Genomic DNA, 57671 nt, shown 5'->3' on the forward strand with positions numbered 1-57671 from the left:
CAACTGCGAACACCACTTTATCTTATCATCTTAGTTTAGTTTATGGTTTGAATCTGCCATTTAAGAGTCAATGTCTTCATTTTTATATTCTTTGTTAGCATTCTTATAAGCTTTCTTCGCCTGATCAATATCTTTGTTTTCGATAAAGTAAGCTATCGCGGCTTGCCCGATTCCATACGTGACAGCACCCGCTACCGCACCGGAAACGGCTAGACCAGCCCCTGGTATGAAACGAACTGCAGCCCTGACACCCTCCCTGACAAGGAGACCGATTCCAACATTGATGCCTAATGCTGTTATGAATTCACCTGCCGTTTTTGTATTGATGTCCTTATCCGCGATAAAACCAATCACTACAATCATCAACCCTTGAATGCCGGTCAAAATGGGAAAATCGGCAAAAGGTATTGGCTCTGCACCGATTAAACCGGCAATTGCCGTAAATGTTCCCACGATCGTCCTCGCGAATTTCTTCTTAACGATTTGGCTTTGCATGGCTTTGGCCGTCTTCAGCTTCGCTTCACTGGGTAAGGCCTCGATCAAGTAATCAGAAAGCAAATCGATGTTCCAACGCATATCATATTCAATATTTCCGCTTTCATCGAAATCAATATACGAACAAATCGGAATGATGTTCAATAGTGGGATTTCACTTTCGTTAAATCGCTTAGCCATCAAAGCGATCGCTTCATCAATATTTTGCTTTTTCTTTGGATTGGCATCAAAAGGTGCTTGTTTATAATGTGGAGGATCTAACTCATCCACCTGGGTGACCACACAGATAACGGGTACATCATAATGGTGATTCTCTTTAACAATCTTGCGCAGCTTGTTCAACTCTTGCAAATCCTCTTCAACCCGTGAATCCGTTTCTTTAGCTTTAATCAAGAAAAGAAACACATCAGGCTGTTCTTCGGTTACCGCTTTTATCAATTCATCCATTGGTGTTTCTTCTTCAAATTCTTCCGTTGGAGTTTCACTCTCACCCAACCCGCGGGAGTCCAGCAAACGTATTTTGGGCTCAGCATCACTTGGGTACCAAAGCCATTTTCCCTTACCCGTTCCAGATTTAACGGAACTGACATATTGCTTTTCCTGACCAAACATCGCGTTGATCAGTGATGATTTTCCAGACCCACGCCTTCCGACAAGAGCAATTCGCGGTTCTCTTGCATCAACCGTCATCGTTTTGAGCTTCAATAGCTGGTCGAGCATTTTGTTCTTTTTCGATTGTGAAATGGGCAGCTTATCTACCTGGCCTTTAATGAAACTGAATATGCTTCCCATTTCATCGTGTCTTTCCACCATCACGCATTCCCCCTTGTTAAGAAGTGTTTTAAGTAACATTTACCCTTTAACGATTCAATTTAAGCATGTAACTCGAATCTCCTTACAAACTTAAGGGGCTCCATTTCTAATAATTTATTTAAGCTTTTTCTTTTAAGAACATTACGACACTCGCCATGTATTTTTGAATTTCCTGTACTTGAAAAGCAGCCGAATCCGCAATCTGTTTATAATGATGCTGTCCTTCATCGGTGATTCGTAAATATCGTTTTGTTCGCTTTTCACTTTCCCATCTGCCGACAAGAAGCCCGTTCTCTTCCATTTCATGAGATAAATCGTATAAATAGCCGTTAGACGCAATCCAACCGAACTGATTTTTAAGCAGGTCGCCAATTTCACCCATGTAAATAGGCTTCTTAGTGAAAGCAGTTTTTAAAGTAACATAACGGACAAGGTCCTTCACAGATATTATTTTCGAGAAATACGACCTGTATTCTTCAGGAAGTTCATTAAGAACCGGGGGGTTTTCACCAGATCCCCTTAAATCGAACATGAACCGATCAATGACCTTCTTCACTTCGGAAAACCGTTCCAGGAAATTCTCTTGGTACCATATGTAAAGCTCTTTTCCTTTTTCAGTTATCTGATAATAATTTCTTCCTTTATTCGTATATAATGATAAATGGTTGGATTCGACAAGCATATTGGATATTTTACATAAATAGTCATAGCTATGCACTTTTCCAGTAAACGTATTTTTTAGGTCCTGATGGATCGCCCTTGGATAATTCGCTTTTAATTTCAAAGAATGCAGTAAGAAAATCGTTAAAAATTCCCGCTGGCTCAACCCAACCGATTCAACCGTTGTAGACAGTTTTTCCCCTTTCTTCACTGTCAACCCCCCTTTATATCCTTTTTATAAAACTCATCAATTAAATATTTCTTCCTTATCCCTTATTATCCTGTGCTGCCACATAATAGTAAAGTTTTTATTACCTAAGTACTTAGTACTGATTTTTCGTATTTAATCTATTTTGGGATGAGGGGATTCAGAATATTCTGTCGAGGTTTATTGTAAAATAGTTTAAAACAAAAAAAGAAGAAACGGTCCGCGATTAGGCCGTTTCTTCTTTTTGTTTATTGTTCCGTTAAAATGATTGGATTTTCTTTTGTAATAACGAGAGTATGTTCATATTGGGCAGAAATCTTTCCATCTGCCGTTCTCGCCGTCCATCCGTCTTGGTCCATTTTCATATGCCATGTTCCTGCATTCAACATAGGCTCAATGGTGATGACCATACCTTCTTTAAGACGGGCACCTTTACCTGGTTTACCATAATGTAAAACGGTTGGGTCTTCGTGCATGGTTTTTCCGATACCGTGTCCTGTAAAATCACGGACAACAGAAAACTTTTCACCTTCTGCATATGACTGGATTGCATGCCCAATGTCCCCGAGACGATTGCCTGCACGTGCAACTTCGATGCCTCTATATAGAGCATTCTTAGTTACATCCATTAAACGTTGAGCTTCATCTGAAACTTCACCGACTGCATATGTCCAAGCTGAATCCGCCAAACCACCGTTTAGGTTCACCACCATATCAATCGTTACGATGTCTCCCTCTTTCAGGGCTTTCTTTTGCGGGAAGCCGTGGCAAATTACATCATTCACAGATGCGCATGTTGCATATTTGTAGCCGTTATAACCCTTTTGTTCAGGTGTAGCACCGTGCTCTGCCAAGTATTTATCGACAAACTCTTCGATTTCCCAAGTCGTGATGCCCGGTTTTATCATTTTAGCGATTTCTCTATGCGTCGCAGCAAGAAGTTTGCCAGCTTCATGCATCAAATGTATTTCTCGTTCACTTTTAATAGTTATCATTTAAAAATCCTCTTTCGTTTTATATCTTTTCTGATTTAATCTCCTTAGTTATCATATGCCTTTTTTTATATAAAAAGCAACCAAAAACCCGGTAAAAATTCACCGGGTTACCTGTAATTCCGAGAAAAATATGCATTTGAATTACAAAAGTGCTAAAAATGGAGGCTAGCGTTTGCGTTTTTACACAAATGAATATTACAGGTGTGAATTACCTAGAACATTATAATCACCATAGGACTTAATTCTTAAAATTCTATATCGGCCCATGTGCATTAATCGGGTACAGATTCCCATTTAACGCAAATGAAACTCTTCCTGTTTCCTCGGATACTACCAATACAAGGGCATCACTTCGTTCAGATAAACCTAATGCAGAGCGGTGGCGTGTTCCAAGTTTTTTTCCCCCTGTTGATCTGTCTGAAAGCGGGAGGACATTTGCTGCGGAAACAATCTGATTTTGACTAACCAAAACGGCACCATCATGGAGCGGATTTCCAGGAAAAAAAATTGATTCCAATAAAGAATGGGTTAACTCCGCTCCTATTGAAATACCGGGTTGAATCAATGAATCAAGAGGATCTCCCCGTTGAATCACAATCAACCCGCCATGTCTCAAATTCGACAGATTTTGTACGCAAATTGATAATTCGGGATATTTGTCTGTAAACGGTGACAAATAACAGTTCAAATAAAACGTTGCTGCTTTCATATCGATGTATATAAATTTATCCTTTATTTTCTCGAAATTTCCAAGAAGACAATAACTTTCGTCACCCATTGCGTCTAAGTTATCCTGTAATGCCAATATTACTTGACGTAAATCCTCTTTTAACATTTGTTTCATTGGTGAAAAATCACAATTGCCATTATTCACAGGCATGCACCTCCCTCCTTTTATTATTTCACTTTCTTTTTTTCAATAAATCTCAATGGGCCTCTAAAAGACCATTCTTATTTTCCCTAGCTCTATTTATGCCTTGTTAAATTTATAATTATGAATGTACTTAAAGTTTGTCTTCACGATAATTAATTATTCATCTTTACTATGACTTCACATTTTTTTTTGTCATATGGACAAGGTAATAGAATAGATATGTTAATGACCTGTTGAAAGATATCCTATAATAAGAGGTGGTATTAGATGCCTAATGTAACAGTATTTGATCAAGGAACGTTTGAAGTTGAAATGGGAAAAAAGTTAGTATTAGCATTGGAAGACAACGGTATAAATATTCTCCACCGATGCGGAGGGAAGGCTAAATGCACAACTTGCAGAGTTGAAATATTGGCAGGTGATTTTTTGGAGGACACACATAAAGAAAAAATGAGCTTTGAGGAAAAAGGAATGGAAGATCATTTGCGTTTATCTTGTCAAATTTACGTGAATGGAGACATAACCATTCGGCCGATCAAGACGGAAGAAAACTCTGGAATTCCTGCTGGGCCAAGGCCTCCTGACTAAATAGTTTCATAAGTGCCGTTGTTTAATCAAAAAACATCAAAACGACTAAAAATAGTTTTTCTAGTCGTTTTGATGTTTTTTTAATCTTTAGCCAAAAGAGTTACTTCTTTTCCATGACCGCAAAGTAATTATCTTCATTATCAGCAAAATTGAAGACTCTTCCAGATGGCATATTTACAAGTTCTCCCACCTTGATATTCTTCTCCGAAAAGTCTTTATATAATTCATCAAGATTATCCGAGTAAAACATTAACGAAGGTGTATTAAGATTTAATTCAGGCTGCATTTTAGCAATGAATTCCTTATTATGCAGGATGATGCTCGTTTGTGCTTCCTTTGTTGGGGCTATTTCAATCCATCTTAGTCCTTGGCCGTTATCTTCTTCAGAAATTACGCTAAAACCGAATTTTTCCGTCCAAAATTTCAATGACTCGTCTTGGTTATTTACATATAACATAATTTGACCAACTTTATTAATCATTTGCTTCTCTCCCTTTCTGCTGGTTCCGTTATTCAAGATATCATCTACGTATAAGCATGATGTTGGTTGGAAATATATAACTGATATAATCGTATTATAAATGCAAGATTTAATCAATATTTACCATAATTCAATTTCCCGTCTTTTGGGAAGTCAAATAAATAAACATTTTTTGAATCCGGACAATTGCTTAAAAAAAGCAGATATCTCTTACGAATTTCGCTTTATTATTTCTTCTACATATTCCAAGAAATCTGTATGTGTCGAATTCCCTTCCAGAAATTGCGCTACCACAGTTAATGGTACTATAACTCTATCTCTCTTTTTGGAATAAAGAACCGTCTCTGATTTAATGCCCCTATTCACCCCATCAAGTGTAGAAGAAAAATGATGTACAGAATCATATTCATACCATTTATAATCTTGATTTATATGCCTTCTTATAACTTCACCGATATAGGCACCTATCCTTTTCACAAAATTATCAAAATGAAACTTTAAAAGTTCACTACCCATTTGAGTAGTACTTAATCTTTCCGTATAAGCATCTATATAGCGAATGCTTTCAATAGTGAAATCTAAATTTCTCTTTGTTAGGTTCTCTTGATCCCAAGTATCTTCTGACACATCCTGATACATTAATTTCGCAATGCCTTTTAAATCATTTTTTATTAATTTTGTTCTATTTAAGGAACCGAACATATGTCATTTCCCCTTTATTAATTATCTAAGAGTTAATTAAAAGTCTCCCCCGGTAGTTAAGAAAGGCTATGCAATCTTTATATACAGAAATTTGCAGGACTTTTCGATTTTCCCCAGAACTTCTATACAGAGTATTTCTAAAGGAGAGTGGAATGGTGGTTCTATCGAAAGAGGGTTTATTAAATATATTGGAAGGCAACAGGAGATTGACGATGCGGGTGGTGGAAGCCTTTCCTGAAGAGGAATTATTTCACTATACACCGGCCGGGAAGCTTCGCCCTTTCGCAGAGATGGTTAAAGAAATCATGAACATTGAGACTGGATATATTCGTGGAATTGCACTTGGTGTATGGGAGTATCCAGATTCGTTTGCTGAAATTACTACAAAAGAGGCACTATTATCAGCATGCGAAGCAGTAAGGGATGATACTAGGAAACTGTGGGAGGAAATGACCGAGGAAACTCTTGGAGTGGTGGAAAAGGATCCCTTTTTCGGTCCCTCACAAAGCCACTTTGATAGACTTCAATATGCCTTGGAAAATGAGATCCATCATAGGGGACAGGGTTATATCTATCTAAGAATGCTCGGTATTGAACCACCGGAATTTTTCGTCAGGTAATAATGAAACATTATGTCATTAAACTTGTAGCAACGAAAAAGAAATAAAAAAATAGGAGTGAGATAAATGTCAGTTGATGCATATCTTAATTTTAATGGAAATTGTCGAGAAGCTGTAGAGTTCTACGCAGAGGTTTTTGGAACGGAACAACCAAATATCATGACCTTTGGGGAAACACCGCCTAATCCGGAATTTACTCTTCCAGAAGAAGCGAAAGATTTAGTTATGCATACAAGGCTAAATATTAATGGAAGCAATATCATGTTTTCAGATACTTTTCCTGGTATGCCTTTTGTTGAAGGAAACAATATCAGCCTGGCATATGTCGGTAATGATTTGGATGAAATTAAATCGATCTTTAACAAACTAAGTGATGGCGGCACGGTTGGTCTAGAGCTCCAAGAAACATTCTGGAGTAAAATTTACGGTCAATTAACCGATAAATTCGGAATCAAATGGCAATTTAACTTCGAGGGCTGAGAAATGAAATTTGGATATAGGACTTTTCACTGGTGAAAAGTTTCTATATCCTTTTGTATTTCCATCACCAGGAGGCAAAGATATTGTAACTAGCATAGGGAACTAATTTTTCGTCAATCCTTAGAGACGGAGCTCTATATATAGGTCATTAAAATTAAAGGAAATAGTTAAATGATAGTGAAAAATGAATAAACAAAACGGCTTTTGACTTCACCCTAACCCTTACATGATTTTTTTGGTCATGATAAATGGTGTATAGTAATGGGGTACCTTCAAGATATTTAATCTTAACGAATAAATTCGCATTTCCCTTATAATATGTTTCGAAAATGGCTAAACATGAAAACAATAAAGGAGAAAAAATCATGAAAAATAAAATTCAAAAAATCACAACAAACTTGTGGTTTGATAGACAAGCTGAAGAGGCGGCGAAGTTCTACACTTCCATCTTCGAAAATTCTAACATCGGAAGAATCACCCGCTATGGAAATGAAGGAAATCAAATCCACGGGATGCCAGAAGGATCAGTGATGACCGTGGAATTTGAACTGGAAGGCCAAACATTCGTAGCATTAAATGGCGGTCCGCAATACAAATTCACCGAGGCAATATCATTTATCATCAATTGCGATGATCAAGAAGAGGTGGATTATTATTGGGAAAAACTTTCCGAAGGCGGAGACAAAAAGGCACAAGTGTGCGGTTGGCTGAAAGATCGATTTGGTGTGTCATGGCAAATTGTCCCTGCGAATCTATCCGAGATGGTCAACGACTCCAATCCTGAGATATCGGAAAGAGTTATGAAAGCGCTGCTCCAAATGAAGAAAATTGACATTAAAACTTTAAAGCAGGCGTATATAGGATAGGATCTAAGAAACAACTATCTAGTGAGTTGTGTTTATTCGAAGTGACTTAAGCCTAATTTCTAGGTATTGCAGGTGTGAAAGTAGGTTTTGTTAATTGAATTTCCTAAAAGTTAAAATCCGCATTTTTCTGGCGATACCCCATGCCCATCAAGCTAACACCAATGAGTACTTAAAGTAGATCTATTTCTGTCCAGTTATTGAACCTTCGTAATCTCACAAGACAACAACATGAAAACATAACTGGCGTTATGATTCAAACAAAGCTTCAATTTCAGGCAGTGCTTGAACAAGTATTTCCTGAATATAAAGGAGTTTTTGGAGATTTATATTCTGTGGTGTCACTCTTAACTCTTTTAGAGTTCCCCTCTTCAGAGGACATTTTGAAGGCAAGTGAAGAAGCAATTACAGCAAGGATATTTGAGTTATGCAAGAGTAGATCAATTAAATGGGCAAATGAAAAAGCGATTCAGCTTAAAGCTGCGGCAGCTCGTAACCCTTTTGAAAAGACAGTCTATCAGAGTCATATTTTAAGCCTTGGTATGTATATAAATATTCTTCTTCAGTACAAAGAGCATCTATCAAAGTTAGAGGCAGAGATAGACGCCCTCGCTAAAGAAATTGAAGAATATACTATCATCAAATCTATCCCAGGTATCGGAGAAAAGATCGCAGCAACGATTATTTCTGAAATTGGTGAGATAGATCGATTTAATCATCCTAAAAAACTTGTAGCTTTCTCTGGAGTTGATCCTAGTGTATTCGAATCTGGTAAGTTTACAGCTACCAAAAACAGAATCACTAAAAGAGGTTCTAGCAGACTTCGACACGCCTTATATATGGCAGTTCGTTGTGCTATTCGTGACTGCCGGAAGTCTAAGACAACTGATGAAATTATCCCTCGAAATAAGAAGCTACGCGTGTTTTATGACAAGAAGCGCGAGGAAGGAAAGCCTTATAAGGTAGCCGTCATAGCCTGTGTAAATAAGCTCTTACACTGGATTTTCGCTCTATTAAAGAACAAAATGACTTTCCAAGATATTGTTTAAAATTTATATTTAACTAAATAGAACAAAACCTTCCAAAGAAGAGTCTGAAGGAAGGTTATTTGGTATGCCTATTTTTAGTATATCACGTATGTTTTTATCTTTTTATTGAAAAATGTTGACAAACTATTAGCTGGTTTAGTTCCATAAGAAAAAGCTGCCTTAAAGACAGCTCCGATCTTCAGCTAACGCACCCGTTAGTTTTAGTACAATCCTTCACAAGACTTTCAATTGGCAACTGGGTACCCATCTCTTATAGCTCTAACTATGACTTCATAATCCTCCATGCCATGCTTTTGGGCGATTTGAGCCAAAGAATAGGCCAGTTCATTCCGTTGTTCTTCCTCTATCGGCACATGGACTTTAATCGTTTTGTTATCTGGATTGACTCCGATCGCTATAATATCATATTCATTAATTACCTTATTGCTTTCTTCCATGAATGCTCAGCTCTGCTCTTCCTTTTTCTGATTGTCTAAGTAATCATAGACTATAAAAAGTATAAACGCGGCCATCAGCACACCTAACCTAGAAAAACTCGTTTTTTTAATTTCTTCACTTTATATCTCCTTGTCCAAAATTCTGTCTCTTTTACATCCTTTTTAACTTTATTGTTGGTTTAAAATAAAGTTTGATCAATAACACCTCGCAAACCCACATTTTAGGTTAAATTAAAATAATCCGTTTTGAAAAAAGATTGATCAAAACGGATTCTTCTCTTGTGAGTTAGTATACATTTTTTATAAAAAAGTTTGATCATTTTATGGCTGTGATCTTCCGCAATCGCGCCCGATTGATGAAGATCGTTCGTTTGTATTTTCATGTAATAATCTAACTCGTCTAACGACACTTAACCCTTTTCCCATTCCATTAAAAATTCTTCCTCGGAAGTCTGTTCATCTAATGTTTCTTCTTTTATTACAAAGCCATTTTTCAAATAGAAATCAACGGCTTTTTTATTTCTCTTGTACACTTTTAATTGTATATTTTCCCTTTGTCTTTTTATAAAATCTAACAATCCCTTTCCATATCCCCCACCTTGATGCTTAACATCAATAAATAATGCAGCCAAATAATTATCCATTATCGATACGAAGCCGACAACATCTTTTTCATTACTTACAACATAGGTTTCAGACATTGGGATATACTTTTCTTCCATCTCCGTTTGCTGTGATTTCCAATAATTCTTATCAATAAAGTCGTGTGCTATTAAAGAACCTTCATACCATATTTCTACTAATTTATTGACTTCTGTATTCTTGTTTGATCTAATATTCACCTTATCACCCCTATAGATCTCAATGCTTTATTCAATTAAATGGCCCGTTTGTTGAATTGTCGCAATCCAGCTTGTCAACGTTATTGTATCAATCTTTATTATTGTTGCTTTGAAATAAAGTTTGATCAAAAACACCTCACAAACCCGTATTTTATGGTAAATAAGAAGAATCCATTTTAAAAAAAGGATTGATCAAAATGGATTCTTCTCTAGCATATTTAAGTTTTGATTTTATAAAAAAGTTTGATCATTTTCTACCTTTGATCTTAAACAATAGCGCCCTATTGCTGAATATTAAAAATGCGATTTAGAGTAATTATTTTTCAGTGGCTCTATTGCCCATTGCAATAGAAATTCTATTCCAAATGTTAATTTGATTAATTATTAGAACAAGGTCAACATACTGTTTCTCATCATAGTGTTCACGTACTCGTTGATAAAGCTCATCTGGAACACGTTTTGTCGGGATTAATGTCACATGCTCTGCCAACTCTAAAGCTATTTTTTCTGCTTCTGTATAGAATTCACACTCTTGCCAAGCACTAACACAGTATATTCTTTGTTCTGTTTCACCCATTTTTCGAGCATCTGCTGTATGCATATTCAAACAATATGCACAGCCGTTAATTTGAGAAACACGAATTTTAATAAGCTCACGAAGTTTTCGTTCGATTGCTGTCGTTTTCGTGTATTTTTCCATATCCATCATAATTTTCATACCATCAGGTGCAATTTCATAATAAGAAACTCTTTGGCTCATAAAGCAAGACCCCTTTGATTTAGTATAAGACTATTATACCCTTACAAGAACATCTGTACCATTTTTATAAAGGAATTGCTATACAATCTGGCCCTTTTCTGGAATATCATTATGTTATTTTTCCCATAAAAAGTCCTTTAGACAAATTACATCCAAAGGTGCAAAGCTTCGTAACTTTTTTATAAACGTCGTGACTTTATTTTAAACATCGCATCTTTTTTACAAACATCGCGACTTTGTTTTAAATCCACAATTATAAATTATCGAACTTTATTTCAAATGATCAATCTTTATTATAAATTATCAAACTTTGTTTCAAAGCCACATTTATCATATTTATCTATCTGTAGAACTATCTGGTATTAAGATGATCAAAAGCGACATGAAATAGGCTTTTCTCTTATTAAACTAAACTGCCCCGTTAGTTCCATAAGAAAAAGGCTGCTGTAGCAACCCCCTTAATGAAGTAAAGCACCCGTTAGTTGAAGTAAACATAAGCGATACGAAAAAAGCGCATATGATGAATCCATTATGCTATGCTAACCATAGACTGACAAAGGGGGAATTATGTACATGTCATTTTTTGATAAAATGAAAGCAAGCATCGGAATCGGTGCAGCGAAAGTGGATACAAAATTAGAGAAAGTTTCATACAAACAAGGAGAAACGGTAAAAGGGAACGTGTTTGTCCTTGGAGGAAACACCCAACAAGAAATCAATGGGCTGTACATCCATGTGATGACACAGGTTTTGAGGGAACAGGATGACCGTACGTATTTAGATGATGTTACCATTAACAAAATAAATGTTTCGGATGCATTCGTCATTGAAAAAGGCGAAGAAAAGGTGATTCCGTTTTCCTTGCAACTTCCGTACGAAACGCCAATCACGATAGGGGACGTGTCTGTGTGGATGAAGACGGAAATGGATGTGACGTTCGCATTGGACCCTAAAGATAACGATTATATAAACGTATTTGGAAATGAAACAGTCAGTAGCTTCCTAAAAGCAATCGAATCATTAGGGTTTTACTTGAACAAAGTGAAAAATGTACCCTTCAAACGTAGCAAAACGGGTGTCTTTCAGGAATTCGAATACAAGCCAAAGGGCGGTCCATTCCAAAGAAGCCTTGATGAGGTTGAAATCGGATTCGTCGCGGACGCTCAATCCGTAGATTTATTCATCGAAGTGGATAGAAAAGCAAGAGGACTTTCTGGTTTTTTGGAAAGAGCAGCAGGAATGGATGAATCCAAGATCCGAGTGCAATACAAACATTTCCAAAAAGAAAGTGTAGAAACAGCCAAGCAAGAACTAATGGATATACTATCCCGTTATTCTCGATAAATTGGATTTGTTTATCTGCCTTATATAAATCCCATACATCAGTTAAGATCATACCTGTTTCTCTCCAATCTATACCATATTAATAGACAGTATAGACAAAAGAAGAACTATTATACTAGATTAGTAGATTTTTCATTAAACAATAACATCTGTTAGTTAAAGAAGAAAAACTGCCTTAAGACAGCTCCAATCTTCAGCTAACGTACCTGTTAGTTGAAGATGATTATTATCGGTAATTATTGTGAACAGGTTTAAACAAATCTTCATTAGTATTTCTAACAAGTGAAAAATTGTTTACATTATAGTGACCGTGAAGGGTTTCATTGTGATGAAGGATTATTTGTTTTGCAGATAAGTTTTTGGAATCAGAAGTAGAATGTCCATCACCAACTAATGTTACATCAAAATGATTGATTGTTGCTGTTCTAACAGCTGTATCAATACAATGTTCCGTCTTACATCCCATTATTACAATATGGTCTACATTGTTTTTACTTAAATGTTCGTGTAATGGAGTGCCATAAAACGAATTTGTGGCAGCTTTATCAAATATGATAGCAGTTGATGGTACTTTAATATCCCTGTGTATCTGGAATCCAGATCCTTCTCCATTTGAAACATCTAAATCTCTTATAAAAATAACGGAGATACTTTCATTTATCGCTATTTCAATTACAGTATTAATGTTATTAACGATTTTTTCTTTCTCAAAGACTCCTTGTTCTTCTTTATTACCTTCTATTAATTCCTGTTGAGCATCGATTATCAGTAATGTTTGTTTCAATATTTTCCCCCCTAAAGTTATTAGCAGTTAGTTTTCTCCTGTTTTTTATTAAATATCAGATAGTATGTAAGCACTTCTTACTAAGCTCTTTATATTTTCGTCAAAAGATTTACTAATACCTTCTTGAACTATCCTGCCCCGATAGTTGCATAAAGAAAAAGCTGCCTTAAAGACAGCTCCGATCTTAAGCTAACGCACCTGTTAGTTGAAGATGAAACACTATTTATTATTTATTAGTTTTCCGCCCTTTGATTGATAAAGTTTCAAGGACTTTCCCAGTTCAGTTCGTGAATAATACTCCACTTCGCAGTAGTAGCTGCCTTCTTCTGCACCCTGATAATTCTCAGGAAACGAAATGCTATGGTTTCCAAAGTTGGCTTCCTGGTGTCCTCCTCTTACGTTACTGAATATAACGATCTCATAGTTCCCATTATATTGTTTCGTCTTATCAGCTAAAACGTTAGGCAGGTCTAACAAAGAATAAACAAATAGGGTCCCTGATAGGAGAAATAAAGAGGCGACTCCAAGAATGTCCTTGATCGGTATCTTATACGAATCTCGGTTTTTCTTTTTCAATTTATAAAAATGCCAAAAGTAAGCCGACATTCCCACAAGCATTACAAATGATAAGATTAGTAAAGAGAAATACTGTGCCAAAATTCTTCAATTCCTTTTTTAGAGTTTCCTCTTATACGTTTTCCGAATCAATGATGTTTCAATTCATTTCTTGCCAAAATAACCCATAGAAAGGAATGAAACCTTATTGAACTATACTGCCCCGTTAGTGCCATAAGAAAAAGAGCTGCCAAAGCAACTCTCTTATCGAAAGCAACTGTTAGTGGGACAAGGAAGGATTAAGTGTATAGTTCTTTTTTTAAAGTCTTAATTCCATCAATTACACTTTTTACATTTTCATCATTATTCAATTTGTTTCTTGCATGGAGCAAAACTGGTCTAACAGATTCTACCGAACGTCCAAAATCGTACATCCATTCATATCGAGGAACCATCCAAGTATGGAAATGGTGGGTAGTATCTTCATTATAAAAGTAATAAACATGTTCAATCCCTAATACTTCCCTTTGAGCTTTTCTAATCATAGATAGCAAGTTTATGTAATCAAGCTTTTCTAGGTCATTTAACTCGTCAAAGCACTTAATATGGCGTTTAGATGCTAAAATTACTAAACCTTTAATGGGATATGCAACGTCTTGGTGAGCATGAAAATATTCAGTTTCGACTATTACACCACCATCCGGCTCTATTTCCCCACTTGTTAAAGCACAACTTAAACATTCGACTTCAACTGTTTTTCCATTAGACAAAGTAATTTCCCTCATAATTCCCTCCAAAAACATAAAATTATCTCTCTTAAAAAGATAAAAATAAACAAACCCTTGTTGAGCTATCCTGCCCCTTTAGTTCTTTATAACATTATGTTAAGAATTGAAGCCATTTGTGTTCTGGTTCGTGCAATTGTATAGCATAATGAAGCCATTTTTTCCTCTGATTATTTAGATTGTCTATTGTCGCCATAAAGTCTTGATGGTCTTTTTCTCTTGTGTTTTTTACTTTATATAAAAGTACAATTTCTGGATTTAGATAAGGAATGCCTGTATCAGAATAACTCCAAACTGACTTAAGTGGGTGGGAAATCGTTAAATCCCTTCTGAATTTCCAATCATTTTTCTTTGTTTCATTTAGAAGAACTTCTAATTTATCTCCATTTGAATTATTCACAGCGTGTATTTCGTGAATAGGTAACTCTAAAAACTCATTTTCCCAAGTGTAAAATTTACCTTTAATAACCTTTTTAAAATCCCATTCTTTAAGATATTCCTTCAGATATAATTGGTCTTCTCGAAATAGTGCAATCTCTATATCGTGATGTTGTCTTGTTTCTCTGCCGATAAAAAGATCAATTGCCCAACCACCTGCAAAGAACCACGTTTTATTAAACCCTGACATTAAAGAAGTAATGTTATGACATTGCTCAAATGACATATGAATCCCCCAGACTAAAAAACTTATATCCTTATCTATTCTTTTTCTATTTTGAAAAACCTCTATACTGAATCCTTATGCAACTAACCTCCCTCAATAAACTAAACACAATCTCACGATTGCTCTAGAATTCTTAGAATTTCATAGCCATATCATTAACCGTTATCTATGTAAGCTCGGCAATACTCCTCAAGAATAGGGATTTACCGAAAAAAGTGCATGCTAAACTAGCCAATCATAGGAAAAAATTGGTTTAAGCAATGTCATGATCGCACTTTAGGATATCCACATGTCTCATGGAGGTCAACCCTCCCATTTCTCACAGAGTCGATGCTCCCACATTCCTTCGTTCAACCTTTCCATGAGGTGGATGTCGGTCATGCTGCCCCACAGGATCTAAGTCCTCACGTTAGTTGCTTTGCCGACTAATCCGTGCTTCACTTTTAAATAAGTGTTAATTAAATGACCGTGTAACCTTAAAATTCAATGAACTATGCGACTGTTTGATGGTCTACAAATGTTGCCATATGAGGGATATCCTTTAACATCTTGTCTTCTTGAAACGTAAATTGTTTTTTACCGATTGAAAACAGAATTCGAATAAGCTTGTTACACAAAGCTATCAGAGATTGCATTTTCTTTAAGGGATTGTGAGAACGTGTTGTGTAATATATATGAAGAGCTTTAAAAGCCTTGTTCTTTGCCACCAGTATCATGGCTGCCCGGAATAAGAGAGCCCTTAATTTCTTTCGTCCCCGTTTGGTAATCTTGGTCTGACCTTTGTGCTTTCCGGATGTGTTTTCTTTTAAACTTAAACCTGCTAATTTTACGATTTGGCGAGGATGTTGATAGTCTCTGAGGTCGCCGACCTCTGCGAAAAACCCTGCTACTGTATCTCGACCGATTCCTGACACCTCTAACATCTGTGTGACACCTGGGATATGGTCTAATTGATGATCTATTTCTTCGAATTTCATTTGAATAAAATCATACTTCTCTAGTAAAGCTCTCAACTCTAATTTCGCCATAGCTGCCCCTTGACGAATACCAATCGAACGATTGGCTGCTTCTTTAAGTGCTCGTATCTTCTTTAAGCCTATACTGCGTTTTACCACTTGTCTTAGGGAAAGTAAGAGCTCTTCATCCGTATACTTTACAAGTTCATGTGGCAAGGCTTCTAGCTTTAGAAAATGAATAGCTGCCTTGCCTTCCCAACTTTTGAACATCGTCAAAAATTCGGGAAAGTAACGATCAAGCCAGTTATGAACTTGTCCCTGAACGACCTGTAAATCAACGTTGAGAAGATCGCGAAGTTTTTTGGCCACTCGGAGTTCTGCATAAATTCCTCGTGGAATTGTTGGTTCGGCGTATCTTCCGTCTTTGACTAACTGTGCGATGACTTTTGCATCTTTCACGTCATTCTTTGTAGGTGAATTATCGTCTAATTCTTTACTTCGTTTAACATGTAGTGGATTGACTGATACGAACTTAATATTATTCTCTTTTAGAAGATGAGCTAGATTTAACCAGTAGTGACCGGTTGGCTCCATCCCTACAATCACTTGATTTAACTTACACCCTTTAACAAGTTGGGTAATCCAATCTAGAAACGAATGAAATCCTGCTTTCGTATTTTCAAAGAAACACGTTTTACCTAGTTCCAATCCTCTAAAATCTTGTGCTCTCGCGACATGATTGTGCTTGGCTATATCTACTCCGACAATTAAGGTTTCAGAAGTAATTTGAGAGATTTTATGATTTTGGTTATAATTCATTGTGAGACCTCCAAATAGATGTATTGTCCTTTTTAGCTGGCCAGCTCAGGACACATTCATCTTATCAAGAGGTCTTTTTTCGTTCAAACCTCATTTTCAGTTATTACAGGAATGCTGCCCCGTTAGTGCCATAAGAAAAAGGCTGCCGCAGCAACCCCTGTTAATGAACTAACGCACCCGTTAGTTTAAGTGTATTAAATCACAAACTTAGCTTGTTTTGTTTAATAAGAGAGATGTGCTCATTGAATAAGAAAAAGGCTTTACTCTTTATTGAAGTAAAGCCACACGTTGAACAAGTATATTAGATTAGTACATAAATCAAAACTATAATTCCTATTAACATAACAAAAAGGGCACTCAAGAACCCATTATTTATTAAAGATTTCCATAAATTCTTTTTCTCATTCTCATTAATTCTCATACAAAACCTCTTCCATTTTACTATTTCTTAATGAAGTAAAGCACCCGTTACTTGAATTAGAAATTTAATTAACTTTTCTTGGTCTTCTTAAAAAATAAATAACCAAAAACACCTAAAATTAATGCTATACCTCCGAAAACAATAACTTGATATATAATATCCCCTAACATAACCTGTTCCTCCTATTCTAAAAAAACATTTCCCTAAATCTATATACGAGATTTTTCCTAAAAAGGTTTCAACTGGTAGTTTGATTCTAAAAGTCTTATTAAACTAAACTGCCCCGTTTGTTGCATAAGAAAAGGAGCTGCTAATCAGCTCCTGGTAATGAAGTAACGCACCCGTTAGTTCATTAAGAAAAGCGATTCTTATTAAAGAATCGCGCCCTTTAATGGAATAGCCTTATTTCTGAAGCAATGCTCATTAACTCGTTAATTGCCGGGCAGTTGGATGCCGCTCCAGCCGCTTACATCGCATTGGCCATATTCATTATCACCCACAGCAACCACCGTGCCGTCCGATTTAAGGCCGACGGTATGGGCACAACCCGCCGCAATCGCCACAATATCGCGCCAATCACTTACATTACATTGGCCATACTCATTCCAACCCACAGCCGCCACAGTACCGTCCGATTTAAGGCCGATTGTATGATTACTACCCACCGCTATCGCCACAATACCGCGCCAGCCGCTTACATCGCATTGGTCATGTTTATTCAAACCCAAAGCCGTCACCGTACCATCCGATTTAAGACCGATTGTATGAAGATAACCCGCCGCGACCGCCACAATATCGCACCAGCCGCTTACATTGCATTGGCGATACCGATTATTACCTACAGCCGTCACCGTGCCGTCCAATTTAAGACCGATTGTATGCCAGTCACCCGCCGCGACCGCCACAATATCATGCCAGCCGCTTACATTGCATTCACCTTCATTATTTCGGCCCACTGCTACCACCGTGCCATCCGATTTAAGCCCAATGGTACGGCGCCAACCCGCCGCAACCGCTACAATATCGCGCCAGTCGTTTACATCGCATTGGTCATGCTTATTCCAACCCACAGCCGCCACAGTACTGTCAGATTTAAGACCGATTGTATGAGCATTACCCGTGTTCGTCGCCATATGAACATTACCAGCCGCGACCGCCACAATATCGCGCCAGCCGCTTACATCACATTGGCCATATTTATTATCACCCACCGCCGTCACCGTTCCATCAGATTTAAGCCCTACGGTATGACGACGACCCGCCGCTATGGTATCTTTAGGCCACCGTTTCACCTTTAACACCGCTTCTTTCGGTGAAATGTAATCCATGTTTTACCTCCTTGAATATAAGCAACCCTGCAGTTACGGTTGCTCGTCAAATGTAAGCAACTGTATGGTTGTGTGATAAAGGAACCATATCTAACTGTCCTTTTAGTTTATTCCATTATCTGGCCCTATTATTGAATAAGAGAATTGGCATTCTTAAATAACTTTATTTGTATTTAACTATCCTGCCCCGATAGTTGCATAAGAAAAAGCTGCCTTAAAGACAGCTCCGATCTTCAGCTAACGCACCTGTTAGTTGAACAAGAACTCATTAATTTCACTTAAATTCTACTTTCTTCATGAATCAAAGAAAAAGCTCCAGACAAATAATCTAGAGCAAAAGAATAGTGACTTTATTTTAAATCCACATCTATAAATTGTTTATTCTTATAGACATGACTATGCATCGATTATTTGCAATGCCTGCTTTGCCATTTGGAAATACTCATCACTACCAGATACAATGGCAAATTCTGCAATCGCAACTGGATATGCTGCCTCTAATTCAATAATATGCTCTTTCATTTTAGGCCACACATATCCACCTGCTTCTTTATAGGCATTGATTAACAATTCGAGACCATCTTCTCCAAATGTCCTGTAAAGTACAGCAAAATCATTCGATACATCTGATACCTTCGCTTCAGTCCAATCAATTAAACCAGTTACATTTCCTTCCTTATCAATCAAAATGTGTCCTGCATGTACATCGCCATGAATGAGTCCTGTTTTCATCGACCACATTTCATTATTCTGTAACCATTGCTGCCACCGAGTCCACAGTGTATCACCCACGCCAAATTCTTCTCTCACAGCATTCATTCGTTCTTTCATTGACTCTCTTGCTTCTTCAGGTGTATGAACAGTCAATCCAACATTCATCGCCTTTTCTATTGGAACATTATGTAAAGCTACTAGTGCTTTACCAAGTGTATTGTAAAAACAATCTGGCACATTATTGATATCAAGTTCCCAGACATAACTTTGAATCTCGTGGTCTATCGTACCTGCCGGTATTCCATTTAATTTTTTATATGCAATCAATTCGTTGGTATAAATCTTCCAATTCGGGGCTTCAAAAACAGTGATATGCTCTTTCACCAAATCTAATGCTTTTTTCTCTTCCGCTGTTCGTGGCATAACATCTTCACGTCTAGGTAATCGCAGCACCCATTCGTTTTCTTGTTGGTCAACTGCAAATACTACTTGAAAGTCCACCCCTGATTCATTAAACTCTAAAGAATCCTGGTTTAGAAGCAAGCCATCTCTAGCAGCTATTTCTAAAACTTCTTTTTCCGATCTACTCATTTCTTCACTTCCTAATCGTTATTTTAGAAAATGCGGATTTAACACGATAAGAAAATCCCCAGAGATTGGGGATCGCCAATTTTAAGAACTGTCTTATCATGAGCCTTGACCTCATCTACTAATAATTTTAGATGGTATTCAATATCATAGTTTATTCTTTTAACACCCACCTCCACTTCTCTTTATTTGGGTACTTATGTGGCAAGTCATTTTTATTATTATCCCTTAATGAATTACATACAACATGCCCAATACTAGTAACCCGATAAATATTAATAAACATACTCCAACTCAATTTCATAGATCCAGTTTTTCATCCCCCTCCTATCTTACAATATATGACACATCTATTAAAAATTCCTTCTTAAACAAAACTGCCCCGATAGTTGCATAAGAAAAAGCTGCCTTAAAGACAGCTCGGATCTTCAGCTAACGCACCCGTTAGTTGAAAATTTCTAACTGGAAGAGACGTTATATATCATTGTCCAAGATGTTCCTGATGAATCACATTGTTCAAATCCAAGTTTCTTATAAAGTTGTACAGCCTTAGTGTTTTTAGGGTCAACGCTCAAAGATAGTGATGTATAACCATCTCTAGAAGCTGTTTCAAATAACTTTTCCATAAGCAGGTTACCTATTCCCTTACCTCTTACTTTATTAATTACAGCTATACCTAGTTCAGGAGTATTATCATCAACATATCCATAACCTTTTTGATTTTCTGCAAATACTCGATACCATGCAGCACCAACAGGTAAATTATCCTCAAAAGCAATTATTGCTCTATCACCTTTTCGTCCCCATCCCTCACTATATTTTTTGATATGTGGTAAATTTAACAGTTCTTCTTTAGGTGGCTTATTTTCAGGAATATGAATAGCTTCATACATCATATCCGTTAAAAAATCTAAATCATTCTCACTTTGTTCCAAACTTTTTACATGTATCAAAATTAATCACCCCATTTGTTACTAATTCGACATAGAAATTTTATTACCTGTTCTTCAACTAACCTGCCCGATAGTTGCATAAAGAAAGAGCTGCCTTAAAGACAGCTCTGATCTTCAGCTAACCACCCGTTAGTTGATCCAAGGAAATAAATGAGTTATATTAAATGACTTTAATGTAAATTCTCGTTGTCATTCATCTAATAAAATCCAATCTTTAAAATAGACGTCATCTTTTAAGTTCAAATAGTATTTTGAAAATCTTACAAACTCTTGAGTATCTACTTCTTTATATTGATAATGGTCATAATAATTTTTGAGAAAATCTTCAGCTTTTAATTCCCCGCCATTTTCCTGAAAAACTTTCCAGAGCATTGTGGAAGATTTCCCATAAATATAATTACTCTGGTCGTTAGAAGAGTATTTATCTAGTGGTAAGTTTACAGGTAAAGTTAATTCCTTAAAGAGCTCTTCATCAAAGGAAATATCATTACCTTGATTTGCATAAAACAACAAAGTAGCGAGGTCTGTTATACCTTCATCCAGCCAGGCATCGTGATAAGGATCATTACTTATAACCCCATAAAACCATTGATGAGCAATTTCGTGAACGACTATACGCTTTAGATGTTCAGGACTTTCAAGACGATTATAAATAGAACCAGCTGTTACTACACCTGGATATTCCATTCCTAATTCATCTAAAATAATATCCAGTTGCTTATGAGGATAAGGTCCAATAGTATTTTGAAAGTAATTCATTGCTTCAATAGCCATCTCGCTTATTTCTTTATGTAATTCTTTCCTTTCATCAACCCCAAATACTCTTATTTTAATGTCATCTGTCTTCTTTTGGATCACATTCGGTTCCTTCAATAATGAAATATAAAAATCTTTTAAGTTTTCCTCTTCTAAAACGCCTGTACGTTTACTTGGATACCTATCATTATCGCTGGATGAAATTATGGTTAAATCTTTTGGCAATTTGTATTGTATTTTGAAATCACTAAATGCAGTATGATAGGTCTCACCTTTAAGCCGATACGCTTCCTTATTCCATTTATGGTTTCTATATGTGGCAATCATAGGATACCATTGTGCTAAAAAATAATTATTTTCATTTTTAGTAAATCTTAGACCCTTCTCCGGAAGAGTGAATTCATACTTAATGTCCACAACTACATTTTGATTTGGTTCTAATTTTTCATTTAAAGGAACTGTTAACGTATCCTTTTCAAGATTGAACTTTACTGTTTTTCCATCAAGATTTATGCTTTCGACTTTAACAGTAGATGGTTTTTCTAAGTATGAATTAGTTTCAGTAAACATATTTGGAATAAAGTAAAACACTAACTGTTCCCATTTATCAGTAGAGATATTCTTTATTGAAGTAGTTGAATGGATTTTAAAGTTTCCTTCTACATCCATTTCCATATTAATATCGTACTCAGACTCGCTACCTGGAGATAATCCTTTTGGTGAAAACTCTTCCTTACCCTGTTTAACCGTTGAAGTGCTTGGAAATTTCATCTTTTCAGTTCCATATATCATCCATATAGAACCAGTTACAACTAATAGTACGCATATAATAATTAATCTTTTAATCTCTTCACCTCATTATATTTAATTTTAACTAGGTAAAGACAATACTTCTTCAAAAAAATGTAAATCCCTTCTATTTTTTATGGAACTATCCTGCCCCTTTCGTATTATAAGGTCAGCCAGAAAATATTCTGGTTGACCATTTTTTATATGGTTTTATTATTACGGTAGCCGGGGCAAAACGTACCTGCTCATGGGGATAGACCCCGTTAACTAAACAGTTTGCCCCCTACTTGTAGAAACATGATTAGGCTGGTTGGGACGTAGATCTCGTATAACAAGCGAAGCTGTGACACTGCAAGGAGAAATAGGGGTACCGGTAATCCACTAGATTAGGAGGAGATTTAGAATGAATCCAGTCGTTGGTCTGGATATTTCAAAAGGGGAAAGTCAGGTTCAAGCATTTTTGGATAAGGGTAAACCTTATCAAAAGAGTTTTAAAATAACTCATACTTGTTGAGGGGCTTAATTTACTTGTAGCGTTTCTTGAGGATGTAAAGAAAGAGGCTGGTCAGAAGCCTTCAGTCGTTTTAGAAGCCACTGGACATTATCAAACTCCAGTCGTTCATTACTTGGAAGAACGAGGATATTTATTGATAATCATTAATCCATTGATTTCATATAAGGCAAGAGGATCAAGCTTAAGAAAGGTAAAAACAGATGCGATTGATGCCTATCTTCTCTGTGAGTTGTTTTATAAAGAAGAGTTAGAGCCATATAAAAAGCGTGGAGTCCAGTTATTGAACCGTCGTAATCTCACAAGACAACATGAAAACATAACTGGCGTTATGATTCAAACAAAGCTTCAATTTCAGGCAGTGCTTGAACAAGTGTTTCCTGAATATAAAGGAGTTTTTGGAGATTTATATTCTGTGGTGTCACTCTTAACTCTTTTAGAGTTCCCCTCTTCAGAGGACATTTTGAAGGCAAGTGAAGAAGCAATTACAGCAAGGATATTTGAGTTATGCAAGAGTAGATCAATTAAATGGGCAAATGAAAAAGCGATTCAGCTTAAAGCTGCGGCAGCTCGTAACCCTTTTGAAAAGACAGTCTATCAGAGTCATATTTTAAGCCTTGGTATGTATATAAATATTCTTCTTCAGTACAAAGAGCATCTATCAAAGTTAGAGGCAGAGATAGACGCCCTCGCTAAAGAAATTGAAGAATATACTATCATCAAATCTATCCCAGGTATCGGAGAAAAGATCGCAGCAACGATTATTTCTGAAATTGGTGAGATAGATCGATTTAATCATCCTAAAAAACTTGTAGCTTTCTCTGGAGTTGATCCTAGTGTATTCGAATCTGGTAAGTTTACAGCTACCAAAAACAGAATCACTAAAAGAGGTTCTAGCAGACTTCGACACGCCTTATATATGGCAGTTCGTTGTGCTATTCGTAACTGCCGGAAGTCTAAGACAACTGATGAAATTATCCCTCGAAATAAGAAGCTACGCGTGTCTTTTGACAAGAAGCGCGAGGAAGGAAAGCCTTATAAGGTAGCCGTCATAGCCTGTGTAAATAAGCTCTTACACTGGATTTTCGCTCTATTAAAGAACAAAATGACTTTCCAAGATATTGTTTAAAATTTATATTTAACTAAATAGAACAAAACCTTCCAAATAAGAGTCTGAAGGAAGGTTATTTGGTATGCCTATTTTTAGTATATCACGTATGTTTTTATCTTTTTATTGAAAAATGTTGACAAACTATTAGCTGGTTTAGTTCAATAAGAAAAACCGAAATTAAAATCATTTCGGTTCATCTTTTTATAAACGGTTTAACTTTTTTATAATAGGTTTAAAACTACAGTGGCGACCCGAAAAGCTTGGGGTAACACTCTCCTTTATGAAAGTACCTGTACTAAAAGTGCATACTTACATAATTGCAGTGTAAACTTTATACTCAAAATAAATAATACTTAAGGAGGACAAATCTTTGAAAACTCTTGTTATCGTAACACACCCAGACTTAGAAACATCCGTCATTAATAAGCGATTGGTAGAAGAATTCAAAAAATATCCAGAAAAGTATACTGTTCAAGAATTGTCTAAGGTTTACCCTGATGGAAACATAGATGTAGAAAAAGAACAAAAGTTGGTTGAATCGCATGGTAAAGAATCTCATAACCGGACACAGCATATAGTAAACAAAAAAGAAGATAAACCACTACATTCAGTAGATGTTCATCTTTTTTTGTTTAAAGGGGTATTTGTCAACAGCCCCAAACGAAGATCCTTTTGTGCTGTTTTTTCAACTAAAGTGAATATGGATAAGGAGTTATTCCACACCTGATTCATACGATATTATTAAGATTTTTTCTACAACCTTATAAAAAACAAAGAATGCTCTTTCTCATTTAAGTAAAACTGTCATTACTTTATTAATCTTTTAAAAATGTTAGTAACGCTTCATTAAATTCTTTTGGATGAGTTGCGTTTAATCCATGTGGACCACCCTTTATTAGAGCGAGCTTACTACCAGGAATGGAATCATATGTACGTTTTCCACTTAACTCAAAAGGTACAGTTGCATCAGAGTCACCGTGAATAATAAGAGTAGGTATATTGAACTTTTCCAAGTCCTTTCTAAAATCTGTCTTACTAAAGGCCGTTATACAATCGAGCGTTCCCTTAGGTGAGGCACTAGCTGCAATATCCCGATTATATAAACGGAATGGCTCACTAACTAAATCTGTTTGATTACCCGCCGCGAAAAATCCCTTCGTAAATTTGTCAAGAAATGCAAGGCGGTCATTTATCACGCCACTTTTGAATTCTTCAATTATTGCATCATCTAATGCTCCTTCAGGATTATCCTCTGATTTGTATAAATAAGGAGGAACTGCTCCAGCAAAAACAGCCTTTTCAATACGACCTGTTCCATACGTACTAATGTATCGAGCTACCTCACCTCCACCCATAGAAAAACCAACAAGTGTGACATTTTGAAGATCTAAATGTTCTAACAGTTTATGTAAATCAGAAGCAAATGTCTCATATTCATATCCTTCCCACGGCTGAGATGATTTTCCAAATCCTCGACGATCATATGTTATGACTCTGTAACCTGCTTCAATAAGAGCTGGCACCTGATATTCCCAAGAGCGTCCACTTAAAGGCCAACCATGTATTAAGACAACGGGTTTCCCTGAACCATGGTCCTCATAATAAAGTTCAATTGGAGCATGATTTTCATTACCTACAGTAAATTTTGCCATATAAATTTCCTCCCATGAATTTTCATTATTAAACCTATTCTTGCTTCTCTAATCAAAAAAACTCTTTACTCCAAAACATTTAAAATATTTTTTTGCAAAATGTTTATAGGATTATTATATTCCCTACTATCGAAATTGTAAAATTATTCAAAAAATATTAAATCAATTAATATTATTAGATTACAATTTATTTGTTTAATCCAAGGTGTGTAAATTATTGAAAATATTGAAGAACTTAAACTGAAAAATCGAATTAGAGATTTCTAAGCAACTCCAATTGGGGTATCTTCAATTAAGTTAGATTTAGGAATCACTACCCTTCCTAAAACATCAAGGCTTATTTATCGATTTCACTCTGCAAGTTTTATGTTATTCACAAAAAATTTAATTTGTATTACTAAAGTTTAAAAGACCCTACGATACCAGTGAGCCGCAGCTTCAACTTCATCAACAGTCAATTGATGCCCCCTATTATCCCAATGAATTTCAACTTTTGCATTAGCCTTTTCAAATATGGATTGAAGTTCAGTAGATTCCATCGGCGAACATATAAGATCATTTTTACCAGCAGCAATAAATACTGATTTTCCTGACAAATCAGGAAGAACAATTCCTTTTCTCGGTACCATCGGGTGATGGAGAATGGCTCCCTTTAATGCATTTTGATAGTGAAATAATAAACTAGCAGCTATATTAGCTCCATTTGAGTATCCAATAGCAATCATGTTTTCTCGATCAAAATTATACTTTGCAGCAGAATCATCAAGAAACTCATTTAATTCTTTTGTACGGAAAATCAGATCTTCCTCATCGAATACACCTTCAGCTAATCTCCGAAAGAATCGAGGCATTCCATTTTCCAATACATTTCCGCGGACACTTAGCACTGAAGCCTCGTCATCAATTCTTCCCGCTATAGGTAATAAATCTAATTCATTTCCGCCAGTACCATGTAGTAATAATAACGTTGGTTTCGTTGAATCTTTACCCTTATTAAATATATGTTTCATGATTGATCTCCCTCCAGAACGCGAACTTCCACAGTAGGTAAGGCTTCTTCTAATTCTTCTCGTTTTGGCTCCAGCCAAGATGGTAACATCAGTTTATTTCCAAGCTCAGCGACAGCTTCATCAACGGAAAAGCCTGGCGGATCTGTCGCTATTTCAAAAAGGATACCGCCTTGTTCATGGAAATACACAGCCTTGAAGTAGTTTCGATCACGAATCTCAGTCGGATAATACTCCTTATCTTGAAGAAGTGTTCTCCATCTCAAAAGATCTTGGTCATCCTTTGCCCTCCATGCGATATGGTGAACAGTTCCAGCCCCTTTTAACCCGCGAACCGAAGGTGTTAGCTTAATATCAATTGTATTTCCAAACTGACAATCCGATTTAAACCTAAGGAAGCTCGCTTCTTGCCCAAGACATTCGAGCCCTAATACGTTTTCAAGCACATTCGCAGTTTTATTAGGCTGAGTTGAAATTAAAATAGCACCACCAAACCCTTTAATTGCAACCTCTGAATCGACTTCTCCAAAACTCCAATTATTTTTTGGCCCCTCATTTCGTTCCACTAATTCAATTTCGAGACCATCTGGATCTTGAAATTGTAAATATTTTTCTCCAAAACGTACTGCTTGAATAAACCTAATTCTAAATTTTTTCAAACGATTTTCCCAAAATTTAATCGATTGATTCGGGATGATAAAACTGGTTACTCCAACCTGTCCTGTTCCAATTCGACCTTTTAACTGCTTTGGCCACGGAAAAAAAGTTATAACAGATCCAGGTTGACCAGTTTCATTTCCAAAATAAAGATGATAGACTTCTGGACGATCAAAGTTTATCGTCTTTTTTACAAGTCTTAACCCCAGTATGCCAGCATAAAAATCAATACTTCTTTGGGCATCGTTCACCATTGCTGTTATATGATGGATCCCTGTTGTTTTTTGCAATCTCACCATTCCCATTCTTTTCATTACTTTGATCAAGAAATTAATTAGGTCTCTCTATGGAAAAAATCTCACCTAATTTTGCATAATTTGTACCAGCTAAACAGCTCACAACTCTAATTCTCTTACCTCAAATGGTAATAAACTTTGTTTAATCTGCCCTCTAGACTGTTCATACTGCTCTGGCAACATTAATTTTTCTCCCATCGTCGCTTCAGATTCATCGTGAGCAAATCCTGGAGGATCTGTTGCAATCTCAAAGAGAATTTCCCCGTGTTCTCTAAAGTAAATCGCATTAAAATAGTTTCGATTACGTACAGGAGTTACCCCATATCCGTTTTCCTCAACATATTTTTGCCATTCCAATTGGTCTTGATCATCCTTTGCCCGCCATGCAATGTGGTGTACGGTTCCAACACCCATTGTCCCGTGTCCTATTGGCGTTAATTTTAAGTCAATGACATTGCCAATTTCTGCTGAAGAACGGTAACGTGCAAAGTCGCCTTCCTTGCCGATTAATTCTAGTCCTAATATGTTTTCTAACAATGCAGCCGTTTTGTCAGGATAGGTCGATAATAAAGTAGCACCGCCAAAGCCTTTAATAGCTACCTCAGGTGTTACCCCGCCAAAGGTCCATGTATTTACTTCCCCTTCTTCCCTTTCAACAATTTCCAAGTGTAGCCCATGAGGGTCATCAAATTCCAAGTATTTCTCGCTAAAGCGCTCCCTAACAGTAAAAGGAATATTGAAGGATTCCAGTCTTTTTTTCCAGAACTTCATAGCTCCTTTTGGAACAACATAAGATGTAACGCCTACTTGACCATCACCAATTTTTCCTTGACTAGCTCCTGCCCATGGGAAAAATGTCATGATTGTTCCTGGTTTTCCACCCTCATTACCAAAATAAAGATGGTAGGTACCTGGGTCATCAAAATTGACAGTTTTTTTCACTAAACGTAAACCTAATACACCTGCATAGAAATCAACATTCTCTTGAGGATGACCAACAATTGCAGTAATGTGGTGAATACCCATCGTTTTTTTACTCATTTTATTTTCACTCCTATTTTTATTTCTGGTTAGACACTAACCTTAAAAAGCATCGCCAATTTGTCGATAATTGTATATACGACTTTATGGGTGTTTTTTCCTTTATCCGAAGTTTTTTATTGTCTATAAATATTGGATCTTTAATTTTATTAAAAAATGAATCATGGAAATTATTCACAATATCCATGATTCTGTTGGTTAAATAAAGGGGTATCGCCCAACATTTTCGATATTAAAGTGATATTGATGATATATAATTTCAAATGATTCATATGAAATAGGTCAGAAGGAGAAAAAAGTTATAGTTGAGGTTGACATTATTGAAGTTTTTACCAGGAAGCTATATGGAATTAGCGATTACTATTTGAAATAGCAAGAAGATTCACCTTTATTCAATCAGAGAAGTAGATAACTTTGCAACAACGACTAATTTTTATCACTTACTTGAAATTGAATAGTGCTTTTAAGTTTACAGGCACTCTATCACTAGTGCTGATATGTCATTACCTCCTATGGTTTTTGAATTTTCGTAAATCTAGAAGCTGTTTTTTTTCCTTGTAATTCAAGTTGGAAAATTGTGATGCCTGAAATTGTTCTTGTTTTGAAACAACTTCATAAAAAAACTCTTTTCCAACCTCAGTCAATGAAAGGTATTTTGTTTTCCATTCCTGTTTCCGATTAATCAATCCCAAATCTTCCATTTTCCTTAACAGTTGAGTAATATTGCCTTTCGTAACAAAAAGCTTGTTTGCTAGTTCTTATTGTGACAATCGTTCATGAGAACCCACTTGAACAAAGATATCGAATTGAGCTGCAGTTAGATTCCATTTTTAAAATGTTGATTGAATTCCCGAATACTCTGGTTATATATTCGTGTTATTCGAAACCATAACATTAATCCTAGCCGTTCCTTTTTTTTAGTTGAGGAGCGATTCGTTATATTATCTTTCATGAATGTCACCTCATTCTTTAAATAGTCTGAAGATTAGGTATAAAGCTACTTTTTCTATTTTGGTATATTATGGTACAACGAGATGATTTCCCATACGGTTTAGATTGATCTAAGAATGCCTGAACTTGACTCTCTTCTTTTACCACATCCAGACCAACAACTGGATTCATTGTTTTTTCCTCCTCTACATACTTACCAGTACCCCTAGTCCTCCATGTAGTGTCATAGCTTCGCTTGTTATACGAGATCTACGTCCCAACCAGCCTCAAACATGTTTCTACAAATAGGGGGCGGACAGTTTAGTTCACGGGATCAAGCCCCACGACCCGTACGTCCTACCCTGGCTACTGATATAATAGATTCTATTAAAAAAAGGTCAACCAGTAAAAACTGGCTAACCTTATAATACGAACGCACCCGTTTGTTCATAAAGAGGAAATTATCATATTCATCATTTATTAAAAACAAAAGATTCAATTCTTTCTTCGCCAGAGAACATATCTTTGATTTTAAATTGATTATTTTTTACTTCATCTTCCCCAATTATGATAACGTTCCGAAAATTCTCCCTGTTTGCCTTATCTAAGGCTTTCCCAATCTTTTTGTTTCCCATTTCATACTCAACCTTGTAGCCTTTATTTCTTAGTTGTCTTGCCACTAAGAATGATTCTTTTTGCGTATTTATTGGGATTACATAAAAGTCCACAGTAGGATTTTCTAAGATTTTTTCCTTTGATGCATTTAAAGCAGTATAAATAACATCTAAACCAAATGATATTCCAACTGTAGAAAAATTCTCATTTGTTCCAATAAGTCCACCGATAGCATTGTCATATCTTCCCCCACTACCAATGCTTGACTTAATTTTTTTATCAGATAAAAAAATTTCATAAATAGTACCCGTATAGATCTCCAAGCCTCTTGCTAAAAATGGATTAAATATACATTGGTTACTGACGCCAAGGAATTCCAAATATGTTTCCAGTTCTTTTAATTCTTCTATACCTTGTTTAACCTGTTCGCTTTGTGCAGAAAAGGGTTCAAAGTAGCTATAACTTGTATTATTTTTATCAGTCAAAAACTGTTTAATTAATTTGACTGTTGAAGGCGGCAACCCCTGTTCAGTAAGCTCCGAAGTAACAGTTTCTAATCCAACTTTTTCAAGTTTATCAAGTATTAATACTACTTTATTAATTTTTTCATCTGATGTTTCAAACACTTGTAGCATTCCAGTTAATAATTTTCGATTGTTATATTGAATTATTACCTTTAAATCGAGTTTGTGGAATGCATCCAATGCCATAATCATTAATTCTGCTTCAGCTATTTGAGATTTAACTCCCACAATATCAACGTCGCATTGAGTAAACTCACGGAACCTTCCAGCTTTTATAGGACCGTCTCTGAACACTTTACCTATTTCATACCTTTTAAAAGGCATCCCCATTGTTGGATTCATTGCAACTACCTTTGCAAATGGGATCGTTAGGTCGTATCTCAATGCCAAATCTCTTTCTCCTCTGTCTGTTAATGTATACATTTCCTCTAAAATTTCAGCACCCCCTCCATACTTAGAAGCAAGCAATTCGGTGTAATTTAAAATTGGAGTTTCTAGAGGTTTGCACCCATATTGGATAAAAACATCTTCTAATGTTCTTCTAATATTGTTTCGTACTACTTCTGCTTGTGGTAAATAATCTTGTGTACCCTTTACATTTTGATAATCCATCTTTTTCATCTTTTTTTACCTCCAATTGTTTGTTTAAAAATAAAAAACCGCAAAAGATTAAAGTTCTTAAACTTAATCAATGCGGTTCAATTATAAATAGCCTTCCTATATACGATTTTTAAAATCGAATAGCAAGACTACTAGTTATGATGATGTAATTGTGACAGGGAAAAATTATTCAATAATGACAGCATTTTGTCCACCTCGTATTTCCATTTAATGTATCACAATAAAAAGTTTATTTCCAATATTTATTTATTTTTTTTGATTATTGCTTGTTCAACTAACCTGCCCCGTTAGTTGCATAAAGAAAAAGATGCCTTAAAGACAGCTCTAATCTTCAGCTAAAGCACCCGTTAGTTCAACAAGAAATAAAATATATTTTCAATTTTCCACCTATTCCTCTATTTGTTGCTAATCAATTACGTCAATGCAATGTTCTAAAAGGGGAAATACCTGAAATATAAATATAATTGAAAGGAGTGAGATGATAATGGAAGCAAGTACCTTTTTAGGACTGTTTTGGGGATGGATGACGATTATCATATCGGGAATACTTTTCGTACGTCCATCAGTACTACGTGAACTGAAAAGATTAGTGGTCGAGGACAGAGGATTTGGGATTATGTATGGCTTTCTATCGATTTTCCTAGGGTTAGGCACTGTTATCCTGCATAATGTATGGGCACTCAACTGGCGGGGATTCATCACAGTCATTGCATGGCTCTCACTATTAAAGGGGATTTATGTAATTGCATATCCTGAACCATCCAAGAAAACCGACTTTGAAGTACGGATACTATCTACACGTATAGCACTTGCTATCGTTGGTGCTTTGGCTATATGGATGCTTGTAGTAATCTATAAGAAATAATCCTAATTCCTAATAGCGACAAACAAGCCTCCGGCAGCGAATAGAAGGGTTTATTTATTTATTCCTCTCCTTTAATTTAGAAGATGTTGTCTCAGTAGTTTCGTCAAGACCATTAAGACTTTCTTAATGGTGTTAAAATCAGGGTAATCGCCAGGAAAATATGCTTAACGGTGTACATACACATTTTCCTGACGCTCCCCCTTAAACTGAGGGAGTTCAATAAGAAACATAGTTAATTTATAGGAAGAAACCACACATCTTCTTCTCCATATACATCTCCTGTGGGAAGAAAGCCAAAACGTTAATATAATTCACAAGCATTTTCATTATCTTTAAATACGGTTAGACGAATTTCTTTACAAATGGTAAACCTATTTGCTATCCAATGAACCATCTCAGACAGTGCCGCCCTACCATATCCTTTACCCTGATAACTCTCATCAATAATGAATCCGTTAAACCAATACATATTCGTCGTATTTTCATCGTAAGCATGCATGATAAAACCGACCATTAACTCTTTGTCATAGATGGCAAAGGGCAAATAAACAATGTTATCTCCGTCTGGTTTAATATAAACTTTGGCAAGTGATGCGGCTACTGGCGGTACAAAGTTACTTTGCTGTTTCTTAACTTTCAATGCTAATGCCTCTTCCCAATTTTCTCTCGTAACACATTTCAAATGTACTTTCTTAAATTTCACCTCTAATCATAATCAGAAATTACCACTTTATTAAATTCACTACTGACACTGAAATACCTTATTCAACTAACCCGTCCCTTTAGTTGCATAAAGAAAAAGCTGCCTTAAAGACAGCTCCGATCTTCAGCTAACGCACCCGTTAGTTCATTAAGACTTATTGTAGAGTTGACACAAACTGTGCGGTGATGAGTTTTCATAAAAAAAATAGTCTCTTCTTAATTAGCTATTAAGAAGAGACTATGGCTTATTAAACTTATTCGTTTTTATTCAATGAGGTGATCTAAAATTAAACCGTTATGGTTTTATTTCCCTTTGATAAAAGTCATATAATTGATTAATAGAGGAACTGGACAAGATATGACTGGCTCGATCAATTTTCTCACGTTCCCAATCGAACCAACGCATTTCCTTTAACTTTTCGATTTCTTTGTCTGTAAAGCGTTTCTTTATCTCTTTAGCAGGGTTGCCGCCTACTATCGTATATGGTGGGACATCTTTGGCAACAACCGATCCAGCCGCAACAATGGCACCTTCACCTATTGTCACACCGGGCATAATCATTGCATTCATGCCAATCCAGGCATCACTCTCGATGATTGTATCCCCTTTTGGTTCGTAAGAAGTTTCAATCTGCTCCACAAACGGATACACGGTAATCCATTCAGGATGATGATTGTGATTTCCACCCATTAAAATAATTACACCACTTGCAATGCATACGTAATTTCCTATAATCAACTTATCTAAATGCCATCCATGGTCTTCGATGGGGTTAAATAACTTTCTTGATTTTTCATCTCCCCATAGGTATCTAACGCACCCATCTTCAAAATCATGATTATCGTAATAACCAGAATAGTAGGAGTATTTCCCTACTTCAATCATTGGGTTGGTGACAATATCCTTTAGATACTTAATTTCAGACCAGTGGTTAAATCGATGTTGTTTCATTCTTTTCCCTCGCTTCTAAGTAGTATAAATCATTTTTTTACTTAGAAGCTTAATGCCGTAGCAACATTCTTAAACCGTTTCAAACGACGAACCATCGTCCTCATCCTTTTCCTATTTGATGGGGAGATTGTAACAAACGAATCATCTGTTCGTCAAATCTTACCTCACAGTCCGAAGACACTACGCTAACCTGCCCCGATAGTTGCATAAGAAAAGGAGCTGCTGATCAGCTCCTTGTAATGAACTAACGCACCCGTTAGTTCATTACCGAGATACAATTAGTGCATTCAGTTTTCCATGTGTAGCCTTGAAATAATGTTTGATCAAAAGGATGTTGCTAAGCTTTGTTTAGGAGCAAACTAAGAGAATCCATTTTGAAAAAAGATTGATTAAAATGGGTTATCTTCTTGTGAATTAGTATACAATTTTTATAAAAAAGGTTGATCAAAAGTTGTCAAAAGTCCATATATAACAGTGTTTGCTTTATAATCCAAATTCTAAAACGGTTCATTAAATGGTTCATTTCTTAGTTATCCATGATTTAAAAAAAGAAAAAATAAGAATAGAGCTAAGTAGTTAATTTTCAGTTTATATTTTAAAGGTATAGTTTATTATGTAATCTAACTATATGGAGGCATTTTATATGTTTAAAATATTAGTTGTTGAAGATGATACAAATACCAGAAAGCTAATGTGCGCTGTATTAAAGCAAAATGGTTTTGAAACATACGGAGCAAAGGACGCTATCCTAGCGCTTAATTTAATGGATAAGCAGCACTTTGATTTAGTGGTGGTTGATTTAATGATGCCAAAAATGGACGGTTATGAATTAACCCGTCTACTTAGACTCTCCTGGGAACATCTACCTATATTAATGGTTACAGCTAAGCAGGAGCCAAAAGACAAAAGGAAAGGATTCCTAGTAGGAACAGATGATTATATGACAAAGCCAGTAGACGAACAGGAGATGGTACTTCGTATTAAAGCGCTTCTCCGCAGATCAAAGATTGCAAGCGAACACAAACTATCCGTCGGCAAAGTTGTTCTCGATTATGATGCCCATACCGTCTCCCTTGAAGATAAGGTTATAACGCTGCCACAAAAAGAGTTTTACCTTTTATTTAAGTTGCTTTCATACCCGAACATGATTTTTACCCGTTTACAGCTTATGGATGAGATCTGGGGAGTAGAATCTGAAACCGATGACAGCACACTCAATGTTCATATTAATCGCTTACGAGACAAATTTCGTGATTGGCCAGAGTTTGAAATTCTTACGGTACGTGGTCTTGGCTACAAGGCAGTGAAAAAAGCATGAAAGAATTTTTTAAGAAGCGTCTGAGTCTTGCTATTACATTGGTTATGTTTGTGTTCGGAGTTTTGACGACAACATTTCTGGTGGCCGGTGGAATTACCATACTACTACAGTACATGGACATTATATCTTCTTCTAACCGGACTGCTCAGGGTAACAGTCAAATCCTCGAATTCCACGTACTTCCAGTACTTTATTTTTTGGGCTTTTGTATTTTACTCGGAACGGCATTTACTGCATTTCTTAGCAAAAAAGCGCTGAACCCGATCCGCAAAGTAATAGATGCCATACATAAGGTGGCCGGTGGTGACTTTAGCGTTAAGGTAGATATAAAAGGCGTTGGAGAATTGGAGGAGCTGTCTCAGAGCTTTAATAAAATGACCCAAGAACTTTCGAGTATTGAAACATTGAGAAGTGATTTTGTTAATAATTTTTCCCATGAATTTAAAACACCTATTGTATCTCTACGTGGTTTTGCAAAGCTACTCAAGGAAAATAATCTTAGTGAGGAAGATAGACAGGAGTATCTTGACATTATCATTAAGGAATCAGAACGTTTAGCTGACCTTTCCACCAGTGTTCTCACTCTATCCAAGTATGAGAATCTTGAAATTATTACTGATAAAGCCACATTCAGGCTGGACGAACAGATAAGAAAGACAATAGTTTTAATGGAATCCAAATGGTCTGCAAAAGAGCTTACCGTAAATGTAGAGTTAGATAAAGTGATTTATAGCGGAAACGAAGACTTGACACAGCAAATTTGGCTTAATCTTTTAGATAATGCCATTAAATTTTCTTATCAGGGTGGATTAATAAATATTAGTCTTACAAAAGCAAATAACAGTATTCTGTTTGTTATTCAGGATAATGGCCCCGGTATGGATGATCAGACAAAAGCTCATATTTTCGATAAATTTTACCAAGGTGATACATCTCATTCCAAAGCAGGAAGTGGATTAGGACTTTCAATTGTAAAACGTATAGTGGAACTATGCGGTGGAAACATTCATGTGCAAAGTGAAGTAGATAATGGTAGCACATTTTCCGTTAACCTAAAATAACGTAAAGCCCAAATTCTCAGTATTAATGGAGAATTTGGGCTTTTAACTATTACTATTTTCCTTTATTTCATGTTTTATTCAACCGAACCTACTGTTGCTTTGAAATAAAGTTTGATCATCTTCTACCTTCGATTTTCCACAATAGCACCCTTTTTGGGAACACTCCGTGAGATTTTTTGTTGATCTTCGCAAATCCACACCTTCCTATAATTAATATGTTGCATTCTTTTCAAATGCTTTTATGCCAATTAAATTAACTGAACAACATAAACCTTATTTCAGTTGTATCATTATTCACTTCTTAACGCTGTCACAGGGTCTTTTTTGGCTGCCATCTTAGAAGGTAAAAGTCCGCCAATCAATGTCAAAACAATACTTAGTGCGATTAAAATACCGGCATGTAATGGATTTAAATGTGCCACATTATCAAAATCTGTCAGATGATAAATGATCTTATTTATTGGAATTGTTAATAAATACGTAATACCAACACCAATAATGCCAGAGGCAGCACCAATAATAAATGTTTCGGCATTAAATAATCTGGAGATATCTTTTGTTCTCGCCCCAAGAGCACGCAAAACACCAATTTCCTTTGTTCTTTCTAGAACAGAAACATAGACAATGATCCCAATCATAATCATCGAAACAACTAGTGAAATAGAAGCAAATGCAATCAATACGTAACTAATCATATCCACGATTGAACCTATCATATTTGTCATCATACTAGCCATATCAGAGTATTCTATTTTCTTATCCTCGGAGACTTTTTCATTCCATTTATCCAAATAAGATTTTATTGAGTCTTTCGCATCCAAATTCATAGGATAAATGGAAATAGATGTTGGAATAGAAGATGCTCCAAGCATACTTAACATATTATCTTTAGTAATTTGATTTGATCCTGTTTCCTCACTTAACAATTCACCTGTTAAGACATTATAATCTACCGAATCCTGTACTTTAACGATTTCAGACTCTTGGGCCTCTGCAATTAAGTCTTGTGTTAACTGGTCTGAATATACAATACCACTAGGTAATTTAGAAACAGTTGCATCCTCTTTTAATCGAATGACACCAGAAATCTTTAAGGTTTTGCCCTTTTCATTTTTATAAAGATTTGACAAGTCTGCTGGGTTCCCATTTACCGCAAAGGTATCTCCTGATTTAATATAATATAGGTCATTGGGAAGTAACTTATATTCAGAACCAATCACGTCTTTTAGTGAAATTTCTTTTCTATCGAACCCTAGTTCTTTTAAGGCAGTTTCTTCAATTCGGTTATATTCATCTACCACTAACAGTAAGTCTGTTTCCTTTGAAGGGAACGAACCTTCTAACAAGTCAAAATTCTTTTCTAGATATGCAGTTGAATCAGAATCATGATCTGACACTGGATAAGTTGTAAAACTTACATTATTCATATTTAACTTCGTTGCGACATTGTCTTCTGTTTTTAGAATAGGTAGTGAAACAGATCTTGTTGTGGAAATTCCATTTATATACTCTTCATCAATTTTATTCACATAATCAATATATTCAGAAGATAATACATTCTCGTGTATTTTCTGCCCCGATGTTTCTTCCTTTGAATTATATGCAATTATTGATTCCTTGTTTGAATATTCTTTGGTTTCCTCGTTATCTACTACCACTGGTTGTGTTGGAATCGAGGTCACTTTACCATTACTTATGGTAATGGGATAACCTGACACAATTTGTGATTCATATTCCGAAATTTTTTCGCTGAAACCATTGGAAAGTGCAAGCACTAGTGCCACTCCGATGATTCCTACACTTGATGCAAATGCAGTTAATCCTGTACGCCATTTCTTTGTAATCACATTTCTACCGGAACTTTTTAAAGCTGTCAAAAAACTCATACTTGTCCTTTTTAATTGGTAGTCATTCGAATGTTCTACCTCTTGGTAAGGGTGTGAGTCATTCTTTATTTGTCCATCTGAGAATTGGATAATACGATCTGAATACTCTTCAGCTAGTTCAGGATTATGAGTGACCATAATAACCAGTTTTTCTTTTGCTATTTCCTTAATCAATTCCATAATTTGAACACTTGTTTCAGTATCTAATGCTCCAGTTGGCTCATCAGCTAATATAATTTCGGGATTATTAGCGAGCGCTCGTGCAATTGCTACACGTTGCATTTGGCCACCGGATAATTGATTGGGTTTTTTGTAAAGGTGAGGTTCCAGCCCCACCTTTACTAATACTTCTTTAGCTCTATTGCGTCGCTCTGCCGAGTTAACGCCACTTAAAGTCATCCCCATTTCCACATTATCAATGACTGGTAAATGAGAAATAAGGTTATAGTTTTGAAAAATAAAACCAACAGTATTATTTCGATAAGCATCCCAATCTTCGGCTTTAAAAGAAGTACTTGAGCGCCCATTAATTTTCAAGTCACCAGAAGTATATCGGTCTAAACCTCCAATTATATTTAAACAGGTCGTTTTTCCTGAACCACTAGGACCTAAAATAGAAACAAATTCACTTTTGCGAAATGCAATATTCACCCTATCTAAAGCAACTTGTTCAAAGTTTTCTGTTTTATAAACTTTACTTATATTGACTAACTCTAACAAATTTCATTCCTCCTTCTTCTCTTACTGTAAAGGAGAAATATAAACTGAAAATAAACTTTTATAATTAATAACTAATAAAAAACTATGACCGACTAAACTCCCCGTTCGTTAAAGAAAAAATCCCGCAATCACAGAATTTAATCAAACTTTATTACAAATGATCAATCTTTATTTTAAATAATCGAACTTTGTTTTAAATGATCAATCTTTTTTATAAAACTACACCATGAAAACTAGTTAATCACCAACAGCTGGATCTCCTTCATTTTCTCTTTCCCCCAAGCTTTGGACGAACCTTAATAAATATCCGTCTGGGTCCATGATTAAAAATTCCTTCTGACCTACTAATTTAGTATCTGCTCTATACCAATTCTCCTGAATTTCTATCTTAATCAGATACTGATACATTCTTAGACTTTTATATATTTCGTTAATATCACTTACCGTTATTTGAAAGTTAATTCCCCTCCCAAAAGGATATGATAACTCCCCAGTCTGCCAATAGCCATTTATCTCTTCAATCATAATTTGACAGTCGTTTAGTGATAACATAGCGAACTTATCTTCTGGACGTTGATACTCTAACTTAAACGAGAGAATGTTTAAATAAAAATTAAGACTTTTATTTATATCTGAAACTGATAACTCTGGTACTAATGAATTTAGTCTAAACATCATATCTATCTCCATTTCCAATGTTGTTAGCACCCTCTATTCTATATCATTCCTTATTGAATTATCCTGCCCCTATAGTTGCATAAAGAAAAAGCTGCTTTAATAGCAGCTCTAACTTGACTTACGCACATTGCTTATTTTATTTTTCTCATTATTTGAATCAAACAATAGAAAATACCCCAAGGCAAAATATAGGTTGTGATAATTTTAAAAGCAATAACAAAAGAATATAAATCATTGTTTTCTATAAAGAAATAAGACAAACCAATTAAAACTATGGGGTAAATTACAAATTTATATTTAAGAAATAATCTAGGTGTATTATCTTTTAATTTTATTACCGCGAATAACTAATTGTTTTTCCTTATCCATTTTTAATTCCTTCCTTTAGCTTTGATTTATGTAATTCTACACGTATCAAGGATACTCCTCTTCACCTAACCTGCCCCGTTAGTGCCATAAGAAAAAGGCTGCCTCAGCAACCTCTCTTATTAAAGTAAAGCACCTATAACTAAGCTACTCATATTAGCTGGTATTGTTGAAGAACTTTATATGAAAGAATTCATATATCAGTATTAAGATTACGTGTCAAGTTAGTTAAACTATTGATTGATAATATACCGAAAATTTTCGATGTATGAAGCGTTCACTCTCTCCACTCGCCGTAAATGATCGTAAAAACTAAAAGAAAATTTAAAGATGTGTCCAAAATCCCAATTATTCTGGCTATAGTCTTTTGTCCAAAACTTGTACTCGGTTGGTAAAAATTTCGAACGGTCTGCCTTTTGTAACGGTAGATAATCAACTGGTGAGATCAACTTTATGGAATCACCTGGTTTAACGTGGAGACTATTTCGAAGAACTTTTATCAGTTTGAGAAGAGGTGGTAGACCTCTCTTGAAAAATGAAATGTGGCCTAGGTCAAATAAAATGTTCAATGCATGAGAAAAAGTAATCATATGACCAATCAAGTCATGGTGTGATTCTGCTCGATATATGATTGGGAAATCCGATAATTGTTCTAGCACAAAATACGAGAGTTCATTTGCATTTTCAATTATTGGAATGTAATCTTCTTTTGTTATTTCCAACCTTTTGACTTCAGAAGCCGAAAAGCCAATCCATGAACGTCCTGGAATTGTTTTTTCGAATGAGAGAATGAGATTGGAAATTCCTAAAAGATCGTCACTTGATCCCCACCCTTTAAGTTCACGAATGGCCAATAAACTTACTGCACTATAAATAACGTTATGGCCAACCCAGTGGAGGTGATCGATTGTTTTATCAAGTGTCTCAAGTATGATGTTAGCAGCTATTTCTAAATCGCACCCAGAATGGTACTGTTTCCTATTCATCACACAATTTTTTTCTATCATAGCTCTCGACTGCGAAAATATGTTATGTGACAACTTTTTAGCCAGGCCATTATCCTTAACAAAAAAATAACTAGCAATAGCTGCAGCACCAAAATGGGCTTGCCAAATGTCTCCTGTTTCCTTTTTGCATTGGGAAATGATTGAAAGCCCCTCCCCCAGAATTCTATTATCCATCTCTTTCTAATAATCACCTTCAATTTCATCATTTATTATATATTATGATTTAATCGTTAATTATCCAAATATAAAATAAATCGACTTTCAAACTCAATCCCCCCCTTATCTATTGAACTACACAATATTTTCAACTATACTGCCGCCCCGATAGTTCCATTAGAAAAAGGCTACCGCAGCAACCCCTTATTGAAGTAAAGCACCCGTTAGTTCAAGTAGGCACTAGTGCAACTTTTATTTATTTATCTACTCCTGCATCTATTTTCCAGCTATTTTGCAACTTCCGGATATAAATGATCTGACCAATGTGATATGCGTTATGAGTTGACACATTTCCGAGTATTGCCCACCATTTCACGTGTCCAGGATAACCATTAACTTCTCTCTCAACTTTTTCTTCAGATAATAGCTCTTGCCAACGTAAAAGCACCTCTAATAGTTGTTTTTTTAAGTCAGCAAAAGTATGATTTTCAGGAATAATAAAGCTGTTATTATTATTTCCTATTGAAGGCACAGCATCAACGTGAGATTTTTGGTACCTTGTTTGCCATGTTTGATTCCAATATAGTAGATGCTGCACAATTTCAGCAATACTATTACTTTCTTCGTTTGGCTTCCAAAATGCATATTCCTCAGACAATCTTTCTACTGAATCTGAAAATGGTAGGTACCAACTTGGGTCATTAGCATTTGCCAACAACTGATTCGATAAAACATCTTTTGCATGAACCATAACAAACACTCCTAATTTTTATAGACTGTTTTTCCTAAATCTTAAACAATGTCATCTTATTATATTCTACATAGTATATTGATTGTCCTGTTCTTATTAAGCTAATCTGCCCCTTTAGTTCCATAAGAAAAAGCTGCCTTAAAGACAGCTCCGATCTTCAGCTAACGCACCCGTTAGTTTAAGTACAATATTGCACAATGTTCACATACAATAAAGTTGTTTAATCTTAATACTCTAAACACACATAACAGCGTTCTGAAATGGAACAGTGTTCAAAAAATAGTTGTTTTAACTTTCTTCGTCCTATATTCCTTTTTCTTCTCAACCCAGTAAAAGCACTCTTTTCGATTCTTTATCACTATTTGGGGTTCAGCCGACATTTATTTCTTTAGCTAATTCTTAAGAGAAGATGAAGGAGTTTTGAAGTTCCTGAGAAAAGAGATTCATTTCGTGAAATAGAAAAACCCATAGAAAATACCATCCTTCCAGTATATTTCTACAGCAAGAATAGCGTTTTTTTGGTTATGGGGATACAAATTCACCTTAGCTTATGGCGATGGGACAGCTTCAACATAAACTAAAATTATCGATGTTAGAATTTTTTTCTAATATTTTTTTAAGCAGGCCGAGAAAAATAGTTCGTTGTATACGAAACATTTTGTAAAACGCTTTAAAACATCGCATTTATAACCGTTCTTATGAAAAATATCTATATACCCTTTCTCATCTCTTATAAAACGTCCTTGATCTAACCAGTTCATAATGATGTTACAAAGAGGCTTATGCTGGTATATGCAAGGCTCAATTGCAATGACTCTCCCATTTGGTTTTAATACTCGCTTAAATTCTTCCGTATACATTTTTATGTCAGCACAAGAGATGTGATGTAACACGGAAATAATAAGAATATAATCAATACTTTCATTTTCAACTGGCAGAGAATATTCTTCTAAAACTTTGAATTCATAATTTGAATATAGCTTTTTCGAATACATAACTCTTTTTTGGTCAGGTTCTACTCCCATATAACGTTCAGGAGAAAATAAAGTGCAGTTTACCCCTGTACCGGAACCGAAATCTAAGACAGTTTTATCATTAAATTCAAATTCCTCTTGTAAGTAAAGATGTATATACTTCTCTGTAAACCACTTAGGACGTACTAAGTTATGATATAATTGCGGAAAAAATTCAGTTAAAATACGCCCTTCACCAACTTTCGCTAAGATTTCTTAATTAAAATTCCTTTCTTCATTCAAAATTATGCAAAAAAGCCAAATATAAAAATGGCTTTCCTATTTCTATAATGGTGGAATATCTACATAACTTTCTGATAATAAATGAGTACTAACGATGATTTTCGAAAACTTGACCAACCCGTTCTTTTGATAGACGCTTGTAGAGCATTTCTAATATGTATACTTGTAGATGCTTCATACCGGAAAATAATTTCCAATAGACTTAACCTTGGCTTTAGTTGACCAATATAACTTAAAATAATAACCTTTTTCAAATTTTGGACAACATGTTCATATCATATCTCGAGCAATAGTGGAAAATATAATAAGACCTTCACCTCAAAGAGGTGAAGGTGACGGAACTTTCGAAAAAATACTAAGGAAAAATTTCTTGTTTTTGCACTTTTAGATTCAAACTAAATAGAAAACCCATGTTCCTCTGTACTTGTTAAAGATTTATTAATTGTTAGTTCATGAATAGTAATTTCCGGTCTGCTCCCTATACGAATATTAAACAAGGTTTGTCCAAGTCCCTCATTGATATAGAAAACTTTCCCTTGGTAATGAATAAGCCCCTTAATTAAGTTTAGACGAACAAGTTTTCCAAACTTTCTTAAGTGGTACGGTTTCGGCCAACAAATTTGACCGCCATGAAAATGTCCAGCAAGTAGATAATCAAAGTGGAACTTTTCCATTTGTAGAACAAGGTTGGGATCATGAGTTAAAACAAGTCGATAACCTTTTTCTATCAATCCATTATATGCTAAGCTTAAGTTGCTTCTTTTTGTATGGTAATCATCAATTCCGATAATATAAATTAAGTTTCCTTCCACAAAAATCGTATCATTCTGATTTTGCATCGTTTTGATATCATATTGTTCAAACAATTCCTTTAAACGTCCAAAACTGTCCTCTCGTAAAATATAATCATGATTTCCGAAGACTGCATATATGCCATATTTTGGATTAAGTTGTTGTATTACTTCTAGATAAGGAATTATTTTAGGAATACTTTTCGTTCGATCTAAATAGTCGCCCGTTAAAGCAATTAAATCAAAATTCTCTTGCTTTAATTGATTATATAGTTTTTCCGGAGAAATCGATAAGTTTTCTAAATGCATATCTGATAATTGAAGAACGCGTAGATTAGAACTGTTGGGGGTAGACACATTTGCAGAAACGGGAGCTACGGTGTTAACGATTGCCTCATGTGTATTTTTATTCGCCCTATATATAAAATAAACGAGAAATATCAACATAAAGAATAAAAAAATCAAACTATTTCCTCCTTCCTTTAAATCAGTATAAGGATTGAGAAAAAGAAAGTAAAATGAAAATAAAGGAAGTTAAAACGTTCGTAAGAACCAGACAGCCGAGGGATTAAATTGTTGATTGAGTCCTTCAGGACTTATCAAGACTCCCGTTGAAGATTGACAACTACATAACTGTGTCAGGAAAGTACTCCTACTTTTTGGCTAGCTCTTTCTTGGAGAGCTTGTGGAGACAAAGATCGTTGTCAGTTCCTGTGAAAAGAGTAAGTTCGTCTGAAATCTCACGAGCACATAAAAAAACACCAATCTTTCCATGATATTACAGAAAGAATAGCGTTTTTTTGTTTTTGGGGTAATGATTTGCCTTAGCTTGATGGGTATTTGGCGATACCCCTATTAGAAAAGTAAAACCTTCTTAAGTATAATGGCATAGTTTTAAGGGAGAAATAGAAACGATGGACAATATATTTACACTAGCACTTCAACGTGGCGATGAAATACTAGAAAGAAAAACCCGCTACGACTCCATAGTAGTAGAACATAACTGTATGCTGTTAAAAGCACAAAATCCACATGTCGTGCTTTTTCATGAAATCATGGATTCGTTCACGATGAAAGCAGGTTCTATAAAATTAACCATTCCTATAGGCAGTTATACGATTGCTTATTATTGGAAGGATCGCCCTTATAATCTCTACATTTGGAGGGATAATGAAGGGAATTATCTAGGTTCCTATTTCAATATTGTAAAAAATACATATATGACGGATAGATTGGTATCCTTTGAAGATTTAATCATTGATATTTTGGTTCTTCCTAATGGGAATTACTTTATTTTGGACGAAGATGAGTTACCTGTGCCATTAGACCAATTTGAGAACGGTTCTGTTAAACAAGCCCTAAACTCTTTACTTAATTCCATCGATAGTCTTCTAACACAAACCATTTCAGAATCAGTGAAACTCTATAAACATTATGACCTTCTTCCATGGTTGAACAAGAGATGACATTGGTTTTGATTCTTTGAATTTCACTACACGAAAACCATTACCATAAACAAAAAGCCTACTTACTGAAGTAGGTTTTTTGTTCTCACTCACTCACCATCAGCTTGAGCCGATAGACTGTCGGAAAGAACCTCAATGTTCTTGGATACCTTCGCACTGTATGAGTAATCACCGTAGCAATATGGATATCGGAAATTCTCTTTGTCTCCCCCGCAATCATAGAGCGTGGGGTTTTTTTCTACCTGAAGCATGGAGAACTTCTTCGCAAGCTCTTCATTATGCTTGCCCCCTTCATTAGCAACGAAATCAATATAACCAATTCCCATGTTATATGCTTGAATGATCGTGGCAAAATCCACGCCCTTTTCATTGCCATATTCATTGATCCTCTTAAAATGTTTTACCCCATACTTAATGCTTTCCGTTGGATCTGTGATTGTATTTGGATCAAGCCCCGCTGACTCGGATGCCTGCATTGGGTCACCGCCCCGTCCTCGGCTTTCCTGCTGCATCAAAGCAATCAATGTCGAAGTATGCTCCTCTAGTCCGTACTTAGCCAACTCGTCACGTAGAAGTGAACTATACTTTTTCACGTTCGCAAAAGAATCAAGCGTATTTACTGATGTGGAAACATTTTCGGAATAGGGGGTTTGCATGATTTCCTTTATGAGCAAAAATACGAAAATCAGGATAAAAATGACAAAAAAATTCTTTGATTTCTTACGTTTCTTCTTCACATTCTCTCTCCGTTATCTCTAAGTTATATATTTATATCTTAACAAATAGTAAGAGTAATAACTATTTAGAATACCAATTAATAGTTCAATAAAATGAGATTAATGAAATTAGTAATCAATCTTCCATTTCTGACCTTAGTGTCAAACCTAATGTACCTAAGCTCACTCACGTATATTTATTCGGACAATGAGACACCATATTGGTTGGAGGTGGTATGTATGGACAAGGAGATTGAAAAAGAAGAAATCCATGATGATAAAAAGAAAAAATATAGAAATGAGTTTGGGGCAGATCCTGATGAACAAGAAATGAATGGTCTGTATGGTATGTTGGAAACAGATTATGAAGATAAGCTTCACGATAAAGAAAAGTAAAGATTGGTATCTTTAATGTATGTTAAGCGCCTTATATAGCGTTTTTTTATGAGTTCATCCGTTATGAGCTTATTGAATCTATTCTAAAGGGTCGTATTTTGTTTCATATGAACTGATTTTTGAATATGCAAAAAAACGAAAACCCAGCAAGTCTTCGTTTTTTCCAAATTTGAATACGTTTGGTCACTAACTATTAAGGATACCATTAAAAAGGGAGTGACCTAATACAGTCACTCCCTTTGCTTAATTAGTATTGTGAAGATTGTCCGCCATCAATCGGAATGACTACCCCGTTGATGAACTCTGATTCCCCTGATAAGAGGAACGCGACTAAACGGCCGACTTCTTCAGGTTTACCGAAGCGTTTCTTAGGATTCACACTGACGAAATCCGCCATTGCTTCTTCCCAATTCTCTCCGCCTATTTGCCTGAATGAACCTTCTACCATCGCTGTTAAGATTACTCCTGGTGCAATGGCATTTATGCTGATTCCATATTGACCATATTCTATGGCAGCTGTTTTTGTTAAGCCTGCTACAGCATGTTTACTTGCAACGTACGCACTTTGGTTAAGCACAGCACGAATTCCACCTACGGAAGCCACGTTCACCACTGCCCCTGATCCTTGTTCTTTCATGATTGGCAGAATGTATTTCATACCATAGAATACACCATTGATATTGATGTCCGTTACTTTGTTGAAAACTTTGCTATCGTATTCAGCCATTGGGGCCTGTTTGCCTTCGATACCCGCATTATTATAGAATCCATCGACTCTACCATATTTGCTGACTGTTTGGTATACATAGTTCTTTACTGCTTCTTCATCCGATACATCTGCAGTAATCAGAAGCACGTCGGATTTTGGTGCAATTTCTAAGATTAATTTTTTTGTCACTTCCAAAGATGCATCGTTTAAATCAATTAATGAAAGTTTAGCCCCTTCTTTAGCCATTTCCAATGCGGCCGCTTGTCCTAAGCCTGATCCTGCCCCAGTAATGATTACAACTTTGCCATCGAATCGATTGCTCATGTCAAAACTCCCTTTTTAAGTTATCGAAAATCTATTTGATTATACTGATTACCCCTTAAAGCTTAAGAATCCATCATCAACAGGAATGACTTGTCCATTAATGGCATCCGCTTTTTCAGAGAACAAGAAGGTTACTACTTCTGCAACTTTTTCTGGCTGAATCAATTTTTTCCTCATATGGAGTTGTGCCAAACTGTCCAGGAACTCTTGATCGTCACCAATGATCGGTGTTTCGATAAAACCTGGTGCCACACCGACAACACGAATCCCATATTGCGCAAGTTCAATTGCTCCAGATTTGGTCATGGCGATGACTGCAGCTTTTGCAGCATGGTAATTAAAGCTGCCAATAGAAACCATCGTCCCATATATTGAGGCTGTATTAACGATCGTGGCGCCTGTTACACCAAGCTCCACCATTTTCCTTGCTGCATAATACATGCCATAATAAACGCCGTGTTGGTCAACATCCACGACTCTGTGGTATGACTCTGGATCCATCTCCAAAAATGGTTTTACTAGTCCAATTCCAGCGTTGTTGAAAATGCCATTGATGGTGCCATGATTGGCGATTGCAGCTTCGACCATCGCTTCCACTTCTTCCGCTTTAGCTACATCGACTTTCACAAAAGATGCCGTGCCTCCCTTTTGTTGAATGATCTCCGCAGTTTCCTTAGCCGCAACATCATTGTAATCAGCCGCTACGACAATAGCTCCCTGTTCAGCTAATTTATATGCCGTTTCCTTTCCAATTCCGCTGCCTGCTCCTGTAATTATTATGACCTTTCCTTTTAAACTCATCTATTCGTCCCCCTATAATAAAGTTTTTGCTGATCAGATTAAAATGGCCCCGCCGTCGATTACAAGTTCTTGACCCGTAATGTGGCTGGCAAGATCGGATACTAAGTACATCATTAGATTTGCAATTTCCTGCGGTTCGGCATAACGGCCATCAGGAGTTGTTGCTTCCAGCTGTTTTCTAGCCTTTTCAGCTGCCGCGGAATCACCTTGACCAAATCCGCTTTCAATCGAACGCATCATTGCGGTATTGACCACACCTGGGCAAACGGCATTCACCCGGACACCATGGGGAGCAACTTCGACACCAGCTGTTTTCGTCATTCCAAGAACCGCATGTTTACTTGCGCCATATGCCACCATGTTTGGCGTTGCCAGTAAACCAGCTCCTGAAGCAGTATTCACGATCGCCCCGCTTTTTTGTTCAATCATATGGGGCAATACATGTTTCAAGCCCAAGAAAACACCGCGTACATTTATTGACATTAATTGATCGAAAACCTCAGCAGGATAGTCGATAAGCGGCATTATTTTGCCTTCCCACCCTGCATTATTCAGGAAAATATCGATTTTCCCATAGAAATCTATCGTTTTTTGAACATAATTTTTTATATCGTCTTCCTTTGTAACATCGGCTTTAACGAATTTCGCTTCGCCGCCTTTTTCTTTGATCTTATTTACCGTTAGCATGCCAGCCTCTTCGGAAAGGTCTACAACAACCACCTTGGCTCCATTTTCTGAAAGTGTAATAGACGCTGCCTGGCCGATACCCCCGCCGCCACCGGTAATAATTGCTACTTTTTCTGTAAAATCAAATGTTTGCATAGTATTCTCCCTTTCTCCCTTTGATCTTCGTGATGATATTCTTTATTGAATACGGTTACATCATAACATTATCTTTGTCGATTGTCGACAATTTAGTTTTAGAGTCAAAGACTCTACATCACTCCACGATTCAAGGCTTCATGAATTTCACTTTTTGCTTTAATGAAATCGCCTTCGAGAATGGCCTCAATGGACATTTTTAAACTAAAATGAAAATTTTCCATTGTTTCTATACTCCATTGACTTTGGGCAAAAACCATGAGGATATGACTGGCCTCTTCAAAAAATCTTGATAATGCTTTGTTTTCAGCGATTGAAAAAATATATCGAAATATCTGTGTTGCCCTTTTTTGATACTCGATTACATTACTTTTTTCACACTCATTCGTTGCACTTTCCAAATGCTTTCGTAATGATTGCTTATTTTCTGCGTGCCACTTCCCTTGGGAAAAATCAATGCCCATCTGGATCAGCCCGATCGTAACATCATTATATTCAATGATTTCCTTTTGTGAAAATGGCTTGACGATCGTTCCCCGCCTCGGTATTCTCTCAACAATCCCGTCAACCTGCAATAGATAAAGGGCTTCGCGTACTGGTGCACGGCTCGTATTCAATTCTTTGGAAATGTCTTCTTCGACGATTTTCTCTCCAGCTTCTATTTCCCCTTCAATGATTTTTTTTAAAATGTGTTTAGCGATTTGTTGTGGCAGCGATTCTCCAAAATAAATGCCATCCGTCAAATTGGAAGTATTTCCAAACATCTTTCAGCACTCCTATACTTCTATAATTAATTTTAGTCATTTTAGTATATCATATTGATAGGAATTAACTTCCTTATAAATTTATAGCACCCGTAATGGAAACAACCAAAACGTCTTAAACCATGTCCTATGGGTAAAACCCAGACTGTTGACAAAGTTTTTTTCAGAAATCCGCTCCATTTTGTCGACAAACTGAGAGCCCGACTAATAGAAGGGCTCCATAGGCACTATATTAATCCACGAGCCTCGGTTTTGCCGGATCGCAGTTTGGCTTTTCTGTGTTTGTCGATTCAGCGAGTTTGGTTAAATAATAACATTCTTCACGCCACATATGCTCTGCCATTAATGGGGAAAGCGTTCCAAGAGCCTGTGCACTAAGCTCAAGTTCCTCCAATTCAAGCAGAAAGTGCTGAAAGAGTTTAATCTCCAATGTGACGTCCGCATTCATTTTTTCCAATGCTGGGAATGTTGACAAATTGGTTCGTAAATATCCAGCCATCTCAACCGCTTTTATATAAAAATCATTAAAATGTTTTTTATATTGGTCACTTTTCTCCTTTAATCTTTTTTCAACTTCATCCAAATTGGATGATATTGCACCTGCATGCCCTACCGCATCTAACAGCCAAATCAAATGATGCTGGAGTTCATGAAAAACCGGCGGCATTTGATTTGAATTGAAGTATTTCAATAATCTTAAATATTCTTCTAATTCGTTCACCATATGATTTAGGAATGTAGGTGAAAGATGTATTTTAATTTTACCTACCAGATGCTCTTTTAAAAGGCATAGCTTAAACTCACGAAGTCTTAACGCCTCAGATTCTGCCATGGCAGTAAGTTGCGAAATCTCCTCCGAATTGGCTTTACCAAGGAGAGTATCAAAAACTCGAATGAATTCTGAGGCAATATCAATGTTTTCCACTTCAACCGGAGCTAAAGACTCATGGATGAACCTGGCATGGTCCCCTAAGATTTGCAGCCAAAAACGATGCTCGAATCTTGCTGTTTTCTCCAAAAACTCGTTCATTCGCTCTCCCCCATAAATTAAGTTATCGAAAGCTCACTTATAATTTGTATTCTTAAATCTACAAACTTATTAATATAAATTGGATGGGGACGTAACGAAGCTTAAACTTGATCCTTTACCCGCATCAATGTTCATAGACATTGAAATCCTGATTGCAGTACAAGATCCCGTCTACCCTCAGTGAATCAAACGTGTGCATACCTTCTTCAAAAACGGTTTTAGTACTTATTTAACTCCCTGGAAGTTATCTGCCAATACAAACATAATATTTGTATTGATTTAACGGTTCTAATTGTGGTAAAATTTGTAAAATTATGATCATTTGGAGGAAGGTAGATTGTCAAAGGAAATAATGAGTTACATTGACTATCGAATGGTGAAAATTCCTGGGGGAGAAATAGAATTAAGGGACGATAGAATTAAAAGCAAATGGAAAGCAGAAATAAGACCGTTCCTTCTTGCCCGTTATCCTGTTACTTCGGATCTCTACTATGCTATCACAAATAAATCACCTAATTCTTTTGATCGAAATCTAAAACCTGTTGTCAATATTTCTTGGAATGATGCAATTTTTTTTTGTAATCTACTTTCACAGAAAGCTGGACTGGGAGAGTGTTATTCTAAAAATGGCGAAAACATTGTTTGTGATTGGGAATCCAACGGTTTTCGACTTCCTTCAGAAGCAGAGTGGCAACACGCGTGTAAAGCCGGGACTGCTGGTTATAGATACGGAGAGCTGAATAAGATTGCCTGGTATAACGAAAATTCAGGGGGCATAATCCATGAAGTAGGAACAAAGGAACCGAACCATTGGGGGTTGCATGATATGTTAGGGAATGTTTGGGAATGGTGTTGGGATTTATATGATGAACAAGTGTACGGCACCTACCGTATTTTTCGAGGAGGTAGCTGGGCTGAGGATGCCAGGGGTTGTGGAGCTTCATGTCGTCGGCGCAGCCATCCGACATTTTGCATAGACGACCTAGGATTCCGTCTTGCCCGGTCTTTTTAACTTCAGTAAACCAACTTCATTCAAGGCTTCACAGTTTTTCTTGCGGATAACAGGAGGGAAAACAGAGAGATCAGCTGTATGTATTTGTGATGTAACAAAAATAGAACTGGGTTCATTCCAAAATGAGACGCATCAAAGATTAAAATCCAAAAAGATGACCCGTTTTACATGTATCTTTGTCGTACATCTATTCATTTTCATTTCCAGTTTATTTGTAGGGAACCGATGGGTACAAAATAAAAAACCTGATAATTTTTCAGGTTTTTTTATTTTCATCATTCGATTACCAGAGAAATGCGAGAAAGACTAAAGATGCAATTGCACCAAAGGCAAATCCATTTGCGGCACCCCAACCATATCCTGCATTAAAACCTCCATAACCAAAACCCCCAAGGTTTCCGCTACCGTCAAATGGACGAATATATACACGGTTCGACGTAACCCGATGTATGATTCCCCGATGTACGGTTCCTCTACTTGTCCGAATTTCAACCGGTCTTCCAACACCTTGCCTGCATTTATGATAATAATTATGATATCCCATTTTGCACTCCCCTTGTTAGTCGATTCTACATCGTATGCATTCGGGGACTAGCCTGCATGGATTAAATACCCACCAATCCTTTAAAAGTCTTTCCCATATTCCTTGTCAATGGTAAAACACTCTTTGAAACCAAAGCATAAAATACTTTTATACATGTACCAAAGGAGATTAAGCCATGAACCATTCATACCAAGACGCACTAGCCATATTTGGAATTGAAGGGGCACACCCTGGTGGATTTGAACTGACTAAGCAACTCTTGAAAAATGAAAAAATCGATCATACGTCTATAATCCTTGATGCCGGATGCGGGACAGGGCAAACCTCAGCTTATTTGGAAAAAACGTTTCTTTGCCAAATATCCGCGCTTGATAATCACCCTGAGATGGTCAAACATGCAAAAAAAAGATTCCAACAAGCTAACTTAAGCATTGACCTATATAAGTCTTCAATAGAAGAACTGCCTTTTGACAATAATTCTTTTGATTTTATCATAGCCGAATCTACGACTGCATTCACTGATATACAAAAATCACTCAGTGAATTTTATAGGGTCCTTAAACTAGAAGGAACTTTGTTATCTATTGATATGACAGCAGAAACCAGCCTTGATTCTGCCTCAAAAAAAGAAATCATGAACTTTTATAATTTAAGAGAAGTATTGACGCAATCCGAATGGTTAAAGGCCTTCCAACAAAACGGATTTACAGATCTAAAAATCTTGAGATCGAGTACCGTCTTAGAGGGATTATTGAATTCTTCAGCATCAAGTAGCCCCATTCAGCCTTTGAATGAATCCTTGAAACGAGTCATGGACGAACATTACCGCCTAATTTTGTCTTACGGAAACAGCCTCGGTTATAGAGTATACAGAGCAAGTAAATCATCCAAAAAAGAACATCCAGCTCTCCAACATGAAAAACCCTGCTCATCACTTTGAAAGTGAGTGGCAGGGTTTCCAAGTCAATTGTAAATAAATGAAATATTTTGATGCGGGTTATCCCTTCTCCGTCACTCCAGCGAATCGATTTAAGAATGAGAGTATTTTTCGATAGACGGCAATTTCATTTTCTTTTTTGGAAAAACCATGTCCTTCATCTGTTAGAAGCATATACTCGACATCTCTTCCTTTGTCCTTCAATGCTTGAACGATTTGATCTGATTCCTCTTTGACGACGCGGGGATCGTTTGCTCCTTGAATGACAAGCATTGGTTTTATCATGGATTCCAAATAGGTGATAGGCGAATACTCGATTAGTTTTTCCTTATCTTTTTCCGGATTTCCTACCCACTGATCCATAACGGGCTTCCAGTCTTCTGGAACGGAATTGATAAATGAGAATAGATTGGATGGCCCGAAAATATCGACAACGGCCTTAAAATAATCCGCATGGCGTCCGTGTAGCAGAAGTGCCATATACCCGCCGAAGCTTCCACCCATCAATAGAATGTTCCCTTTTTGTGCATGTCCTTGTTCAATCAGCCAATCAAGGCCGGCTACATTATCAAGTCGTGGTCCATTTCCCCAATCTCCCTCTACCATTTTCATAAATTCCAACCCATAGCCAGTAGAACCCCGGAAGTTTGGCGCAAAAATACTGTAACCGTGATTCAGGAAAAATTGAAATGAAGCTCTGAAGAATTTCCTTTCTGCTGCCTGAGGTCCTCCATGAGGCCAAAAAATGACTTCACCATTATCATTTTCTTTGTTTGGCCTAAAAAATAACGATTCGATCTCCAAGCCATCAAAGGATGGGTATGTAATGATGTCCGGTTCGACCAATTCATTAGAATCGACGCCAGGAACCGTATATTTAGTTAATGATACCCACTCATCAACTGATTTTTTATAAATATTATGAGGCTTGGTTGCGCTCATGCCAAATAAGTAAAGCGTGCCTGATGCAGCGACCTCAAGTTTATTAATGACGCTGCATGGCACAGGGATATTTCTCCAATCTTCATTTTGCAGATTGAACTCATATAACTGATCCTCTACACCCTTTTGACTGGTTACGTATAATAGTTGATTCTCTTTACTATATTTCATCGCAGTAAAACTCTCATTCTCCAATTCTTTAATTTTAATGAATCGGTTTGTTTCAAGGTTGTATGAAGCCAAATAGGTAAAATCCGAATCATAATCAGTTAATAAATATATCATCGAATTTGAAACAAAAACACCATCATTCACTGTGTGTTGTTTCTCGGTGGGCGGCGTGAGCAGGACATGTTCGTTCCCGCTTTTTGCATAGAGAAGGGAATATGTATTTGCATAGTGTTTGTGATAAAGAAAGGTTTTTTCATCGGGACTAAAACCAAGGATATAGGTCGCTGCATCTTTCCCCTCCAGGACGTGTGTTTCCTGTCCTGATTCTAAATCTAAATAATAGGAATTTAGAAAGGAAGGATTTCCCCTTGATGTCGTATAATAGAGTTTTTTGCCATCATTCGATAGAATTGGCATGAAATTACGTGTATTTTCATGGTGGACGATTTCCTTCATTTGCCCGCCCTTCAAGGGAACTCCGTAAAACTGGGTATTTTCGTTACCATCTTGATCGAAACCAGCAATTATAAACCGGCTCTGTTTATCAAATAACAGCTCATGGCAGCTTTGATCAATGGATGTAAGTGGATAAGGAAAACAGTTCGGCAAATCCATTCCCCATAAATTATACTTGCCACTCAAATTCGTACTGAAGACCAGATGTTTTTCATTTGGACTTACTACAAAATCAGTAATGGAAAAAGTTCGTAAAAATTGCTCAACATCAGGTTTGGGAAAAGTGATCATCATGGCAACCCCTTATTTTTATTATACAATGAAAATTCTGTAATTAATTGTACCATATTTTTCCTTATAGCTATAGATAAAATGAATTTGATGAAATTCATGATCATCATTTCTAAAAAAATAACTACCTCCTGGAGATTTAATCAGCTACGATCAAAACATCCAGGTGTCTAGCTTCTCTTAGTAGACGAACTGCAATAGATCCACCCATCATTTCTTGCCATCTCGTTCTTGCTGATTGTCCTAAAATGACTTGTGATGCTTTTTTGTCATGTAATTGTTTCTTGATTTCATTGACCACTGATCGTCTATCCCTCGTTGTATATAATTCAAAAACGCCTCCTAAGCGTTGTGTAAGGCTTACCAGTTTATCTAGTATCACCTTTTCATCAGTTTGCAGTTCATTTTGATGTTTGACGAAAATAACATACCAATCCGCTTTAAGACGATAGGCTATGCGAAACCCCCTTCTAATTAAACGCTCAGCATTTGCTCTAAGATTGACACTGACAAAAATCACTTCATCTTTTCTCCATGGTCCTCTAACTCCTTCCTTACGTTTCATTGACTCTAACCTGTCATCCACATCATCTGCTAATTCACGGAGCGCAAGTTCTCTCAACGCTATAAGGTTTTGTGTCTTGAAGAAATGGCTAAGGGACTGTTCCACTTTATCCATGGCATATATATTACCTTCCTCCATCCTTTTTCTGAGCGCATGTGGTGAGATATCGATCAACTCAAGTTCATCCGATAATTGAAGAATGCTGTCGGGTACTGTTTCTCTTACGGACACACCTGTAATTTGCTTCACATTATCTTTCAAACTTTCTATATGTTGAATATTCATGGTGGAAATAACCGAAATTCCGGCTTCCAAAATGGTCATTACATCTTGATATCTTTTTTGATTCTTGCTTCCCGGTACATTCGTATGTGCTAATTCATCTATCAGGACTACTTCAGGATTCCGATTGATAATTGAATCTAGATCCATTTCCTCCAATAATACGTTTTTATATGGAACAATTTTTTTTGACATGATTTCTAAATTTCCCACTTGGGCAGCTGTCTCTTTACGCCCGTGTGTCTCCAATAATCCAATCACTATATCAATTTCATTTACTTTCAGGTGATTTGCTTCCCTTAGCATTGTATATGTTTTCCCAACACCAGGAGCAGCTCCGATATAAATCTTAAATGTCCCTTTTTTCACCCTTTCGACTTTATCATGCATTTCATCGGGCGGGAGCCTGCGATAAGGATTTTCCCTCCTTTTTTCCGTCTTGATTGCGGGAATGATTCTCTCACCAAGTGCTTTTACTCGGTCTGCCACAATATAAACATCAATGCCCTTGGATTTTCTCAATATTTTATTGACTATGGAACCTTTGACCATTTCTTCCCACACTGGCTTTTTGGATTGGCCCAGGATAATTCGAGTTATCTGATGGTGCATGGAGAATCCAACTATTTCTTCTGCTATTTCGTCTCCCTTCATTGTAATCTCAATAAAACTTCCATTTAATTTATTGATCAGTTTTTGCATGGAGCTTTTAAAGATTTCTTCCTCTTTTGATAGTTTTTTTGATAGTGGGATAAAGCTGGCGATTATAAGCTCACCGCCCAACCGCTTGGCAATCTGATCTCCTCTTCTTATTAATATGGAGCCATTCCAATGATATTGTACACAGACCAATATTCGTTCCGTGGCACCTGAAGGCCCCATTAACCCTTCTAGTTCCCTGTGTTCAGTCAGGTCCTCTTCAACTTCTTCCGCTAAAAACCGAAGTGACAATTCCCTAAGAGTGGCTAGATTTCCGTTGTTATAAAACTGTAACGGCCCTTCGTCGTCTTTTTTACCGATTTCCCCTTTTTGCAGACGTTTTAATATGGCTTCAGGGGTGACATCCAATAAACGTACTTCATCAGCCTTTGTCAAAGTATCTTCTGGAAGTGTAACGTTTACGTGAAGTGAAAGATTCAGTAATTGTTCTGCGACTTTCTTCACTCCTTTCAACTCATAAATATTTATCGTCGTAATGACACTGATTTCATTCCTGATTAATTCCATAACGTCGTCCAATCGGGTGGCGTTTTTTGAATTTAGATGATTTTCATGAGCCAATCGATCAACTAAAACAACCTCCGGATTCCGTTTGTAAATCTTATCTAAATCAAGATCCTGTTCTACGTGTTCATTTCGCTCCCATTCTATAGTTGATATAAGTTCAAGACTGCCTAATTGTTTAATTGTCCCAGGACTGCAGGAATTGTTGACTACCCCGACAACTACATCAATCCCACGTTTCTTCATTTCATTTCCTTCAAGAAGCAACTGGTAGGTCTTGCCTGAACCGCTTACAGCTCCAAGTATGATTTTCAGCCTTCCCCTTTTGATATTGGAAATCGACTCTAGAATTTCATCTGGTGTTTTCCTTCGAAATTGTTCCGACAGAATTAACACCTCCATTATTGTTCTATTTCATTAGG

54 protein-coding genes and 4 pseudogenes are annotated in these 57671 nt (G+C 36.4%); 15 read left to right on the plus strand and 43 right to left on the minus strand.

Going from position 1 to position 57671, the window contains the following annotated elements; genetic code table 11:
• Window positions 1-60: 60 nt before the first annotated feature.
• The 4 genes from QUF86_RS19565 to cdaS all read right to left on the minus strand — a co-directional run bounded on the left by QUF86_RS19565 (window position 61) and on the right by cdaS (window position 4051).
• Window positions 61-1308 (minus strand): GTPase, encoded by a 1248-nt coding sequence (locus QUF86_RS19565; RefSeq protein WP_289316413.1) that lies wholly within the window; start codon window positions 1306-1308, stop codon window positions 61-63.
• 118 nt (window positions 1309-1426) lie between these two features.
• Entirely contained in the window at window positions 1427-2179 is a 753-nt protein-coding gene (locus QUF86_RS19570; RefSeq protein WP_289335299.1) for a PadR family transcriptional regulator, read from the minus strand.
• Window positions 2180-2424: 245 nt separating this feature from the next.
• Window positions 2425-3171 carry a type I methionyl aminopeptidase gene (map, locus tag QUF86_RS19575; protein WP_289316415.1) on the minus strand — a complete coding sequence of 249 codons (747 nt, stop codon included), beginning with the start codon at window positions 3169-3171 and terminating at the stop codon, window positions 2425-2427.
• A 253-nt stretch (window positions 3172-3424) separates the two neighbouring features.
• Complete coding sequence (cdaS, locus tag QUF86_RS19580; RefSeq protein WP_483313655.1) at window positions 3425-4051, minus strand: sporulation-specific diadenylate cyclase CdaS; 627 nt, start codon at window positions 4049-4051, stop codon at window positions 3425-3427.
• A 261-nt stretch (window positions 4052-4312) separates the two neighbouring features.
• Between cdaS and QUF86_RS19585 the strand changes: the two genes are divergently transcribed.
• On the plus strand, window positions 4313-4633 hold the full coding sequence (locus QUF86_RS19585; protein ID WP_289316416.1) for a 2Fe-2S iron-sulfur cluster-binding protein: 321 nt from the start codon (window positions 4313-4315) through the stop codon (window positions 4631-4633).
• Window positions 4634-4733: 100 nt separating this feature from the next.
• On the opposite strand, the gene QUF86_RS19590 is transcribed toward QUF86_RS19585, so the two are convergent.
• Entirely contained in the window at window positions 4734-5114 is a 381-nt protein-coding gene (locus QUF86_RS19590; RefSeq protein ID WP_063233829.1) for a VOC family protein, read from the minus strand.
• A gap of 210 nt (window positions 5115-5324) precedes the next feature.
• Window positions 5325-5816 (minus strand): hypothetical protein, encoded by a 492-nt coding sequence (locus tag QUF86_RS19595; protein WP_289335300.1) that lies wholly within the window; start codon window positions 5814-5816, stop codon window positions 5325-5327.
• Window positions 5817-5968: 152 nt separating this feature from the next.
• Here QUF86_RS19595 and QUF86_RS19600 point away from each other — a divergent pair, with 152 nt between their 5' ends.
• From QUF86_RS19600 to QUF86_RS19615, 4 genes and pseudogenes are all read left to right on the plus strand, one after another.
• On the plus strand, window positions 5969-6436 hold the full coding sequence (locus QUF86_RS19600) for a DinB family protein (protein WP_289335302.1): 468 nt from the start codon (window positions 5969-5971) through the stop codon (window positions 6434-6436).
• A 66-nt stretch (window positions 6437-6502) separates the two neighbouring features.
• Window positions 6503-6916 (plus strand): VOC family protein, encoded by a 414-nt coding sequence (locus QUF86_RS19605; RefSeq protein WP_289316419.1) that lies wholly within the window; start codon window positions 6503-6505, stop codon window positions 6914-6916.
• Window positions 6917-7281: 365 nt separating this feature from the next.
• Window positions 7282-7782, plus strand: coding sequence for a VOC family protein (locus QUF86_RS19610; RefSeq protein WP_289335303.1), 501 nt, complete (start codon window positions 7282-7284; stop codon window positions 7780-7782).
• A 191-nt stretch (window positions 7783-7973) separates the two neighbouring features.
• A pseudogene (locus QUF86_RS19615) lies at window positions 7974-8828 on the plus strand (IS110 family RNA-guided transposase); the annotation flags it as partial.
• A 224-nt stretch (window positions 8829-9052) separates the two neighbouring features.
• On the opposite strand, the gene QUF86_RS19620 reads toward QUF86_RS19615, so the two are convergent.
• From QUF86_RS19620 to QUF86_RS19630, 3 genes are all read right to left on the minus strand, one after another.
• Window positions 9053-9265, minus strand: a complete 213-nt coding sequence (locus tag QUF86_RS19620) for a hypothetical protein (protein ID WP_289335304.1) — start codon at window positions 9263-9265, stop codon at window positions 9053-9055.
• Between the two features lie 410 nt (window positions 9266-9675).
• Window positions 9676-10107: an N-acetyltransferase gene (locus QUF86_RS19625; RefSeq protein WP_289335305.1), complete on the minus strand. Its 432-nt coding sequence runs from the start codon at window positions 10105-10107 to the stop codon at window positions 9676-9678.
• Window positions 10108-10423: 316 nt separating this feature from the next.
• Window positions 10424-10867, minus strand: a complete 444-nt coding sequence (locus QUF86_RS19630) for a carboxymuconolactone decarboxylase family protein (RefSeq protein ID WP_289316422.1) — start codon at window positions 10865-10867, stop codon at window positions 10424-10426.
• 573 nt (window positions 10868-11440) lie between these two features.
• On the opposite strand from QUF86_RS19630, the gene QUF86_RS19635 reads away from it, so the two are divergent.
• Window positions 11441-12211: a sporulation protein gene (locus QUF86_RS19635; RefSeq protein WP_289335306.1), complete on the plus strand. Its 771-nt coding sequence runs from the start codon at window positions 11441-11443 to the stop codon at window positions 12209-12211.
• Window positions 12212-12437: 226 nt separating this feature from the next.
• On the opposite strand, the gene QUF86_RS19640 is transcribed toward QUF86_RS19635, so the two are convergent.
• From QUF86_RS19640 to QUF86_RS19680, 10 genes are all read right to left on the minus strand, one after another.
• Entirely contained in the window at window positions 12438-12995 is a 558-nt protein-coding gene (locus QUF86_RS19640) for an isochorismatase family protein (RefSeq protein ID WP_289335307.1), read from the minus strand.
• Window positions 12996-13214: 219 nt separating this feature from the next.
• A complete protein-coding gene (locus QUF86_RS19645; RefSeq protein ID WP_289335308.1) occupies window positions 13215-13652 on the minus strand; it encodes a hypothetical protein in 438 nt (145 codons plus the stop codon).
• Between the two features lie 197 nt (window positions 13653-13849).
• Window positions 13850-14335 carry an HIT family protein gene (locus QUF86_RS19650; RefSeq protein ID WP_289335309.1) on the minus strand — a complete coding sequence of 162 codons (486 nt, stop codon included), beginning with the start codon at window positions 14333-14335 and terminating at the stop codon, window positions 13850-13852.
• A 94-nt stretch (window positions 14336-14429) separates the two neighbouring features.
• Window positions 14430-14999 (minus strand): nucleotidyltransferase domain-containing protein, encoded by a 570-nt coding sequence (locus QUF86_RS19655; RefSeq protein ID WP_289316426.1) that lies wholly within the window; start codon window positions 14997-14999, stop codon window positions 14430-14432.
• A gap of 491 nt (window positions 15000-15490) precedes the next feature.
• Window positions 15491-16774: an IS110 family RNA-guided transposase gene (locus QUF86_RS19660; RefSeq protein WP_289335310.1), complete on the minus strand. Its 1284-nt coding sequence runs from the start codon at window positions 16772-16774 to the stop codon at window positions 15491-15493.
• Between the two features lie 489 nt (window positions 16775-17263).
• Window positions 17264-17365, minus strand: a complete 102-nt coding sequence (locus QUF86_RS28655; RefSeq protein WP_142398510.1) for an LPXTG cell wall anchor domain-containing protein — start codon at window positions 17363-17365, stop codon at window positions 17264-17266.
• A gap of 261 nt (window positions 17366-17626) precedes the next feature.
• Window positions 17627-18523 carry an RCC1 domain-containing protein gene (locus QUF86_RS19665; RefSeq protein WP_289335312.1) on the minus strand — a complete coding sequence of 299 codons (897 nt, stop codon included), beginning with the start codon at window positions 18521-18523 and terminating at the stop codon, window positions 17627-17629.
• A 396-nt stretch (window positions 18524-18919) separates the two neighbouring features.
• A complete protein-coding gene (locus QUF86_RS19670; RefSeq protein ID WP_289335313.1) occupies window positions 18920-19828 on the minus strand; it encodes a macrolide 2'-phosphotransferase in 909 nt (302 codons plus the stop codon).
• A gap of 455 nt (window positions 19829-20283) precedes the next feature.
• Window positions 20284-20778, minus strand: a complete 495-nt coding sequence (locus tag QUF86_RS19675; RefSeq protein WP_289335315.1) for a GNAT family N-acetyltransferase — start codon at window positions 20776-20778, stop codon at window positions 20284-20286.
• A gap of 189 nt (window positions 20779-20967) precedes the next feature.
• Window positions 20968-22305 carry a M1 family metallopeptidase gene (locus QUF86_RS19680; protein WP_289335316.1) on the minus strand — a complete coding sequence of 446 codons (1338 nt, stop codon included), beginning with the start codon at window positions 22303-22305 and terminating at the stop codon, window positions 20968-20970.
• Window positions 22306-22726: 421 nt separating this feature from the next.
• Here QUF86_RS19680 and QUF86_RS19685 point away from each other — a divergent pair.
• Both QUF86_RS19685 and QUF86_RS19690 read left to right on the plus strand, forming a co-directional pair.
• Window positions 22727-23963: pseudogene (locus QUF86_RS19685) on the plus strand (IS110 family RNA-guided transposase).
• Window positions 23964-24315: 352 nt separating this feature from the next.
• Window positions 24316-24492: pseudogene (locus QUF86_RS19690) on the plus strand (NAD(P)H-dependent oxidoreductase); the annotation flags it as partial.
• A 268-nt stretch (window positions 24493-24760) separates the two neighbouring features.
• On the opposite strand, the gene QUF86_RS19695 reads toward QUF86_RS19690, so the two are convergent.
• The 7 genes and pseudogenes from QUF86_RS19695 to QUF86_RS19725 form a co-directional block, all read right to left on the minus strand.
• Entirely contained in the window at window positions 24761-25597 is an 837-nt protein-coding gene (locus QUF86_RS19695) for an alpha/beta fold hydrolase (protein ID WP_289335317.1), read from the minus strand.
• Between the two features lie 404 nt (window positions 25598-26001).
• Window positions 26002-26607: an alpha/beta hydrolase gene (locus QUF86_RS19700; protein WP_289335318.1), complete on the minus strand. Its 606-nt coding sequence runs from the start codon at window positions 26605-26607 to the stop codon at window positions 26002-26004.
• Window positions 26604-27551, minus strand: coding sequence for a ring-cleaving dioxygenase (locus QUF86_RS19705; RefSeq protein ID WP_289335319.1), 948 nt, complete (start codon window positions 27549-27551; stop codon window positions 26604-26606). Before QUF86_RS19705 ends, QUF86_RS19700 begins: the two co-directional genes overlap by 4 nt.
• A gap of 105 nt (window positions 27552-27656) precedes the next feature.
• The gene (locus tag QUF86_RS19710; protein ID WP_289335320.1) at window positions 27657-28598 is read right to left on the minus strand and encodes a ring-cleaving dioxygenase; all 942 of its coding nucleotides are present in this window, start codon (window positions 28596-28598) and stop codon (window positions 27657-27659) included.
• A gap of 503 nt (window positions 28599-29101) precedes the next feature.
• Window positions 29102-29550 (minus strand): annotated as a pseudogene (locus QUF86_RS19715) (MarR family winged helix-turn-helix transcriptional regulator).
• A 17-nt stretch (window positions 29551-29567) separates the two neighbouring features.
• Window positions 29568-29720, minus strand: coding sequence for a hypothetical protein (locus QUF86_RS19720; RefSeq protein ID WP_289335321.1), 153 nt, complete (start codon window positions 29718-29720; stop codon window positions 29568-29570).
• A gap of 281 nt (window positions 29721-30001) precedes the next feature.
• On the minus strand, window positions 30002-31288 hold the full coding sequence (locus tag QUF86_RS19725; protein WP_289335322.1) for a histidine--tRNA ligase: 1287 nt from the start codon (window positions 31286-31288) through the stop codon (window positions 30002-30004).
• A 484-nt stretch (window positions 31289-31772) separates the two neighbouring features.
• Here QUF86_RS19725 and QUF86_RS19730 point away from each other — a divergent pair, with 484 nt between their 5' ends.
• Window positions 31773-32153 (plus strand): hypothetical protein, encoded by a 381-nt coding sequence (locus tag QUF86_RS19730; RefSeq protein ID WP_289316435.1) that lies wholly within the window; start codon window positions 31773-31775, stop codon window positions 32151-32153.
• A 301-nt stretch (window positions 32154-32454) separates the two neighbouring features.
• On the opposite strand, the gene QUF86_RS19735 is transcribed toward QUF86_RS19730, so the two are convergent.
• Together QUF86_RS19735 and QUF86_RS19740 are read right to left on the minus strand one after the other, a co-directional pair.
• Entirely contained in the window at window positions 32455-32856 is a 402-nt protein-coding gene (locus QUF86_RS19735) for a GNAT family N-acetyltransferase (protein WP_483313926.1), read from the minus strand.
• A gap of 294 nt (window positions 32857-33150) precedes the next feature.
• Complete coding sequence (locus tag QUF86_RS19740) at window positions 33151-33807, minus strand: CatB-related O-acetyltransferase (protein ID WP_289316437.1); 657 nt, start codon at window positions 33805-33807, stop codon at window positions 33151-33153.
• A 643-nt stretch (window positions 33808-34450) separates the two neighbouring features.
• On the opposite strand from QUF86_RS19740, the gene QUF86_RS19745 reads away from it, so the two are divergent.
• A complete protein-coding gene (locus tag QUF86_RS19745; RefSeq protein WP_289335323.1) occupies window positions 34451-35125 on the plus strand; it encodes a response regulator transcription factor in 675 nt (224 codons plus the stop codon).
• Window positions 35122-36186, plus strand: coding sequence for a HAMP domain-containing sensor histidine kinase (locus tag QUF86_RS19750; protein ID WP_289335324.1), 1065 nt, complete (start codon window positions 35122-35124; stop codon window positions 36184-36186). Before QUF86_RS19745 ends, QUF86_RS19750 begins: the two co-directional genes overlap by 4 nt.
• Window positions 36187-36476: 290 nt before the next feature.
• On the opposite strand, the gene QUF86_RS19755 is transcribed toward QUF86_RS19750, so the two are convergent.
• The 6 genes from QUF86_RS19755 to QUF86_RS19775 all read right to left on the minus strand — a co-directional run bounded on the left by QUF86_RS19755 (window position 36477) and on the right by QUF86_RS19775 (window position 44262).
• Window positions 36477-38792 (minus strand): ABC transporter ATP-binding protein/permease, encoded by a 2316-nt coding sequence (locus QUF86_RS19755; RefSeq protein WP_289335325.1) that lies wholly within the window; start codon window positions 38790-38792, stop codon window positions 36477-36479.
• Between the two features lie 237 nt (window positions 38793-39029).
• A complete protein-coding gene (locus tag QUF86_RS19760; RefSeq protein ID WP_289336260.1) occupies window positions 39030-39482 on the minus strand; it encodes a bleomycin resistance protein in 453 nt (150 codons plus the stop codon).
• 587 nt (window positions 39483-40069) lie between these two features.
• The gene (locus tag QUF86_RS19765; protein ID WP_289335326.1) at window positions 40070-41017 is read right to left on the minus strand and encodes a hypothetical protein; all 948 of its coding nucleotides are present in this window, start codon (window positions 41015-41017) and stop codon (window positions 40070-40072) included.
• A gap of 238 nt (window positions 41018-41255) precedes the next feature.
• Window positions 41256-41750, minus strand: a complete 495-nt coding sequence (locus tag QUF86_RS19770) for a DinB family protein (RefSeq protein ID WP_289335327.1) — start codon at window positions 41748-41750, stop codon at window positions 41256-41258.
• Window positions 41751-42355: 605 nt separating this feature from the next.
• The gene (locus QUF86_RS28660; RefSeq protein ID WP_353957699.1) at window positions 42356-42976 is read right to left on the minus strand and encodes a class I SAM-dependent methyltransferase; all 621 of its coding nucleotides are present in this window, start codon (window positions 42974-42976) and stop codon (window positions 42356-42358) included.
• Between the two features lie 425 nt (window positions 42977-43401).
• On the minus strand, window positions 43402-44262 hold the full coding sequence (locus QUF86_RS19775; protein ID WP_483313927.1) for a metallophosphoesterase: 861 nt from the start codon (window positions 44260-44262) through the stop codon (window positions 43402-43404).
• A 449-nt stretch (window positions 44263-44711) separates the two neighbouring features.
• On the opposite strand from QUF86_RS19775, the gene QUF86_RS19780 reads away from it, so the two are divergent.
• Window positions 44712-45263: a ribonuclease FAU-1 family protein gene (locus QUF86_RS19780; RefSeq protein ID WP_289335328.1), complete on the plus strand. Its 552-nt coding sequence runs from the start codon at window positions 44712-44714 to the stop codon at window positions 45261-45263.
• Between the two features lie 89 nt (window positions 45264-45352).
• Here QUF86_RS19780 and QUF86_RS19785 read toward each other — a convergent pair whose 3' ends face one another.
• A complete protein-coding gene (locus QUF86_RS19785; RefSeq protein ID WP_289335330.1) occupies window positions 45353-46000 on the minus strand; it encodes a lysozyme family protein in 648 nt (215 codons plus the stop codon).
• Window positions 46001-46219: 219 nt separating this feature from the next.
• Between QUF86_RS19785 and QUF86_RS19790 the strand changes: the two genes are divergently transcribed.
• Window positions 46220-46375, plus strand: coding sequence for a DUF4021 domain-containing protein (locus tag QUF86_RS19790; protein WP_289316445.1), 156 nt, complete (start codon window positions 46220-46222; stop codon window positions 46373-46375).
• Between the two features lie 247 nt (window positions 46376-46622).
• Here the strand turns inward: QUF86_RS19790 and QUF86_RS19795 are convergent, their stop codons facing one another.
• The 5 genes from QUF86_RS19795 to QUF86_RS19815 all read right to left on the minus strand — a co-directional run bounded on the left by QUF86_RS19795 (window position 46623) and on the right by QUF86_RS19815 (window position 50825).
• Window positions 46623-47408 carry a glucose 1-dehydrogenase gene (locus QUF86_RS19795; protein ID WP_289335331.1) on the minus strand — a complete coding sequence of 262 codons (786 nt, stop codon included), beginning with the start codon at window positions 47406-47408 and terminating at the stop codon, window positions 46623-46625.
• Window positions 47409-47456: 48 nt separating this feature from the next.
• Window positions 47457-48209, minus strand: a complete 753-nt coding sequence (locus QUF86_RS19800; protein ID WP_289316447.1) for an SDR family NAD(P)-dependent oxidoreductase — start codon at window positions 48207-48209, stop codon at window positions 47457-47459.
• A 33-nt stretch (window positions 48210-48242) separates the two neighbouring features.
• A complete protein-coding gene (locus tag QUF86_RS19805; RefSeq protein ID WP_289335332.1) occupies window positions 48243-49031 on the minus strand; it encodes an SDR family NAD(P)-dependent oxidoreductase in 789 nt (262 codons plus the stop codon).
• A gap of 113 nt (window positions 49032-49144) precedes the next feature.
• Entirely contained in the window at window positions 49145-49795 is a 651-nt protein-coding gene (locus QUF86_RS19810; protein ID WP_289316449.1) for a GntR family transcriptional regulator, read from the minus strand.
• A 232-nt stretch (window positions 49796-50027) separates the two neighbouring features.
• Entirely contained in the window at window positions 50028-50825 is a 798-nt protein-coding gene (locus QUF86_RS19815; protein WP_289335333.1) for a DUF2935 domain-containing protein, read from the minus strand.
• A gap of 373 nt (window positions 50826-51198) precedes the next feature.
• Between QUF86_RS19815 and QUF86_RS19820 the strand changes: the two genes are divergently transcribed.
• A complete protein-coding gene (locus QUF86_RS19820) occupies window positions 51199-51837 on the plus strand; it encodes a formylglycine-generating enzyme family protein (RefSeq protein ID WP_289336262.1) in 639 nt (212 codons plus the stop codon).
• 283 nt (window positions 51838-52120) lie between these two features.
• Here QUF86_RS19820 and QUF86_RS19825 read toward each other — a convergent pair whose 3' ends face one another.
• On the minus strand, window positions 52121-52381 hold the full coding sequence (locus tag QUF86_RS19825) for a hypothetical protein (protein ID WP_289335335.1): 261 nt from the start codon (window positions 52379-52381) through the stop codon (window positions 52121-52123).
• Between the two features lie 175 nt (window positions 52382-52556).
• On the opposite strand from QUF86_RS19825, the gene QUF86_RS19830 reads away from it, so the two are divergent.
• Window positions 52557-53321: a class I SAM-dependent methyltransferase gene (locus QUF86_RS19830; RefSeq protein WP_289335337.1), complete on the plus strand. Its 765-nt coding sequence runs from the start codon at window positions 52557-52559 to the stop codon at window positions 53319-53321.
• A 57-nt stretch (window positions 53322-53378) separates the two neighbouring features.
• On the opposite strand, the gene QUF86_RS19835 is transcribed toward QUF86_RS19830, so the two are convergent.
• Both QUF86_RS19835 and QUF86_RS19840 read right to left on the minus strand, forming a co-directional pair.
• Window positions 53379-55178, minus strand: coding sequence for a S9 family peptidase (locus QUF86_RS19835; protein ID WP_289335339.1), 1800 nt, complete (start codon window positions 55176-55178; stop codon window positions 53379-53381).
• 139 nt (window positions 55179-55317) lie between these two features.
• Window positions 55318-57651 carry a histidine kinase gene (locus QUF86_RS19840; RefSeq protein WP_289335341.1) on the minus strand — a complete coding sequence of 778 codons (2334 nt, stop codon included), beginning with the start codon at window positions 57649-57651 and terminating at the stop codon, window positions 55318-55320.
• Between the last annotated feature and the right edge of the window lie 20 nt (window positions 57652-57671).

Origin of the sequence: Peribacillus sp. NJ11 (genome assembly GCF_030348405.1) — a bacterium.
Taxonomy (GTDB): Bacteria; Bacillota; Bacilli; order Bacillales; family DSM-1321; genus Peribacillus.

Coding starts and splice junctions, on each gene's coding strand:
- QUF86_RS19815 (WP_289335333.1), bottom strand. CDS start 50,825: ATGAACGAGTTTTTGGAGAAAACAGCAAGATTCGAGCATCGTTTTTGG.
- QUF86_RS19760 (WP_289336260.1), bottom strand. CDS start 39,482: ATGGAGATAGATATGATGTTTAGACTAAATTCATTAGTACCAGAGTTA.
- QUF86_RS19825 (WP_289335335.1), bottom strand. CDS start 52,381: ATGGGATATCATAATTATTATCATAAATGCAGGCAAGGTGTTGGAAGA.
- QUF86_RS19600 (WP_289335302.1), top strand. CDS start 5,969: ATGGTGGTTCTATCGAAAGAGGGTTTATTAAATATATTGGAAGGCAAC.
- QUF86_RS19590 (WP_063233829.1), bottom strand. CDS start 5,114: ATGATTAATAAAGTTGGTCAAATTATGTTATATGTAAATAACCAAGAC.
- QUF86_RS19740 (WP_289316437.1), bottom strand. CDS start 33,807: ATGAAACAACATCGATTTAACCACTGGTCTGAAATTAAGTATCTAAAG.
- QUF86_RS19605 (WP_289316419.1), top strand. CDS start 6,503: ATGTCAGTTGATGCATATCTTAATTTTAATGGAAATTGTCGAGAAGCT.
- QUF86_RS19780 (WP_289335328.1), top strand. CDS start 44,712: ATGGACAATATATTTACACTAGCACTTCAACGTGGCGATGAAATACTA.
- QUF86_RS19800 (WP_289316447.1), bottom strand. CDS start 48,209: ATGAGTTTAAAAGGAAAGGTCATAATAATTACAGGAGCAGGCAGCGGA.
- QUF86_RS19700 (WP_289335318.1), bottom strand. CDS start 26,607: ATGAAACATATATTTAATAAGGGTAAAGATTCAACGAAACCAACGTTA.
- QUF86_RS19655 (WP_289316426.1), bottom strand. CDS start 14,999: ATGTCATTTGAGCAATGTCATAACATTACTTCTTTAATGTCAGGGTTT.
- QUF86_RS19670 (WP_289335313.1), bottom strand. CDS start 19,828: ATGAGTAGATCGGAAAAAGAAGTTTTAGAAATAGCTGCTAGAGATGGC.
- QUF86_RS19770 (WP_289335327.1), bottom strand. CDS start 41,750: ATGGTTCATGCAAAAGATGTTTTATCGAATCAGTTGTTGGCAAATGCT.
- QUF86_RS19830 (WP_289335337.1), top strand. CDS start 52,557: ATGAACCATTCATACCAAGACGCACTAGCCATATTTGGAATTGAAGGG.
- cdaS (WP_483313655.1), bottom strand. CDS start 4,051: ATGCCTGTGAATAATGGCAATTGTGATTTTTCACCAATGAAACAAATG.
- QUF86_RS19810 (WP_289316449.1), bottom strand. CDS start 49,795: ATGTTTGGAAATACTTCCAATTTGACGGATGGCATTTATTTTGGAGAA.
- QUF86_RS19840 (WP_289335341.1), bottom strand. CDS start 57,651: ATGGAGGTGTTAATTCTGTCGGAACAATTTCGAAGGAAAACACCAGAT.
- QUF86_RS19620 (WP_289335304.1), bottom strand. CDS start 9,265: ATGGAAGAAAGCAATAAGGTAATTAATGAATATGATATTATAGCGATC.
- QUF86_RS19595 (WP_289335300.1), bottom strand. CDS start 5,816: ATGTTCGGTTCCTTAAATAGAACAAAATTAATAAAAAATGATTTAAAA.
- QUF86_RS19565 (WP_289316413.1), bottom strand. CDS start 1,308: ATGGTGGAAAGACACGATGAAATGGGAAGCATATTCAGTTTCATTAAA.
- QUF86_RS19650 (WP_289335309.1), bottom strand. CDS start 14,335: ATGAGGGAAATTACTTTGTCTAATGGAAAAACAGTTGAAGTCGAATGT.
- QUF86_RS19630 (WP_289316422.1), bottom strand. CDS start 10,867: ATGAGCCAAAGAGTTTCTTATTATGAAATTGCACCTGATGGTATGAAA.
- QUF86_RS19660 (WP_289335310.1), bottom strand. CDS start 16,774: ATGAATTATAACCAAAATCATAAAATCTCTCAAATTACTTCTGAAACC.
- QUF86_RS19820 (WP_289336262.1), top strand. CDS start 51,199: ATGGTGAAAATTCCTGGGGGAGAAATAGAATTAAGGGACGATAGAATT.
- QUF86_RS19730 (WP_289316435.1), top strand. CDS start 31,773: ATGGAAGCAAGTACCTTTTTAGGACTGTTTTGGGGATGGATGACGATT.
- QUF86_RS28655 (WP_142398510.1), bottom strand. CDS start 17,365: ATGTTAGGGGATATTATATATCAAGTTATTGTTTTCGGAGGTATAGCA.
- QUF86_RS19720 (WP_289335321.1), bottom strand. CDS start 29,720: ATGAATCCAGTTGTTGGTCTGGATGTGGTAAAAGAAGAGAGTCAAGTT.
- QUF86_RS19710 (WP_289335320.1), bottom strand. CDS start 28,598: ATGAGTAAAAAAACGATGGGTATTCACCACATTACTGCAATTGTTGGT.
- QUF86_RS19695 (WP_289335317.1), bottom strand. CDS start 25,597: ATGGCAAAATTTACTGTAGGTAATGAAAATCATGCTCCAATTGAACTT.
- QUF86_RS19765 (WP_289335326.1), bottom strand. CDS start 41,017: ATGGATAATAGAATTCTGGGGGAGGGGCTTTCAATCATTTCCCAATGC.
- QUF86_RS19665 (WP_289335312.1), bottom strand. CDS start 18,523: ATGGATTACATTTCACCGAAAGAAGCGGTGTTAAAGGTGAAACGGTGG.
- QUF86_RS19725 (WP_289335322.1), bottom strand. CDS start 31,288: ATGAAAAAGATGGATTATCAAAATGTAAAGGGTACACAAGATTATTTA.
- QUF86_RS19750 (WP_289335324.1), top strand. CDS start 35,122: ATGAAAGAATTTTTTAAGAAGCGTCTGAGTCTTGCTATTACATTGGTT.
- QUF86_RS19680 (WP_289335316.1), bottom strand. CDS start 22,305: ATGAAATTTCCAAGCACTTCAACGGTTAAACAGGGTAAGGAAGAGTTT.
- QUF86_RS19805 (WP_289335332.1), bottom strand. CDS start 49,031: ATGCAAACATTTGATTTTACAGAAAAAGTAGCAATTATTACCGGTGGC.
- QUF86_RS19790 (WP_289316445.1), top strand. CDS start 46,220: ATGGACAAGGAGATTGAAAAAGAAGAAATCCATGATGATAAAAAGAAA.
- QUF86_RS19610 (WP_289335303.1), top strand. CDS start 7,282: ATGAAAAATAAAATTCAAAAAATCACAACAAACTTGTGGTTTGATAGA.
- QUF86_RS19585 (WP_289316416.1), top strand. CDS start 4,313: ATGCCTAATGTAACAGTATTTGATCAAGGAACGTTTGAAGTTGAAATG.
- QUF86_RS19795 (WP_289335331.1), bottom strand. CDS start 47,408: ATGAGCAATCGATTCGATGGCAAAGTTGTAATCATTACTGGGGCAGGA.
- QUF86_RS19835 (WP_289335339.1), bottom strand. CDS start 55,178: ATGATCACTTTTCCCAAACCTGATGTTGAGCAATTTTTACGAACTTTT.
- map (WP_289316415.1), bottom strand. CDS start 3,171: ATGATAACTATTAAAAGTGAACGAGAAATACATTTGATGCATGAAGCT.
- QUF86_RS19635 (WP_289335306.1), top strand. CDS start 11,441: ATGTCATTTTTTGATAAAATGAAAGCAAGCATCGGAATCGGTGCAGCG.
- QUF86_RS19745 (WP_289335323.1), top strand. CDS start 34,451: ATGTTTAAAATATTAGTTGTTGAAGATGATACAAATACCAGAAAGCTA.